General features: G+C 68.4%; 50 protein-coding genes and 1 tRNA gene (1 of these 51 only partly in view). 38 read left to right on the top strand and 13 right to left on the bottom strand.

Going from position 1 to position 57,030, the window contains the following annotated elements:
- Nucleotides 1-255: 255 nt before the first annotated feature.
- Both IGS68_RS36275 and IGS68_RS36270 read left to right on the top strand, forming a co-directional pair.
- The gene (locus IGS68_RS36275) at nt 256-684 is read left to right on the top strand and encodes a helix-turn-helix domain-containing protein (RefSeq protein ID WP_371821906.1); all 429 of its coding nucleotides are present in this window, start codon (nt 256-258) and stop codon (nt 682-684) included.
- Nucleotides 685-761: 77 nt separating this feature from the next.
- A complete protein-coding gene (locus tag IGS68_RS36270; RefSeq protein WP_371821905.1) occupies nt 762-1,679 on the top strand; it encodes a tyrosine-type recombinase/integrase in 918 nt (305 codons plus the stop codon).
- Here IGS68_RS36270 and IGS68_RS05155 read toward each other — a convergent pair.
- Nucleotides 1,630-1,704: transfer RNA gene (locus tag IGS68_RS05155), tRNA-Val, on the bottom strand. The genes IGS68_RS36270 and IGS68_RS05155 overlap by 50 nt on opposite strands.
- Before the next feature lie 190 nt (nt 1,705-1,894).
- Here IGS68_RS05155 and IGS68_RS05150 point away from each other — a divergent pair.
- Nucleotides 1,895-2,779: an N-formylglutamate amidohydrolase gene (locus IGS68_RS05150; protein WP_201077858.1), complete on the top strand. Its 885-nt coding sequence runs from the start codon at nt 1,895-1,897 to the stop codon at nt 2,777-2,779.
- Nucleotides 2,780-2,807: 28 nt separating this feature from the next.
- Here the strand turns inward: IGS68_RS05150 and IGS68_RS05145 are convergent, their stop codons facing one another.
- The gene (locus tag IGS68_RS05145; RefSeq protein ID WP_201077856.1) at nt 2,808-3,569 is read right to left on the bottom strand and encodes an aspartate/glutamate racemase family protein; all 762 of its coding nucleotides are present in this window, start codon (nt 3,567-3,569) and stop codon (nt 2,808-2,810) included.
- A gap of 123 nt (nt 3,570-3,692) precedes the next feature.
- On the opposite strand from IGS68_RS05145, the gene IGS68_RS05140 reads away from it, so the two are divergent.
- The 6 genes from IGS68_RS05140 (at nt 3,693) to IGS68_RS05115 (ending at nt 10,045) form a co-directional block, all read left to right on the top strand.
- The gene (locus tag IGS68_RS05140; protein ID WP_201077854.1) at nt 3,693-4,544 is read left to right on the top strand and encodes a MurR/RpiR family transcriptional regulator; all 852 of its coding nucleotides are present in this window, start codon (nt 3,693-3,695) and stop codon (nt 4,542-4,544) included.
- 50 nt (nt 4,545-4,594) lie between these two features.
- Nucleotides 4,595-5,452 carry an HTD2 family dehydratase gene (locus IGS68_RS05135; protein ID WP_201077852.1) on the top strand — a complete coding sequence of 286 codons (858 nt, stop codon included), beginning with the start codon at nt 4,595-4,597 and terminating at the stop codon, nt 5,450-5,452.
- Nucleotides 5,449-6,645 (top strand): CaiB/BaiF CoA transferase family protein, encoded by a 1,197-nt coding sequence (locus IGS68_RS05130; protein ID WP_201077850.1) that lies wholly within the window; start codon nt 5,449-5,451, stop codon nt 6,643-6,645. The genes IGS68_RS05135 and IGS68_RS05130 overlap by 4 nt, the downstream gene beginning before the upstream one ends.
- Before the next feature lie 122 nt (nt 6,646-6,767).
- Nucleotides 6,768-7,436 (top strand): peptide-methionine (S)-S-oxide reductase MsrA, encoded by a 669-nt coding sequence (msrA, locus tag IGS68_RS05125; RefSeq protein WP_201077848.1) that lies wholly within the window; start codon nt 6,768-6,770, stop codon nt 7,434-7,436.
- 235 nt (nt 7,437-7,671) lie between these two features.
- Nucleotides 7,672-9,159 (top strand): SulP family inorganic anion transporter, encoded by a 1,488-nt coding sequence (locus IGS68_RS05120; protein ID WP_201077846.1) that lies wholly within the window; start codon nt 7,672-7,674, stop codon nt 9,157-9,159.
- A gap of 22 nt (nt 9,160-9,181) precedes the next feature.
- The gene (locus tag IGS68_RS05115; protein WP_247881183.1) at nt 9,182-10,045 is read left to right on the top strand and encodes a universal stress protein; all 864 of its coding nucleotides are present in this window, start codon (nt 9,182-9,184) and stop codon (nt 10,043-10,045) included.
- A 25-nt stretch (nt 10,046-10,070) separates the two neighbouring features.
- Here the strand turns inward: IGS68_RS05115 and IGS68_RS05110 are convergent, their stop codons facing one another.
- Together IGS68_RS05110 and IGS68_RS05105 are read right to left on the bottom strand one after the other, a co-directional pair.
- Nucleotides 10,071-11,885, bottom strand: a complete 1,815-nt coding sequence (locus IGS68_RS05110) for an extracellular solute-binding protein (RefSeq protein WP_201077842.1) — start codon at nt 11,883-11,885, stop codon at nt 10,071-10,073.
- Nucleotides 11,886-12,040: 155 nt separating this feature from the next.
- Nucleotides 12,041-12,574: a DUF4405 domain-containing protein gene (locus IGS68_RS05105; protein ID WP_201077840.1), complete on the bottom strand. Its 534-nt coding sequence runs from the start codon at nt 12,572-12,574 to the stop codon at nt 12,041-12,043.
- 188 nt (nt 12,575-12,762) lie between these two features.
- Here IGS68_RS05105 and IGS68_RS05100 point away from each other — a divergent pair, with 188 nt between their 5' ends.
- Nucleotides 12,763-13,344 (top strand): superoxide dismutase family protein, encoded by a 582-nt coding sequence (locus IGS68_RS05100; RefSeq protein ID WP_201077838.1) that lies wholly within the window; start codon nt 12,763-12,765, stop codon nt 13,342-13,344.
- Between the two features lie 48 nt (nt 13,345-13,392).
- Here the strand turns inward: IGS68_RS05100 and IGS68_RS05095 are convergent, their stop codons facing one another.
- Nucleotides 13,393-13,932 (bottom strand): hypothetical protein, encoded by a 540-nt coding sequence (locus IGS68_RS05095; protein ID WP_201077836.1) that lies wholly within the window; start codon nt 13,930-13,932, stop codon nt 13,393-13,395.
- An 8-nt stretch (nt 13,933-13,940) separates the two neighbouring features.
- Nucleotides 13,941-14,735, bottom strand: a complete 795-nt coding sequence (locus IGS68_RS05090) for a DUF3891 family protein (RefSeq protein WP_201077835.1) — start codon at nt 14,733-14,735, stop codon at nt 13,941-13,943.
- A gap of 574 nt (nt 14,736-15,309) precedes the next feature.
- Between IGS68_RS05090 and otsB the strand changes: the two genes are divergently transcribed.
- From otsB to IGS68_RS05070, 4 genes are read left to right on the top strand one after another with little or no spacing between them, the layout of a single operon-like run.
- Complete coding sequence (gene otsB / locus IGS68_RS05085) at nt 15,310-16,074, top strand: trehalose-phosphatase (RefSeq protein ID WP_201077834.1); 765 nt, start codon at nt 15,310-15,312, stop codon at nt 16,072-16,074.
- A 16-nt stretch (nt 16,075-16,090) separates the two neighbouring features.
- Nucleotides 16,091-17,929 carry a glycoside hydrolase family 15 protein gene (locus IGS68_RS05080; RefSeq protein WP_201077833.1) on the top strand — a complete coding sequence of 613 codons (1,839 nt, stop codon included), beginning with the start codon at nt 16,091-16,093 and terminating at the stop codon, nt 17,927-17,929.
- Nucleotides 17,926-19,323 (top strand): alpha,alpha-trehalose-phosphate synthase (UDP-forming), encoded by a 1,398-nt coding sequence (otsA, locus tag IGS68_RS05075; protein WP_201077832.1) that lies wholly within the window; start codon nt 17,926-17,928, stop codon nt 19,321-19,323. Before IGS68_RS05080 ends, otsA begins: the two co-directional genes overlap by 4 nt.
- 31 nt (nt 19,324-19,354) lie before the next feature.
- Nucleotides 19,355-20,314, top strand: coding sequence for a glucokinase (locus tag IGS68_RS05070; protein WP_201077831.1), 960 nt, complete (start codon nt 19,355-19,357; stop codon nt 20,312-20,314).
- A 104-nt stretch (nt 20,315-20,418) separates the two neighbouring features.
- On the opposite strand, the gene IGS68_RS05065 is transcribed toward IGS68_RS05070, so the two are convergent.
- Nucleotides 20,419-21,879, bottom strand: a complete 1,461-nt coding sequence (locus IGS68_RS05065; RefSeq protein ID WP_201077830.1) for a phospholipase D-like domain-containing protein — start codon at nt 21,877-21,879, stop codon at nt 20,419-20,421.
- 255 nt (nt 21,880-22,134) lie between these two features.
- On the opposite strand from IGS68_RS05065, the gene IGS68_RS05060 reads away from it, so the two are divergent.
- The 4 genes from IGS68_RS05060 (at nt 22,135) to IGS68_RS05045 (ending at nt 27,007) form a co-directional block, all read left to right on the top strand.
- Nucleotides 22,135-22,665: a (2Fe-2S)-binding protein gene (locus IGS68_RS05060; RefSeq protein WP_201081097.1), complete on the top strand. Its 531-nt coding sequence runs from the start codon at nt 22,135-22,137 to the stop codon at nt 22,663-22,665.
- Entirely contained in the window at nt 22,662-23,678 is a 1,017-nt protein-coding gene (locus IGS68_RS05055) for an FAD binding domain-containing protein (RefSeq protein WP_201077828.1), read from the top strand. Before IGS68_RS05060 ends, IGS68_RS05055 begins: the two co-directional genes overlap by 4 nt.
- A gap of 11 nt (nt 23,679-23,689) precedes the next feature.
- Nucleotides 23,690-25,966 carry a xanthine dehydrogenase family protein molybdopterin-binding subunit gene (locus IGS68_RS05050; protein ID WP_201077825.1) on the top strand — a complete coding sequence of 759 codons (2,277 nt, stop codon included), beginning with the start codon at nt 23,690-23,692 and terminating at the stop codon, nt 25,964-25,966.
- 474 nt (nt 25,967-26,440) lie between these two features.
- Nucleotides 26,441-27,007, top strand: a complete 567-nt coding sequence (locus tag IGS68_RS05045) for a DUF1003 domain-containing protein (RefSeq protein WP_201077823.1) — start codon at nt 26,441-26,443, stop codon at nt 27,005-27,007.
- Nucleotides 27,008-27,042: 35 nt separating this feature from the next.
- On the opposite strand, the gene IGS68_RS05040 is transcribed toward IGS68_RS05045, so the two are convergent.
- Together IGS68_RS05040 and IGS68_RS05035 are read right to left on the bottom strand one after the other, a co-directional pair.
- Nucleotides 27,043-28,194, bottom strand: a complete 1,152-nt coding sequence (locus tag IGS68_RS05040) for a TIGR03364 family FAD-dependent oxidoreductase (RefSeq protein WP_247881182.1) — start codon at nt 28,192-28,194, stop codon at nt 27,043-27,045.
- Nucleotides 28,195-28,552: 358 nt separating this feature from the next.
- Nucleotides 28,553-28,732, bottom strand: coding sequence for a hypothetical protein (locus IGS68_RS05035; RefSeq protein ID WP_201077821.1), 180 nt, complete (start codon nt 28,730-28,732; stop codon nt 28,553-28,555).
- A gap of 124 nt (nt 28,733-28,856) precedes the next feature.
- On the opposite strand from IGS68_RS05035, the gene IGS68_RS05030 reads away from it, so the two are divergent.
- The 3 genes from IGS68_RS05030 to IGS68_RS05020 all read left to right on the top strand — a co-directional run bounded on the left by IGS68_RS05030 (nt 28,857) and on the right by IGS68_RS05020 (nt 32,392).
- Entirely contained in the window at nt 28,857-29,495 is a 639-nt protein-coding gene (locus tag IGS68_RS05030; RefSeq protein ID WP_201077819.1) for an acyltransferase, read from the top strand.
- A gap of 162 nt (nt 29,496-29,657) precedes the next feature.
- On the top strand, nt 29,658-30,734 hold the full coding sequence (locus tag IGS68_RS05025) for a glycosyltransferase family 2 protein (RefSeq protein ID WP_371821885.1): 1,077 nt from the start codon (nt 29,658-29,660) through the stop codon (nt 30,732-30,734).
- Between the two features lie 14 nt (nt 30,735-30,748).
- Complete coding sequence (locus IGS68_RS05020; RefSeq protein ID WP_201077817.1) at nt 30,749-32,392, top strand: glycosyltransferase family 39 protein; 1,644 nt, start codon at nt 30,749-30,751, stop codon at nt 32,390-32,392.
- Nucleotides 32,393-32,427: 35 nt separating this feature from the next.
- On the opposite strand, the gene IGS68_RS05015 is transcribed toward IGS68_RS05020, so the two are convergent.
- Complete coding sequence (locus IGS68_RS05015) at nt 32,428-33,882, bottom strand: putative bifunctional diguanylate cyclase/phosphodiesterase (RefSeq protein ID WP_201077815.1); 1,455 nt, start codon at nt 33,880-33,882, stop codon at nt 32,428-32,430.
- 226 nt (nt 33,883-34,108) lie between these two features.
- Here IGS68_RS05015 and IGS68_RS05010 point away from each other — a divergent pair, with 226 nt between their 5' ends.
- The 11 genes from IGS68_RS05010 (at nt 34,109) to IGS68_RS36265 (ending at nt 45,850) form a co-directional block, all read left to right on the top strand.
- Nucleotides 34,109-35,311, top strand: a complete 1,203-nt coding sequence (locus tag IGS68_RS05010; protein ID WP_201077813.1) for an acetyl-CoA C-acyltransferase family protein — start codon at nt 34,109-34,111, stop codon at nt 35,309-35,311.
- Entirely contained in the window at nt 35,304-35,720 is a 417-nt protein-coding gene (locus tag IGS68_RS05005; protein ID WP_201077811.1) for a PaaI family thioesterase, read from the top strand. The genes IGS68_RS05010 and IGS68_RS05005 overlap by 8 nt, the downstream gene beginning before the upstream one ends.
- 33 nt (nt 35,721-35,753) lie before the next feature.
- Nucleotides 35,754-36,197, top strand: a complete 444-nt coding sequence (locus tag IGS68_RS05000) for a GNAT family N-acetyltransferase (protein WP_201077809.1) — start codon at nt 35,754-35,756, stop codon at nt 36,195-36,197.
- Between the two features lie 67 nt (nt 36,198-36,264).
- Nucleotides 36,265-36,975, top strand: a complete 711-nt coding sequence (locus tag IGS68_RS04995) for a transcriptional regulator NanR (protein ID WP_201077807.1) — start codon at nt 36,265-36,267, stop codon at nt 36,973-36,975.
- 50 nt (nt 36,976-37,025) lie between these two features.
- Nucleotides 37,026-38,771: a hypothetical protein gene (locus tag IGS68_RS04990; RefSeq protein WP_201077805.1), complete on the top strand. Its 1,746-nt coding sequence runs from the start codon at nt 37,026-37,028 to the stop codon at nt 38,769-38,771.
- 248 nt (nt 38,772-39,019) lie between these two features.
- The gene (locus IGS68_RS04985; protein ID WP_201077804.1) at nt 39,020-40,021 is read left to right on the top strand and encodes a sugar ABC transporter substrate-binding protein; all 1,002 of its coding nucleotides are present in this window, start codon (nt 39,020-39,022) and stop codon (nt 40,019-40,021) included.
- On the top strand, nt 40,018-41,043 hold the full coding sequence (locus tag IGS68_RS04980; protein WP_201077803.1) for an ABC transporter permease: 1,026 nt from the start codon (nt 40,018-40,020) through the stop codon (nt 41,041-41,043). Before IGS68_RS04985 ends, IGS68_RS04980 begins: the two co-directional genes overlap by 4 nt.
- 12 nt (nt 41,044-41,055) lie before the next feature.
- Complete coding sequence (locus IGS68_RS04975) at nt 41,056-42,594, top strand: sugar ABC transporter ATP-binding protein (protein WP_201077802.1); 1,539 nt, start codon at nt 41,056-41,058, stop codon at nt 42,592-42,594.
- Nucleotides 42,594-43,574: an ABC transporter permease gene (locus IGS68_RS04970; protein WP_201077801.1), complete on the top strand. Its 981-nt coding sequence runs from the start codon at nt 42,594-42,596 to the stop codon at nt 43,572-43,574. Before IGS68_RS04975 ends, IGS68_RS04970 begins: the two co-directional genes overlap by 1 nt.
- The gene (locus tag IGS68_RS04965) at nt 43,571-44,653 is read left to right on the top strand and encodes a Gfo/Idh/MocA family protein (protein ID WP_201077800.1); all 1,083 of its coding nucleotides are present in this window, start codon (nt 43,571-43,573) and stop codon (nt 44,651-44,653) included. Before IGS68_RS04970 ends, IGS68_RS04965 begins: the two co-directional genes overlap by 4 nt.
- A 1,032-nt stretch (nt 44,654-45,685) precedes the next feature.
- Entirely contained in the window at nt 45,686-45,850 is a 165-nt protein-coding gene (locus IGS68_RS36265) for a YHYH domain-containing protein (protein WP_201077799.1), read from the top strand.
- A gap of 290 nt (nt 45,851-46,140) precedes the next feature.
- Here IGS68_RS36265 and IGS68_RS04955 read toward each other — a convergent pair whose 3' ends face one another.
- Genes IGS68_RS04955 through IGS68_RS04945 form a run of 3 tightly spaced genes read right to left on the bottom strand, consistent with a single transcriptional unit; the run spans nt 46,141 to nt 50,601 of the window.
- Nucleotides 46,141-47,127 (bottom strand): ABC transporter permease, encoded by a 987-nt coding sequence (locus IGS68_RS04955; RefSeq protein WP_201077797.1) that lies wholly within the window; start codon nt 47,125-47,127, stop codon nt 46,141-46,143.
- On the bottom strand, nt 47,124-49,532 hold the full coding sequence (locus IGS68_RS04950; protein WP_201077795.1) for an ATP-binding cassette domain-containing protein: 2,409 nt from the start codon (nt 49,530-49,532) through the stop codon (nt 47,124-47,126). Before IGS68_RS04950 ends, IGS68_RS04955 begins: the two co-directional genes overlap by 4 nt.
- Before the next feature lie 10 nt (nt 49,533-49,542).
- Complete coding sequence (locus tag IGS68_RS04945; RefSeq protein ID WP_247881181.1) at nt 49,543-50,601, bottom strand: ABC transporter substrate-binding protein; 1,059 nt, start codon at nt 50,599-50,601, stop codon at nt 49,543-49,545.
- Between the two features lie 226 nt (nt 50,602-50,827).
- On the opposite strand from IGS68_RS04945, the gene IGS68_RS04940 reads away from it, so the two are divergent.
- The 6 genes from IGS68_RS04940 to IGS68_RS04915 all read left to right on the top strand — a co-directional run.
- Nucleotides 50,828-52,036 (top strand): ribulose-bisphosphate carboxylase large subunit family protein, encoded by a 1,209-nt coding sequence (locus IGS68_RS04940; RefSeq protein ID WP_247881180.1) that lies wholly within the window; start codon nt 50,828-50,830, stop codon nt 52,034-52,036.
- A gap of 214 nt (nt 52,037-52,250) precedes the next feature.
- Entirely contained in the window at nt 52,251-53,747 is a 1,497-nt protein-coding gene (locus IGS68_RS04935) for a four-carbon acid sugar kinase family protein (RefSeq protein WP_201077793.1), read from the top strand.
- A gap of 23 nt (nt 53,748-53,770) precedes the next feature.
- Entirely contained in the window at nt 53,771-54,607 is an 837-nt protein-coding gene (locus IGS68_RS04930) for a phosphogluconate dehydrogenase C-terminal domain-containing protein (RefSeq protein WP_201077790.1), read from the top strand.
- 36 nt (nt 54,608-54,643) lie between these two features.
- On the top strand, nt 54,644-55,615 hold the full coding sequence (locus tag IGS68_RS04925) for a TRAP transporter substrate-binding protein (RefSeq protein WP_201077788.1): 972 nt from the start codon (nt 54,644-54,646) through the stop codon (nt 55,613-55,615).
- A 34-nt stretch (nt 55,616-55,649) separates the two neighbouring features.
- The gene (locus IGS68_RS04920) at nt 55,650-56,156 is read left to right on the top strand and encodes a TRAP transporter small permease (RefSeq protein WP_201077786.1); all 507 of its coding nucleotides are present in this window, start codon (nt 55,650-55,652) and stop codon (nt 56,154-56,156) included.
- A gap of 26 nt (nt 56,157-56,182) precedes the next feature.
- A protein-coding gene (locus IGS68_RS04915) for a TRAP transporter large permease (protein WP_201077784.1) crosses the window boundary here: on the top strand, nt 56,183-57,030 show its 5' portion. Its footprint extends 427 nt past the window's final position; only the first 848 of its 1,275 coding nucleotides appear in the window; its start codon is at nt 56,183-56,185; its stop codon lies beyond the right edge, outside the window.

The following is a 57,030-nucleotide window of genomic DNA, read 5'->3' as shown; positions in this document are numbered from 1 at the left end:
TTTGCCCAGGCGGCGGATTTTCGCCGAAATCGCATCCGGACAGATGTGGCCACAACCAGGATCTTCACCATTGCCACGGAAAGTGCGGGAGAACCCAACCTTAGGTGACGACTTTGATCAAGCCCTTCATTATGCATCACCACAATACGGTGGGTGAGATGGGTGATCGACCAGGACCTTCTGAGACCTGACGGTGCCGCTTGTCGAAAATTCCCGCGGGTGCCGGTGCGACGAGAACGGACCCTTATCTCCGGCATGGAACCGTCGCCCCGCATTCTGTCCAGTGCTGTTTCTATCGGACCCTTCCTGACCGTGGACGAGGTCGCACAAATCTTGCGCGTTGAGCCGAAAGAGATACTGAGGCTTATTCGGATGCGGGTTCTCGGTCACCATAGGATCGGCCGGAGTCTCTGCGTCTCGGAGAACCAGCTGATACGCTTCGTCAATGACATGAGGATCGATCCATGCCACGCAAACCTGACTACGACCACGTCGAGCTCGCCCGGCGACCGGACAGCCCCTACTGGCAGTATCGCTACTACGATCCCTTTAGCCGCAAAGTTCGATTCCGTTCAACCGGAACGGCGGACCAAGCGGAGGCTCAGCGTCTCCTGCGCGACGTCATCAGATCCGGCGGTGCCAGCACCTTCAAAACCGATCCGCAGCCGAAGACCGTCGTCCTGACCGTGCCCGGTGCTTTGCAGGCCTATTACGACCGGTACGCCTGTAACATAGCCAGTGCCGTCCAGGCAAAGATCGCGATGAGGCACCTGACCAGCTATCATGGGCCTCTGCCCGTAGTCGACCTCTCGGAGGAATGCCAGCAGGAATACGTCAACCATCGCCTCGAGGAGGGCATAAGTCCCAAAACGATTTCCCGCGAGCTGTCGGTGCTCCGCGCGAGCCTGTATTTCGCCAAGGAAAAAGACCCGTCGTTGACGATCCCAACGATCCTCGATGTTCCCGAACTCGAGCCTCGCGGACGGTGGCTGAAGCTCGAAGAGTTCAACAAGCTACTGGAAAAAACAAAGTCTCCGCACATCCGGCTTTACATGCTGCTGGGCATCGCGACTGCTGGCCGACCGAGCGCTATCCTCGACCTGCGTTGGGACCAAGTCGATTTCGGCAGCAGGGTCATCTATCTCAATCCGCAGGGACGAGCCCAGACTGCCAAGAAGCGCCCGATCGTCCGGATGACGGAGATCCTTTACCAGGCGCTCCTCAAGGCCCACGCGGAACGGCGGACCGACTACGTCATCGAGTACGGCGGCTACGCCGTGAACTCGATCAGGACTGCCTTCCGGGAAGCCGCTGCCTTGGCGGGCTTCGCCAAAGGGGACGTGACGCCCTACGTGCTGCGCCATACCGCCGCCACCTGGATGGCGCAGGACGGCGTGCCGCTGTGGGAGATCGCGAATTATCTCGGACACAAAACGACCCGGATGGTGGAAAAGTACTATGCCCATTTCGATCCGGGTTACCAGGAGAAGGCCAGGGCGGCGCTCGACCGCCGGCTCGACGCGATCGCCGATGCACCCCAGCTGCACCCCAGACGGGCCATGGGCGAGCGGAAAGAGTTGCGCGCCGCGCAACCCGGTCCGGAAAAGCCAATGAAATCAGTTCAAAAGATGGTGGGCGCGACAGGGATTGAACCTGTGACCCCTACGATGTCAACGTAGTGCTCTCCCGCTGAGCTACGCGCCCATCTTTTTGCCTGCGAGGCAGTGCCCCGCTGCGGTGGAGCGGTGATTAGCAAACCGCGGACGGCCCTGCAAGCCCTCTCGTTCATCAAAACGCAAAAAGCTTCATCCCGCGGACAGTCCGGCCTGCCCCGCCCCGGCCCTCGCCATCACCAGATGACAGAACCGTCTGATTCGGCTACACAAGATTGACCATGGATCGCCACTTCGACGCCGATGCGGACCGCGCCCGGGTTTTCGAAATCCTGGAGCCACCGGTCCAGACGCTCCCGCTGGTGCTGGCTTCGCCGCACAGCGGTGCCTTGTACCTGCCCGAATTCCTGGCCGCCTCCAGGCTTGACGGTTTCGCGCTCCGCAAGTCGGAGGACAGTTTCGTCGACGAGATCTTCCTGGCAGCCCCCTTGCTCGGGGCGCCGCTGATCCGGGCGCTGTTTCCGCGGGCCTTCCTGGACGCCAACCGGGAGGCGTTCGAGCTGGACCCGGAGATGTTCGCCGACGCCCTTCCGGCCTACGTCAACACCCGCTCGCCCCGCGTCGCCGCCGGCCTGGGGACCATCGCGAAGGTGGTCGCGAACGGGGAGGAGATCTATCGCGGCAAGCTGCGCTTCGCCGAAGCGCTGGGCCGGGTCAACCGGTTCTACCACCCCTACCATGCGGCGCTGAAGCGCCTGATCGACCAGACCCGCCAGCGCTTCGGCTATTGCGTGCTGGTCGACTGTCATTCCATGCCCTCCACCGGCGTCCCGGCCGACGGGCCGTCGGGCCGGTCCAAGGTGGATTTCGTCCTGGGCGACTGCTACGGCAGTTCCTGCACGCCGCTGCTGATCGAGACCGCCGAACGCGCGCTCCGCGCCCATGGATACGTCGTCAACCGCAACACCCCCTATGCCGGCGGCTTCACCACCCGGCATTACGGACGGCCGCGCATGGGGATCCATGCGCTCCAGGTCGAGATCAACCGGTCGCTCTACATGGACGAGCGCACGATCACCCGGAAACCCTATATCTCGACCCTGTCCGACCATATGGAGCGGCTGATCGACATCCTCGCCAAGGTCCGCATCCCGAGGGCCGACTGACCGACGGGACCGCGGACCAACCGCTCGCCTACCGCGCCGCCGGGGCGAAGCGGGCGAGGTCCCCCACGTAGGTCTTGGGCAGCGGCCAGGCGAGATCTCCGTGCTTGCTGGTTCCCAGGCCGAGCCTGACCAAGCCCTCGACCTGGACGACCGCCGCGGCCACGCCGTCGATCACCGGCAGGCCGACCTCGCGCTGGACCCTGGCCACCAAGTCGGCCATGCCGGCGCAACCCAGGACGATGGCGCCGCAACGGTCCTCGGCCGCGGCCCGCCGGCACTCCGCGACGATCGCCCGGAAGACCGGACCGCCGCCCTCGCCCGCTTCCTCCCCGGTGCCTTCCAGGTCGAGCACGGGGATGTCGGTGCCGCGCACCTTGCGGCAGGCGCGGTGCATGCCGTAGCGCTCGACCAGATGCTCGGCGATCACGCAGGTCCGGGTCAGCGTCGTCACGATGGAAAATCCGGTCGAGATGAAGCTCGCCGCATGCATCGCGGCCTCGGCGATGCCGACCACCGGTCCGGTCGCGACCTCGCGGGCGGCCAGCAGGCCGGGGTCCCCGAAGCAGGCGATGACATAGCCGTCGCACCCCTCGGCCTCGCCCTTCCTGACCTCCTCCAGGACGCCCAGGACGCTGACGGCCTCGTCGTAATGGCCTTCGATCGATACCGGGCCGGCGGCGGGATTGACCGCGACGATCTCCGTTCCCGGCGCGGCGATCGCGCGCGCCGCCTCGCCGATCTTCGCCGTCATGCCGGCCGTCGTGTTGGGGTTGATCACCTTGATCCGCATGGCGGGTCTCCCGAGGTCGGTTGCGAATGGTTCCGTTAGACGCGCATCCTCGGCGTCCTTGAAATTCAGGTCAACGAATGCCTTCCTAGTGAAAATGGATTTTCATACCGGTACCTTGGCGGGATGGAAGCCCCAAGCATCCCCCAGTCGCTGTCCGCACGGATCCGCTCCTGCTACGGCGACCTGTCGCCGACCGACCGGCGGCTGGCCGACCTGATGCTCGAATATCCCGGCGACATCGCCAGCTATTCCGCGTCCGAGCTGGCGCGCCTCGCCAACTCGTCCAACGCGGCGGTCAGCCGCTTCGTCCAGCGCCTGGGATTCCGCAATTACGAGGAATTGCGGGTGCTGGCGCGGGAGGCGAAATCCTGGGGCTCGCCGCTCTACCTGCTGAACCAGGCCCAGCCGGGCTCCGGACCCGATTTCGTCCAGGCGCACCTGAAGACATGCGCGGACAACATCGCCGGCAGCTTCCAGCAGATCGACCCGGCCGTGATCGAAGACCTTGCCGGCGCCGTCGCGTCGGCCCGGCAGGTCTGGTTGGTCGGGTTCCGCAACAGCTATTTCCTCGCGGGATACCTGCGCTGGCAGTTCATCCAGGTGCGCGACGGCGTCCGGCTGCTGCCGGCGGCCGGCGAGACGCTGGGCGAGTATCTGGCAGGCTTCGGGCCGGACGACATCGCGATCGTCTTCGGCCTGCGCCGCCGCCTGCCGGAAATAGGCCGGATCGTCACGGCCGCGCGGCGCGCCGGCACCCGCATCGCCTATGTCGCCGACCATGGATTGACCGAGGATCCGGGGGCCACTTGGTTCCTGCGCTGCGACACCCGCTCCCACGGGCCGTTGGACAACCATGTCGCGGTGCTGGCGCTCTGCCATGTGCTGGCGAACCAGGTGATCGCCAGGACCGGCACCGAAGGCCGAAAGCGCTTGTCCTCGATCGAGGAAATGCACGAGAACCTGGACGAGTTCTGATCCGGGCACCGGCCGGCATCTGTTCCGGAAAGTATCAAGGGGACTTCGACATGGATTTCAGCGACTGGATCGGCCGGAGCGAGACGGTATCGGACACCGTGACCGCGACTCCCTACGCCGCCCTGTCCGCCACGCTCGACCGGCCGGCCGACCGGCCGCCCGACGGCACTCCCCTGCCCGCCCTGTGGCACTGGCTCTATTTCCTGCCGCTGCACCGGCAATCCGAGATCGGTCCCGACGGGCACGCCAGGCGGGGCGGCTTCCTGCCGCCGGTGCCGCTGCCGCGGCGCATGTGGGCCGGCAGCCGGTTCGAATTCCACCGGCCGGTCCGGGTCGGCGACTGCGTGACACGCGTCTCAACCATCCAGGACGTGACGGAGAAATCCGGCCGCACCGGTCCCCTGGTCTTCGTGAAGGTGCGGCACGAGATCGGAACGGCCGGCGCCGCCGATGCTCCCTCCGATCCGGCGATCACCGAATTCCACGAAATCGTCTACCGCGAGGCGCCGAAGCCCGGCGACTCCGCCCCTGCTCCCCGGGAAGCCCCGTCCGATGCCGCCTGGGAGCGGGAATGGCGGCCCGACGACGTCCTGCTGTTCCGCTACTCCGCGCTGACCTTCAACGGCCACCGCATCCATTACGACCGCCGCTACGTCACCGAGACCGAAGGCTATCCCGGCCTGGTCGTCCACGGGCCGCTGATCGCCACCCTGCTGCTCGACCAGCTGCGCCACCGCCTCCCCGACGCGGAGGTCGCCCGCTACGAGTTCCGAGCGGTCCGCCCGACCTTCGACACCAACCCCTTCTTCGTGTGCGGCAGGCCGGAACCGGACGGCAGGACCTTCCGTCTCTGGGCGAGGGACCACGAAGGCTGGCTCACCATGGAAGCGACGGCGGTGATCCGATGAGCGCCGGTTCCCTCCGCCCGCTCGCCGGGATCACGGTCGTCACCCTGGAGCACGCCATCGCCGCCCCCTTCGCGACGCGCCAGCTCGCCGACCTGGGCGCCCGGGTGATCAAGGTGGAGCGGCCGGGCGTCGGGGATTTCGCCCGCGGCTACGACGAGCGGGTCAAGGGTCTTGCGTCGCACTTCGTCTGGACCAACCGATCCAAGGAAAGCCTGACCCTCGACCTCAAGGACGCGGAGGCGCAGGACATCCTGAAGCGCCTGATCCGGGAGCAGGCCGACGTCGTGGTCCAGAACCTGGCCCCCGGGGCGGCATCCCGCCTCGGCCTCTCTTACGATGCCCTGGCCGCGGAGAAGCCCGGCATCATCGTCTGCGACATCTCCGGCTACGGCAACGACGGCCCCTACCGCGACCGCAAGGCCTACGACCTGCTGATCCAGGGCGAGGCGGGGTTCCTCTCGGTCACCGGCACTCCCGACACGCCGTCCAAGGCGGGAGCCTCGGTGGCGGACATCGCCGCCGGGATGTACGCCTATTCCAGCATCCTGGCGGCCCTGTTCCACCGGGCGAACACGGGCCGGGGCCGGCACATCGACATTTCCATGCTGGAGTCGCTGGTGGAGTGGATGGGCTATCCGCTCTACTACGCCCATGACGGCGCACCCCCGCCGGCGCGGGCCGGCGCCAGCCACGCCACCATCTATCCCTACGGCCCGTTCCCCACGGGCGACGGCCGGACCGTCCTGCTGGGATTGCAGAACGAGCGGGAATGGGTAGCATTCTGCGAGCTGGTGCTGCGGCGGCCCGATCTGGCGGCCGACGAGCGCTTCTCCAGCAATTCCCGGCGCCACGCGGCGCGCGACGACCTCGGCCGCATCATCGCCGAGGTATTCTCGGCTCTCACCGCCGAGCAGGTGATCGCCCGGCTGGAGGAGGCCCGCATCGCCAACGGCCGCGTCAACGACATGGCCGACGTCTGGGACCACCCGCAACTGGCCACGCGCGGCCGCTGGCGAGAGGTCGGATCCGAACAGGGCCCCATCCCGGCGCTGCTGCCGCCGGGATTTCCCGGCGACGGCGACGCCCGCATGGATCCGGTCCCGGCGCTCGGCCAGCACACGGACGCCATCCTGGCGGCGCTCGGCTATACCGCCGACCGGATCGGCCGGCTGCGCGCCGCCAAGGTGATCTGAAGGGGGAGGCCCGGCGGCTCCCTCACGGGCATGTGACCGGGCGGCACCCGACCGTGACTGGCATCGGCCGGCACGGCGGACCAGATCAACCTCGTAGGAACCACCCAGGCGGAGGAAGCGCCATGAAGACGAAGTTCACCATGCCGCCCGTCGGGCGCCGGCTGGCGCTGGCCCTCGGGCTCCTGCTGGGAGCGACCGCCGCGAGCGCCGCCCAGGATACGCCCCTGGCCGCGACGGAAAGCGTCATTCTCGCCGGCGGCTGCTTCTGGTGCGTCGAATCCGACTTCGACAAGGTGCCCGGCGTCGTCGAGACGGTCTCCGGATATGCCGGGGGCCACACGCCGAACCCGACCTATAAGATGGTTTCCGCCGGCGGCACCGGGCATCTGGAGGTGGTCCGCATCACCTACGATCCGGCCAAGGTCAGCTTCGGCCAGCTCATCTCCTATTTCTGGCGGACCGTCAATCCGACCGATGCCGGCGGCCAGTTCTGCGACCGGGGAGACAGCTACCGGACCGCGATCTTCGTCTCCTCTCCGGAACAGCGGAAGTTGGCGGAGGACAGCAAGGCGGGGATCGAAAAGCTGCTCGGCAGGCCGGTGGTGACGCCGGTGATCCCGCTCGACCCGGCCTCCTTCACCCCGGCCGAGGACTATCATCAAGATTTCCACAACACCAACAATCTGAAATACAGCTTCTACAGGTACCGTTGCGGCCGCGACGAGCGATTGGCGGATCTGTGGGGCGACGCCGCCGGCAAATGGCCGCCGGCCCCGGTTCCCCAAAGTTGACCGGCCCGGACCGGATAACGCAACACAGCCCTGAGGCAGCCGGCCATTGCGATGCAGCATCGTCGGTGTTACACACCGACGATGCTGCATCGCATTACGCCGCCCTGATCCCCGGATCTTCAGCCGTTTTGCCCGGCGCCTGCCTGGACAGGCAGCCGCAGCGTCCGTCGTGCCTTTCGCTCACGGGCCGCCCCGACGCAGTCGGAGATGCCGCCCCGGTCCCATTCAGGTTTCAATGACTCCCGATATTGCCAGACTCCGTTCGGAGTGGTTCGGCAACGTGCGAGGCGACGTGCTCGCCGGCATCGTCGTCGCACTTGCCCTTATTCCCGAAGCGATCGCCTTCTCGATCATCGCGGGCGTCGATCCCAAGGTCGGTCTCTACGCCTCCTTCGTCATCGCGGTCACTATTTCCATCGTCGGCGGACGGCCGGGCATGATCTCGGCCGCCACCGGCGCCATGGCCCTCCTGATGATCGACCTGGTCCAGGATCATGGGCTCGATTACCTGTTCGCCGCCACCCTGCTGACCGGCGCCCTTCAGATCGTCGTCGGGCTGCTGAAACTGGGCCGCTACATGCGGTTCGTCTCGCGCTCGGTCATGACCGGCTTCGTGAACGCGCTGGCGATCCTGATCTTCATGGCGCAGTTGCCGGAATTCGCCGGCGCCAATTGGCAGGTGTACGCCATCGTCGCGGCGGGGCTGGGCATCATCTACCTGCTGCCCCTGGTCACCACCGCGGTGCCGTCGCCCCTGGTCGCGATCGTGGCGCTGACCGCCGTCGCCATCCTGACCGGCGCCGACGTGCGGACGGTCGGCGACATGGGGGAGCTGCCCGGCACGCTCCCAACCTTCCTGATCCCGGACGTCCCGCTGAACCTGGAAACCCTCGGCATCATCCTGCCGGTCGCGGTCACCCTCACCGTCGTGGGTTTGCTGGAATCGCTGCTGACGGCGTCGATCGTCGACGACCTGACCGACACCCGGAGCGACAAGCACGCCGAGACCCGCGGCCAGGGCATCGCCAACATCGCGTCGGGCCTGTTCGGCGGCATGGCGGGCTGCGCCATGATCGGCCAGTCCGTCATCAACGTGAAGTCCGGCGGGCGAGGCCGGCTGTCCGCCTTCGTCGCCGGGGTGGGCCTGCTGTTCCTGATCCTGGTGCTTCAGTCCTGGGTCGTCCAGATCCCCATGGCGGCGCTGGTGGCCGTCATGATCATGGTGTCGATCGGCACCTTCAACTGGGGCTCGGTCCGCCAGCTGCGCACCATGCCGGTCAGTTCCTCGATCGTGATGATCGCCACGACCCTCACCACCGTCTTCACCCACGACCTGTCCAAGGGCGTCCTGGCCGGGGTCCTGCTCAGCGCCCTGTTCTTCGCCCGCAAGGTCGCCCACTTCGTCGCGGTCGAAAGCACCCTGGCGGAGGATGGCCGTTCCCGGACCTACAAGGTCTACGGCCAGCTCTTCTTCGCCTCGGCCGACGATTTCATCGCCCGGTTCGATTTCCAGGAAAGCCTCGAACGCGTCGAAATCGACCTGACCGGCGCCCACCTGTGGGACTACACCGCGGTCGGCGCCATCGACAAGGTCGTGCTGCGGTTCCGCCGGGAAGGCGCCGATGTCCATCTGATCGGGCTGAACCAGCCCAGCAGCACGCTGCTCGACCGCCTGGGCGTCCACGACAAGCCGGATGCAGCGCAGCAGCTCGGCGGTCACTGAGAAGAACCGGAGAAAACCAGCCATGAAAAGCATCCTGCTCTGCCTGGATGGATCGGTCTATGCCCGCAGCGTCTGCGAGCACGCCGCCTGGTTCGCCAGCCGCCTGGAAGCGTCGGTCGATCTCCTGCACGTGGTGGATATCCGGGAGCGCGCCCCGGCCGGGCGCCAGGACCTCAGCGGCAGCATCGGCATAGAGACCTTGGACCACCTGATGAGCGAGATGGTCGACCAGGACCATGCCCGGTCCCGGACCGCCCAGCTGATCGGCCGGCATCTCCTCGACGAGGGCCGGTCGATCCTGAAAGAGGCCGGCGTCGCGAACACGACGGCCAGCCTGCGCAACGGCGCGGTGGTCGATGCGGTCCAGGACCTGTCGGCCAAGGCCGACCTGATCGTCATGGGCAAGCGCGGCGAAGGCGTCGATTTCGCATCGGGCCATTTGGGGTCGAACCTGGAGCGGGTCGTCCGCGCGGTCGATCGCCCCTGTCTGGTGGCCGCCCGCGCCTTCAAGCCCATCGAACGCGTCCTGATCGCCTATGACGAAGGCAAGAGCGCCCGGCGCGCCGTCAGCTTCCTGGCGAACTCTCCCGGCTTCAAGGATCTGGACATCCACCTGGTCCTCGCCTCCGACCGGCCCGGCGACTCCGAGGTGACCAAGGCGCTCGCCTGGGCCGAGGGGGAACTGTCTTCCGCCGGGCTCAAGGCCGCGTGCCGGATCGTCCAGGGCGAGCCGGAAGCGGTCATCACCGGCACGGTGGCGTCCGACGGCATCGACCTCCTGGTCATGGGCGCCTACGGCCACTCCCGCATCCGCAACCTGATCATCGGCAGCACGACCACCGGGATGATCCGCGACTGCCGGATCCCCGTGCTCCTGTTCCGGTGAGTCCGGGGCGCACCGATCCGCTCCGTCACCGGCCCGCGGAAGCGCCCTTCACCCACCAGGCGTCGAACGCGATGCCGTAGGGCGGCGGATCCCGGGGATGCTCCAGCTTGTCCCAGTAGGCGACCCGGGCCACGCCGGCATACCAGTGCGGGATGACGTAATGCCCCCACAGCAGCACCCGGTCCAGCGCCGCGGCGCGGGCGCGCAGGTCCTCGCGGGTATCGGCGGCGATCAGCAGGTCGACCAACTGGTCCACCGCCTCGCTGCGGATACCCGCATAGTTGCGGCTGCCCGGCCGGTCGGCCGCGGCCGATGTCCAGAAGTCGCGCTGCTCGTTGCCGGGCGACAGAGACTGTCCCCAGACGGCCGTGGTCATGTCGAAATCGAAGTCGCTGATCCGGTTCTGATACTGGGCGGTGTCCACGGTCCGCACGCGGGCGTCGATCCCCAGCCGGCGCAGGTTCCCGATGAACGGCAGCGCCACCCGTTCCAGCGACGGGCTGTTGAGAAGAATCGTGAACTCCAGCGGCCGTCCGGTCTCCGCATCGACCCGGCGGCCGTCCCGGATCACCCAGCCGGCCTCCTCCAGAAGTTCGCGGCCCTTCAGCAGGTTCTCGCGCACGGCGGTCCGGCTTCCGGCGGACGGCGGGTTGTAGCGTTCCGTGAAGACCTCGTCCGGGACCTTTCCGCGCAGGGGCTCCAGGATCTTCAGCTCCGCCTCGCCGGGCAGGCCCTCCGCCTCCAGGTCGGAGTTCTCGAAGTAGCTGTCGGCGCGTTGATAGGCGCCGTAGAACAGCACCGAATTCGCCCACTCGAAGTCGAAGGCGTGGGCGATCGCGTAGCGCACCCGGGGATCGGCGAAGACGGGCCGGCGCGTGTTGAACACGAAGCCCTGCATGCCTGCCGGCGTCTCGACCTCGATTTCCTCCATCGTGATCCTGCCGGCCTCGACCGCCCGCCTGTCATAGGCGGTCGCCCAGTTCTTCGCGACGTTCTCGACCCGGAAATCCACCAGCCCGCCGTTGAAGGCCTGGAGCGCCACCGTCGGGTCGAGATAATAATCGTAACGCAGGGTGCCGAAGTTGAACCGGCCGACATTGACCGCCAGGTCCTTGCCCCAATAGTCCGGGACCCGCTCGTAGGTGATCGAGCGGCCGGCGTCGACGCGCGCGATCCCGTAGGGGCCGCTGCCGAGCGGCGGATCCAGCGTCGTCCGGTCGAAGGTCCGGTCCTGCCAGTAATGCTTCGGCAGGACCGGAAGCTGCCCCAGGATCAGGGGCAGTTCGCGGTTGTCGCCCGGCGCGAAGGTGAACCTGACCGTGCGCTCCCCCGTCCGCTCGACCTTCGCGACATTGGCATAGTAGGCCCGGTAGAACGGATGTGCCTCGCGCAGCGTGTCGAAGGTGAAGATGACGTCCTCCACCCCGATCGGCTGGCCGTCGTGGAACCGGGCCTCGGGCCGCAGGGTGAAGGCGACCCAGGCGCGGTCCGCCGGCAGTTCGACGCTTTCGGCGACGAGCGGATACTGGGTGAACGGCTCGTCCAGCGACTCCACCATCAGCGTGTCGAAGGTATTGGCGATGCCGGCCGCCGCCACTCCCCGGATCGTGAAGGGATTGAGCGTGTCGAACCCGCCGAGCGCCGACAGCACCACGGAACCGCCCTTCGGAGCATCCGGGTTGACATAGTCGAAGCGGTCGAAACCCGGAGGATATTTCGGCTCCCCGTACATGGCCAGGCCATGCCGCGGCGGATCGTCCGCCGCGAGCACCGCGATCCCCGCCGGAAGCGTCAGCAGCCATGAAACGAGGACGACTAGCGATGTACCAAGCCTAGCCATCGGCATTGCCATCGCTGAAAGCGGATCCCGTCATGTCTGACCTTTCCCGATTCAAGCCGTCGCCTCAGGGAACACGCGGGCGGGAGGGTTGGGTGCAGGCGATTTGCACGGTGATGCCGCAGCGGAGATCACCTCATGTCCCGGGGCTGGGCCATTCATCGACGTGCTTGCGTCGCGAGAATCGTGGCGACCGCTGCCGGACCGATACCCGCGCGGGCACCGATCTCGCCCAGGGTTTCGCCGCCCGAGACTTCGATATTCGCGGACTTCAGTTTGGCGACGGCATCGCTCGGAGTCATTCCGAACGCCGGAGCGGCGGACTCCAGCGTGGCACCGGACAGGGCACGGAATACGGCACCGGGACTCGCATTCGACGTATCGCCCGTAATCGCAGTAAAGACGATGCTTGCGACGAGGCTTGTGGATAGAACGGCGAGAGCCGTATTGCGCCTCAGGTACGCGGTAAAGGGCCTCCAGTTTCTCGCAAGGTGCCATATCGCCACGGCCGAGAATGCGATGCTCAACCATTCATGAGAGAATCTGACGAGTCCGGCTTTCCAGTGGAGCAGAAGCATGATCCCCGTGATCGTCGAGACGATGAAAGCGACGAACGTGACGGGGGTGACGACATCCCGTGTCGGGATTCCAGCTTTTGGGAACATGGGGAAACCACCTCGGTGGACGATCATTCATATCCACTCAGGTGTAGCGCTGCAGCGTAACCGCCGTATGTCCCGAACGGAACAGGCTTGTAACGGAATGTAACGGCGCCCAATCCGATCCGGTCTCCCGCCCCTTTCGGCCCACGGAATCGGGAACATCCGCCGCGCCCGAAGGTTGGCCTTGGGACACCTTCGGATCACGAAACGAGGCAGAGATGATCAGCAGCTTCCGCAAATCCGCCGTCTTCGCCGCCGCGCTGGCTGCATCGGCACTGGCCCTTCCCGCGGCGGCCCAGCAGCAGACGACGCCCCCGAACCCGACCACTCCCGCCCTCGGCACGGCGACGCTCAACAACGCCGAGGGCCAGGCGATCGGGACGGTCGCCTTCGTCGAGACACCCAACGGCGTGCTGATCCAGGCGCGGATCAATCCCGGCAGCGGCCTCGCTTCGGGAATGCACGGTTTCCATATCCATGAGAACGGGACCTGCGAACCGCCGAACTTCCAGTCCGCCGGCGGTCACTTCAACCCGGACAACCACGAGCACGGCTTCCTGTCCCCGCGCGGCGTCCATGCCGGCGACCTGCCCAATATCTGGGTCGCATCGGACGGGGCCGCCCAGGCCGACTTCATGACCGACGCGGTGACGTTCCGCGGAGGATCGAACAGCCTGGTCAAGCCGGGCGGCACCTCGATCCTCATCCATGGGTCGCCGGACGACTATACGACCAATCCGGCGGGTAGTTCCGGCGATCGGGTCGCCTGCGGCGTCATCACCCAGACGGCTTCCCGCTAGGCGCAAGGCAACCGGGGAGGGTCGGACCGCCCCTCCCCGGATAACGCCTCACCGGCCGTTCACGCCGGTTCCGATCAGGTGAACCGGCATGAGGAAGACCGCCAGGAGGAACAGCACCAGGGCGACGATCAGAAGGACGAACGCCTTGCTGCGGTCCCGCTCGGCGTCCACGTTGCTGGCCAATGCCTCGTCGTAGGCCCGGTGGAAGTAATCGATCTCGGACTGCGCTTCCCTGACGGCCTCGATCCGATCGAAGTCGTCCAGGACGAGGCGCCGGTCCAGCTTGACCAGGCGCGCCATTGCCATGAACATCGCGGCGAGCGACGCCAGGCAGAGGCTGATCATGACCATCGTCACCGGCTCGCGCCACCGGGATACGTCCAGATACTGCGCGAACGAGACGAAGCCGAAGATCGAGAAGGAAATGATCGACACCGGCACGCTCAGGAGCGACTGGACGTTCGACCGCCGGGACCGTTCGGCAAGATACAGGCTCTTCAGGCTGTCGGTGGAAATCAGCCGCCCCGCATGCCCTTCGTCATGGTGCTTGTCCTCTTGGCTTTCCTTGGCGTCATGATGCTCTTGCACGGTAAACCTCATCGCGGCCGCAGAACGGCGTGAAGCCCGGCACGTTCCGCGTTGCGCAGGGCGGCGCGTAGCCCGGCCTCGTCGGCATGGCGCTCCCGAAGGCGCCGGCCCTCGCATGTCGCCTCGACCCGGTCGGACGCGAACGGCCAGGGATCGACGGTCAGGTCGGCCAAATCGCCGTTCCGCGCCCGGATGGTCAGGCTCGCCCGGTCGTTTCCGACCGTGGGAACGTCGGGGATGACGGCTCCGCCCTCCTCGATCCCCCAGCAGACCTCCAGCGACATGCGGTCGGTCGCCGCGACCAGCCGACGGTTCCGCTCCACCGCCTCGGGCGCCACATCGGCCGCCAGCCTCGGGTCGGCGCCCAGTACCTCCAGCGCCGCGCACTGGAAGGCATGCTGATCCTCCAGGAAATCCCGGACCAGCCGCGCATCGTCGGGCGAGGCCTTGTCGAAATCGAAGTACGAGGAATAGATCGTGTCGGCGTGCAGCGAGACGAGCAGCGCCGGATATCGCCCGAACACCTCGGCACGCTCGACGCCCTCCGTCCACAGCGCAGTGTGGACCGCGGGCCCGAGTTCCCGGAATTCATGGGGCCTGCCGGTCTCATGGTTCAGCGTCGGCGCGGTCTCCCAGGATAGCCAGCCGATGTCATGCAGTTCCGCGCCGAGGCAGACTTCCTCGTACGGCGCAGGCCGCGCGAAACCATCGTTGCCCCAGGCCCGCACGAACTGGCCGGCCAGCCAGGAATGGCTCGGCTGCCCGATCGCGATCACGCCGTCGCCGTCTTTCCGGAAAAGCATGGAGCCCGTCCCTGGTTCGTCACCTCCCCCGACTGAACAAAAAAAAGGGGCCGTGGTTGCCCACGGCCCGAGTCTAGGGAGGAAACGCCCAAGAAGTGCGTTACAGGATCGATCGCATCGCAGACACCACCGATCCCGCACTGCACAATATGATCGCGCAAGGTTTCAAAATCAAGCGAAAAAAGAAAGATGTACGGAAGCAACCGCTTAGCAAGCTGGTTGGGCACAAAACAATCGCCCATGCGAACAGTCATTGCTGCACTGCGTCATGAATTCCAAGGGGTTCTCGAGGGCGGCCGGGGAGATGTGGCGCACCCACACCGTCTCGGGGGGCAGAGGTCCGGGGGCGAGTGCCGGACTGCATGAAAGGTATGACCACTTTACCATATCACAAGGTCGCATCGGCGGAAATTTTCGGGCGCCGAGAGCTTCCGCCGCAGCAATGGGATCGTGCCTGCCGTTTTCTTCGGCCCCGCATCGACCCGCGACACGGTTTCATGCGTTAAACCAGGGGTGGGCGCGCGTGGCGGTGGCTTCGAGCGCCCGCGATCCGTCAACGAGGCAGGCAGCAAGCATGGACGACAAAACGACGCATCCCATGGCCGAATTGCCCGCTCCGTCGTCCGACTGGGCGCTCTTCCTGGACTTCGACGGCACCCTGGTGGAGATCGCCGACCAGCCCGACGGCGTCCAGGTGGCGCCCGGACTTCCGGAACTCCTGACCCGGCTGCATGGGGCGCTCGGCGGAGCCGTGGCCCTGGTCAGCGGACGCGGTCTCGACGACATCGACCGCCTGCTCGGACGCCTTCCGCTCGCCGCGGCCGGCCAGCACGGGCTGGAACGGCGCGACGCGGAGGGGCGGAGGGCGACCGCGTCGATCGACCGCCCCGCGCTGGCCGAGATCACGAGAGGCCTGGAAGAATTCGTCGCCGCCCATCCGGGCACGCGGCTGGAGCCGAAGGGCATGACCGTGGCGCTGCATTTCCGCAACGCGCCGGAAGCGGAGGCCGACGCCCGTGCGGCGACGTCCGCCCTGATGGAACGCTTCGGCGACGGCTTCCACGTCCAGGAAGGCAAGATGGTCCTGGAGGTGAAGCCGAAGGGATCGACCAAGGGGACGGTGGTCGAACAGCTCCTAGGCGAACCGCCGTTCGCCGGGCGCACCCCGGTCTTCATCGGCGACGACGTGACCGACGAGGACGGCTTCCGCGTGGCCAATGCCCATGGCGGCCTCTCGATCCAGATCGGCACCCGCCTGCCGACCGACGCGCGGGCCCGCATCCCGTCCGTCCCCGACCTTCACCGGTGGCTGGCCGACATGGCCGACCGTCTCCGCTGAACGCGCCGGCCGAGCGATGGACACCCTCAACCTGGCCCTGATCGGCAACTGCAGCTTTACCGCCCTGCTCGATACCAGGGCCCGTATCGTCTGGTCCTGCCAGCCGCGCCCGGACGGCGATCCGGTCTTCTGCAGCCTTCTGAACGGCGCGCCGGGTGATGACGGGCGCACAGTCCCCGATTGGGGATTCTACGAGATCGAGTTGCTGGGCTGCACCGGCTCGGAACAACGCTACCTGCCCAACACGGCCGTGGTGGAAACCGTCCTCCACGACGGCAACGGATCCGCGATCGAGATCACCGACTTCGCGCCGCGCCACCAGCACCACGGCAGGTCGTACCGGCCGGCCACGATCGTCCGCCTGGTCCGGACGCTGCGCGGAACGCCGCGCATCGTGATCCGGGTCCGTCCGCGGTTCGACTATGGCGAGGTGGCGCCCGAGATCACCCGCGGCAGCAACCATATCCGCTACGTCTCGGCGGACAAGGTGCTCCGGCTGACCACCGCGGCACCGATCGCCTACATCCTGGACGAGACCCCGTTCGTGCTGGACGAGCCGGTCACCCTGATCCTCGGCCCCGACGAGCCCCTGCGCGCGCCGATCGACGAGAGCGGGCGCCGGCTGCTCGAGCTGACGCGGGACTATTGGCGGCAATATGCCCGATCGCTGGCGCTGCCGTTCGAGTGGCAGGACGCGGTGATCCGCGCCGCCATCACCCTGAAGATCTGCACCTTCGAGGAGACCGGCGCGGTCATCGCGGCGGTCACCACCTCGATCCCGGAGGCGCCGGGCACGATACGCAACTGGGACTACCGGTATTGCTGGGTCCGGGACGCCTATTTCGTCATCCAGGCGCTCAACAGCCTGGGCGTGACCATCACCATGGAGAACTATCTCCACTACATCACCAACATCGTGGCCGGGGCCTCCAAGGGCACGCTCCAGCCGGTCTACGGCATCGCGCAGGAGATGCGGCTGGTCGAGCGCGCGGCGTCGAGCCTCGCGGGATACCGCGGCATGGGGCCGGTCCGCGTCGGCAACGAGGCCTATGCGCAGATCCAGAACGACAGCTACGGCGCCGTGATCCTGGCCTCCGCCCAGGCCTTCTTCGACCAGCGGCTGGCCAGGCCGGGGGGCATCGACCTGTTCCGGCGGCTGGAACTGCTGGGCGACCAGGCGGTCATGCTTTACGACAAGCCGGACGCCGGCCTGTGGGAGCTGCGGACCGCCGAGCACGTCCATACCTTCTCCTCGGTGATGTGCTGGGCCGCCTGCGACCGGCTGGCCCGGATCGCCTGCCAGCTCCGCCTCGAGGAACGCGCGGCCCACTGGCGCGAGCATGCCGACAGGATTCGGGAAACCGTGCTTGAGCGGGCCTGGAATCCGAAGCTGAACAGCTTCGTGGATGCCTACCGCGGCGGCGACGGTTTCGACCATGGCAACCGCGAAAGCGTCGGGAAGATCGACGCCAGTCTGCTGCTGATGCACGAATTGCGCTTCATCGAGGCGCGCGATCCCCGGTTCCTCGGCACCGTGGCGGCGATCGAGAACACGCTCAAGCGGGGTAGCATGCTCTACCGGTACGTGGCCGCGGATGATTTCGGCTATCCTGAGACGGCTTTCACCATCTGCACCTTCTGGTATATCGACGCCCTCGCGGCGATCGGCCGGAAGGATGAGGCTCGGACCCTGTTCGAGCAGATGCTGTCCCACCGCAACCATGTGGGACTGCTGTCGGAGGACATCGACCCGGCCACCGGCGAGCTCTGGGGCAACTATCCCCAGACCTATTCGATGGTCGGCCTGATCAACTCGGCCATGCGGCTGAGCAAACCCTGGGAGGAAGCGTTTTGAGCAGACTGGTCGTGGTGTCGAACCGGGTCGCCCCGATCGACGAGGGCAAGCAGTCGGCCGGCGGGCTCGCCGTCGCCGTGCTGGCCGCCCTCAAGAAGACCGGCGGCATCTGGTTCGGCTGGAGCGGCGACGTCGTCGCGGCGCCGCCGTCCGCCCCCAGCCTGACGCCGGTCGGTCGCCTGACCTATGCGACCCTCGACCTGGCGAAGCGGGACTACGAGGAATACTACAACGGCTACGCCAACTCCACGCTGTGGCCGCTGTTCCATTTCCGGCTCGGGCTGACCAATTTCAGCCGGCGCAACTATGCGGGATACCAGCGGGTCAACAGCCTGTTCGCCTCCAAGCTGGCGCCGCTGCTGGAGCCGGACGACATGGTCTGGGTCCACGACTACCACCTGATCCCGTTCGCCGAGCAGCTCCGCATGATCGGGATGAAGCACCGCATGGGCTTCTTCCTGCACACCCCCTTCCCGGCACCCGAGATCCTGGTGGCCCTGCCCAACCACGAGGACCTGGTGCGGGCGCTGTGCGCCTACGACGTGGTCGGGTTCCACACGCTGTGCGACCTGCGCTGCTTCATCAACTATATCCGGTTCGAGGCGCGCGGCACGGTGACCGATCGGGGACCCGGCGAGGGATACTACATCAAGGCGTTCGGCCGTACCCTGGTGGCCCGCTCCTTCCCGATCAGCATCGACACGGAGCCGCTGGTCGCTCTGGCGGCGCAGGCGGCCAACACCCGCCAGACCGAGCGCCTGCGGGACAGCCTGGTCGGGCGCGACCTGATCATCGGCGTCGACCGGCTGGACTATTCCAAGGGGCTGCCGCAGCGCTTCGAGTCCTTCCACTGCCTGCTGGAGAACTACCCGGCCAACCGGGGACACGTCTCGTTCCTTCAGATCGCCCCGCCGTCCCGCTCCGACGTGCCGGAATACATCGCGATCCGCAAGGAGCTGGAGACGCTGAGCGGCCACATCAACGGCCGCTTCGCCGAGTTCGACTGGGTGCCGATCCGCTACCTGAACAAGAGCTTCACCCGCCGCTCCCTGGCCGGGTTCTTCCGGGTCAGCAAGGTCGGGCTGGTGACCCCGCTGCGCGACGGCATGAACCTGGTCGCGAAGGAATATGTCGCCTGCCAGGACCCGGAGGACCCAGGCGTGCTGGTGCTGTCCCGTTTCGCCGGCGCCGCGGAGGAGCTGGATTCGGCGCTGATCGTCAATCCCTATGACATCGAATCCGTCGCCGACGCGCTCCAGCGGGCGCTGACCATGCCGCTGGAGGAGCGAAGGCAGCGCCATGCCGACATGATGGGCGTGCTCCGGCGGAACGATATCTCGGTCTGGCGCGAGAATTTCGTCACGGCGCTGACGCGGGCGCCCTACGATAGCTGACCACGGGGGGAAAGCAGAAGGAGAGGGACCCATGACCGGAACACGCTATCTCGTCGCCGACATCGGCGCGACCAACGCCCGCTTCGGGTTGCTCGACGCGGCCGGCCGCCTGCTCCACACCCGCACCCTGCCCTGCAACGGCTATCCCACGCTGGAGGCCGCGGGCCAAGCCTACCTGGCCTCCGCCCAGCCCGACGCCCACCCGGCGGAAGGCGCCTTCGCGATCGCCGGGCCGGTGACCGGCGACGTGCTGACCATGACCAACCATCCCTGGACCTTCTCGGTGCTGGAGACCTGCAAGGCGCTCGGCCTCGGCCGGCTGGAGGTGGTCAACGACTTCACCGCCGTCGCCATGTCGATCCCGCTGCTGGCCGAGGCCGACCGGCTCCAGGTCGGCGACGGGTCACCCGTCCCGCATGACGTGATCGGCGTGATCGGCCCCGGCACCGGCCTGGGCGTTTCCGGCCTGATCCATGGTCCCGGAGGCTGGACCGCGCTCGCGGGAGAAGGCGGGCACGTGACCATGGCGCCGGTCTCGGACCGGGAGAGCGCCGTGCTCGACCGGCTCCGCAGGCAGTTCACCCATGTCTCGGCGGAGCGGGTGATCTCCGGCCAAGGGCTCGTCAACCTGTACGAGGCCCTTTCCCTGCTCGACCACCGCGAGCCCGAGGGCCTGACCCCCGCCGACATCGCGGGCCGCGGGCTGGACGGCAGCGACGCGACCTGCGTCGAGGCGCTGGAGATGTTCTGCGCCATGCTGGGTACCGTCGCCGGCAACCTCGCGCTGACCCTGGGCTCGCGCGGGGGAGTCTATATCGCGGGCGGCATCGTCCCCCGGCTCGGCGGCTTCTTCAACCGCTCCCGGTTCCGCGAGCGGTTCGTCGAGAAGGGCCGGCTGCGCGACTTTCTCGGGCCGATACCCACATATGTCGTGACCCATGAGCTGCCGGCCTTCCTAGGACTGAAGGCCGTCCTGGACAAGGTCGCGTAACGCCGCCCCGCCGCTAGGGCTGATCCGATGCGTTGCGCCATAGACGCAACCTACGATCTTCAACCCGCATCATCTCCGCCCTGCATCGAGCCGCGGGCACGGCTCTAAACCGGGTCGGACAGGCGGACCTTGGCGGGATGCCTGAGCTTCCAGGCGCGCATCAGCAGTCCGCCGCCGACCAGCAGTGCAGCCAGCATGATCGGGACCGCGATCAGGCGCGGGAAGAAGGCCGCCAGGATCGCCACCACCAGCAGGATCGCCCCCGCCCCGGCCAGGACCCCGGCTTCCGCCCGGCCGACGGCGCGGCGGTTGGTCAGGGCCGCTCCCACCGTGTTGCCGATGCCGAGGCTGCCCGCGGCGACGCGGGCGGTGCTGGGCTTCTTCTGGCGGTGTCCCCGGGGGCTGCGCGGAGCGAGGGCCTTGGGCCGGTGCTTGACGTCGAGCACCACCTCGGTCGACTGCGCCAGGTCCTCCAGGTACATGGTCTCCATCGCCTCGGCGAAGCGGCTGTCCTCGATCGCGAGGTCCAGTTCCCAGTTGCCGATCCAGCTCGCGATGTTGAGGTTGGTCGAGCCGACCCGCGCCCAGTGGCCGTCGGCCACCGCGGTCTTGGCGTGGAGCATCGGGCCGTTCCACTCGAAGATGCGGACGCCGGCCTCCAGCAGCGGCCGGTAGCTCGCCCGCGACAGCGCCTGGGTGATCGGGATGTCGCTGATCCCGGGCACCAGCAGCCTGACATCGACGCCGTCGCGCGCCGCCTCGCCCAGTGCCTGGATATAGGCGGTGGTGCCGACGAAATAGGCGTCGGTCAGCCACAGCCGGTCCTGCACCCCGGCGGCGATCAGCAGGTCGAGGCGATAGACCCCCATCTCCGACGGCTGGCCCTCGATCAGCCGGATCGAGACGTCGCCGGCCGATGCCGGAAGCCCGCGCGGCTCCCGGGGTTCCAGCCGTTCCAGCGCCGGGCCAGCGGCGTTCCAGCTGCGGCGGAACGCCGCTTCCAGGTCGTCCAGCACGGGACCCTCTATGGCGACGCCGGTGTCGCGCCACGGCTTGCGCCTGCCGGTCGGATCGCCGGCCCAGGCATCGCCGACGCAGAGGCCGGAAACGAAACCGATCCGCCCGTCCACCGTCAGCGTCTTGCGGTGGTTCCGGCTGAGCCAGCCGAGCGGGCTGTCCAGGCGCGGCGGGTTGAAGGTCCGGATCTGGACGCCGGCCTGGGTCAGGGTCCGGAGCATGGGGCGCGACAGCTTGCGGAAGCAGCCGAGCCAGTCGTACAGGAAATATATGCGGACGCCCGCGCGGGCGCGCTCCGCCAGCAGGTCCACGAAGGTGCGGCCGGTCGCGTCGTCGTAGATGATGTAGTTCTCGAACTGGATCCAGTCGCGGGCCGAACCGATCGCCTCGATCCAGGCCGGATAGTTCTCGGCCCCGTTCCTGAGCAGGCGAAGGCCGTTGCCGGGCACGGCCGTGGCGCCGGTCACCCTGGACAGGGCCTGGCTCGCCAGCATCTGGTCCAGCGACCGCTCCTTGCGTGTCGCGGCGTGAAGAACGTTGGTCCGCATGGCGTCTGCCGGCTCCGAGGGAAGTTCGTCCTGAAGGGTTCGTCTGGGTGGCCCGATGCCGATCCGGACAACACCCATATGCCGCTCCGGTTGCCCGGTTTCCACCGAATCCGATGGTAACCGGGCCTGCCGGGAACCGGAGGCCGGGGCGAAAGGTTACTGTCCGAACGGTCGAGTGATCTCCGCCCATGGGTCACGCCGTTCGGACGATTTCCATCCCATCGACGCTTCCAGAGGAGGTTCGCCTTGAACTCCATGCCGAACATCGGGCCGGCAAGCGGCTCCGCGCAAGCCATCCCGATCACCCTGACCATCAACGGCGAGGTCCGGCACCTGAAGGTCGAACCCTGGACCAGCCTCCTCGACCTGCTGCGCGACGGTCTCGACCTGACCGGCACGAAGAAGGGATGCGACCACGGACAGTGCGGCGCCTGCACGGTTCTGATCGACGATCGCCGGGTCAACTCCTGCCTGACCCTGGCTGTCATGCAGGACGGCGCCAGCGTCACCACGATCGAGGGCATCGCGGGCATCGAGGGCGGCCAGGACCTTCACCCGATCCAGGACGCCTTCATCGAGCACGACGCCTTCCAGTGCGGCTACTGTACGCCCGGGCAGATCTGTTCCGCCGTGGGCCTGATCAAGGAAGGCAGGGCCCACACCGCCGACGAGATCCGCGAGCTGATGAGCGGCAACCTGTGCCGCTGCGGCTGCTACACGAACATCGTGGCGGCGATCGAGCAGGTGGTCGGCCAGGGCGACCGGATGAAGGAGGCCGCGGAATGAACCGCTTCTCCTATGCCCGCCCGAGCGACGTGGCCGGGGCCGTCCGCGAGGTGGCGTCCGATCCCCATGCCCGCTTCATCGCCGGCGGCACCAATCTGGTCGACCTGATGAAGTACAATGTCGAGCGGCCGACCCGGCTGGTCGACATCACCCGGCTGCCGCTGGACCGGATCGAGAAATCCTCCGCCGGCGGGCTGAGGATCGGCGCCCTGGTCCCCAACGCCGACCTGGCGTACGATCCGCAGGTTTCCAAGCGCTACCCGCTGCTGGCGGATTCGATCCTGGCCGGCGCGTCGCCCCAGCTCCGCAACATGGCGTCGACCGGCGGCAACCTGCTCCAGCGCACCCGCTGCCTGTATTTCTACGACACGGGCACGCCGTGCAACAAGCGGGAGCCGGGCAGCGGCTGCTCCGCGATCAAGGGCGTCAACCGGATCAACGCGATCCTGGGCACCAGCGACAAGTGCATCGCGACCCATCCGTCCGACATGTGCGTCGGGCTGGCCGCGCTGGCCGCGAAGGTCCACGTGGCCGGGCCGGACGGCGAGCGGGTGATCCCCATGGCCGATTTCCACCGGCTGCCGGGGAACGAGCCGGAGCGCGACACCAACCTGGGCCCGCGCGAGCTGATCGTCGCGGTCGAGTTGCCGGACGAGGATTTCTCCGGCAACTATACGTACCTGAAGTTGCGCGACCGGCTGTCCTACGCCTTCGCCCTGGTGTCGGTCGCGGCGGCGCTGCGCCTCGACGGAGGCCGTATCGCGGAAGCCAGGATCGCGCTGGGCGGCGTCGCCCACAAGCCGTGGCGCGACACCTCGGCGGAGGACCTGCTGCGCGGCAAGGCGCCGGAGGAAGCCGTCTTCAGGCAGGCGGCGGACCATATCCTGCGCGACGCCAAGGGCTTCGGCCACAACGACTTCAAGATCGACCTGGGACGCCGCGCCATCGTGCGGGCGCTGGCCCAGGCCGCGGCGGGAACGCCGCAGACCCAGATCGACAAGCGGATCCAGTGAGGCGAGACGGCATGACCAGCAACATCCAGGACTTCCGCCGCCCCGAGGGCGGGCGTTATGTCGGCTCGGCCCAGCGCCGGATCGACGGCAAGCTGAAGGTGACCGGCGGAGCCAGGTATGCCGGCGAGTTCCCCGCTCCCGGCCTGACCTTCGGCTACGTGATCTGCTCCGAGATCGCCCACGGCCGGATCACCCGCATCGATACCTCGGCCGCCGAGGCGGTCCCCGGCGTCATCAAGGTGCTCACCCACCTGAACCGGCCGAAGGTCGCCGACGAGGACAAGAAATACCAGGACCAGACCGCCCCGCCGGGCTCGCCCATGCGGGCGCTGGGCGACGACAGGATCGCCTACAGCGGCCAGCCGATCGGGCTGGTCGTGGCGGAGACGTTCGAGCTGGCCCGCTACGCCGCCACCCTGGTGGAGATCGAGTACGAGAGCTGGCCGCACAAGTCGGACCTGAAGGCCGAGCGCGCCGCCGCCTACGAGCCCAAGGAGAAGCGGAACGGCATCGCCCCGGCCCCGCCGCCGCGCGGCGACGTGGATGCCGCCTTCGCCAAGGCCCCGGTCCGGTTCGAGAACGAGTACCGGGTCGCGGTGGAGCACCACAACCCGATGGAGCCCCACGCCACCACGGTGATCTGGGGCGACGGCGGCAAGCTGACCGTCTACGACAAGACCCAGGGCGTCCAGAATTCCCAGAACTACGTCACCGGCGTGTTCGGGCTGAACAAGGAGGACGTCCGGGTCATCTCGCCCTTCGTCGGCGGCGCCTTCGGCTCCGGCCTGCGGCCTCAGTATCAGCTTTACCTGGCGGTGATGGCGGCGCTGGACCTGAAGCGGTCGGTCCGCGTGGTGCTGACCCGCGACCAGATGTTCACCTTCGTCCACCGGCCGGACACGATCCAGACGCTGGCGCTGGCGGCCGACAGGGACGGCAAGCTCCAGGGCATCCGGCACGACGCGGTGGCCGAGACCTCGACCTTCGAGGACTACCAGGAGGTGGTCGTCAACTGGTCGGGCCTGCTGTACGACTGCCCCAACACCAAGCTCACCTACGAGCTTGCGAAGATGAACACCTACACGCCCGGCGACATGCGGGCGCCCGGCGCCACGCTGGGCGTCTATGCGCTGGAGTCGGCGATGGACGAGCTGGCCTACGCGACCGGCATCGATCCCGTCGACCTGCGGCTGAAGAACTATGCCGAGAAGGACGAGAACGAGGGCAAGCCGTTCAGCAGCAAGGAGCTGCGCGCCTGCTACGCCAAGGCCGCCGAGCGGTTCGGCTGGTCGAAGCGGAACCCGGAGCCCCGCTCCATGCGGGAGGGCCGGGAGCTGATCGGCTGGGGCATGGCGACCGGCGTCTGGGAAGCCCAGATGATGCAGACCAGCGCGCGGGCCGCCCTGAAGGCCGACGGCACGCTGGAGGTCGCGACCGCCACCGCCGACATCGGCACCGGCACCTATACCATCCTGGCCCAGCTCGGCGCCGACGCGCTGGGGGTCCCGATCGAGGCCGTGACGGTCAAGATCGGCGACAGCTCCCTGCCGAAGTCGCCGGTCGAGGGCGGGTCCTGGGCCGCGGCGTCGGCCGGGACCGCCGTCCAGGCCGCCTGCTACACCGTGCGCGAGAAGCTGTTCAACGCGGCCCGCACCGTCGAGGGCTCGCCGCTCGCCAATTTCAGCATCGACCGCGTCGTGTTCGGGAACGGGCGGATCGCGGTGGACGGCGACCCGTCGCGTTCCGTCACCCTGGCCGACGCCCTGGCCGCCAGCGGGCAGGCGGAGATCTCGGCCGAGGAGACGGCCAAGCCCGATCCGGAGACCAAGAAGAAGTACTCGGGCTACACCCATTCCGCCATCTTCGTCGAGGTGCGGATCGACGAGGAGCTTGGCGTGATCCGCCTGACGCGCGTCGTCAACGCGGTGGCCGCCGGCAGGATCCTGAACACCAAGACCGCCCGCAGCCAGATCCTGGGCGGCGTCGTGTTCGGCATCGGCATGGCGCTCCACGAGGAGAGCCTGATGGACAAGGAACTCGGCCGCTTCATGAACCACAACATCGCCGAGTACCACATCCCGGCCCATGCCGACGTCCGGGACATCGACGTGATCTTCGTGGACGAGCACGACGACAAGGCGAGCCCGATCGGCGTGAAGGGCCTGGGCGAGATCGGCATCGTGGGCACGGCGGCGGCGATCGCCAACGCCGTGTACCACGCCACCGGCCGCCGCATCCGGCACCTGCCGATCACGATCGACAAGGTGATGGGCGCGGGAGAGGCGTAGGCTCGGACCGCGAGGGGCGGGATGGTGCGGCCATCCCGCCCCCCCTGGGTTATGGACGCGAATGTCATCATCCGTGCGCAAGGAGCCCGGGGGTAGTTGTTCGCCCGCGCGGATCCGGGCCGCGCGGCCCCACATTGCCACGCCGGGATAATGTCGTCATTCGTCATCCCTGCGCGGCGGTTACCGATTCACTTTTCAAAGATCCAGCGCGAGGCGCGACGCCATGATGGCACGGCGGCGTTAAGAATATATTCCATGAACAAAGGGGCGGATTGACCAGAACCGCTGTTCTCAGCTCACGCAAAATCCGATATGGCTGGTGTTCCGGCCGGGATATCAGATGCGAAGGGGTGTGGATCGTCACGGCCGGCAAGGAAAAAGACCAGACCGGCGCATCGCCGGCGTGATCTGCAAGCGGCTGGCGAACCATCATCCGGCACCAGATCGGAAACAAGCGTGATCCGGAGAGGCGGCATGGCGGTTCAGGGCGACAAGGTCGGCACATCCAAGGCGAACGGCGTCAGGGCGCGCCTGACCGAGGAGGAGCACCGGCTGCTGTCCCGGCTGCGGCACCGCAAGCCCGCGCGCAATCCTCCCGCCGAAGCGGGTGGGCCGGGGCTGGGGGACAGGCTGGCCGACCGGGTCGCCGCCGTCGTGGGGTCCTGGCGCTTCATCATCATCCAGGCGGCGCTCCTGATCCTCTGGATCGTCGCCAACCTGTTCGCATGGTGGAGCGCCTGGGACCCTTATCCCTTCATCCTGCTGAACCTGGTGCTGTCCTTCCAGGCGGCCTTCACCGCGCCGGTGATCATGATGAGCCAGAACCGCCAGGGCGACATCGACCGGATGAACGCGCAACATGACTACGAGGTCAACACCAAGGCCGAGCTGGAAATCGAGCTGCTGCACCAGAAGATCGACCTGCTGCGCGAGCAGGAGATCGCCCTGCTGCTGAAGATGGTGAGCCGGTTCGAGCAGCGGATGGAGGCGATGCAGGAAGCGGCAGCCGTCCGGGGAGCGGACGGCCCGGGCGGGGAGTAAAGCCGTGTCCCGGACCACGGGGGCCGGGCGGAGCGTCAGGGGGCCGGCCCCTCCCCGAACAGGTCAGCCACCGCCTCTTCGCCGATGGCGAAGGCGGTGCTCATGCCGGTTCCGCTGGAGACGACGGACAGGCGCACCGCCGGGTCGGGAGCGTCGATGAAGGCGGTTTCCGTGGGGGACGACGGATAGCAGCCGAGCCAGCGCTCGGTCACGGTCATGTCGGGAATGTCCAGAGTCTCAGCCGCGTGCCGGAGGATGATCGCGTCCACCCCGGCGGGGGCGAAGGGGTCGGGCGTCGGGTCGTAATGGTGGCTGTCGCCGACCACCAGAGAGCCGTCGGCGCCCTGGACGACGATCAGGTGGATGCCGTTGGCGAGCGCGTCCCCCGCCTCGGCGTCCAGCCGCGCCTTGAGCGCCGGCACGCCGGGCAGGTCGGTGTAGCCCTCGTAACGGACGAGGCTGAGATCCTGCATCACCGATCCCGGCAGGCGCCACCCGGCCGGCTGGGGGGCGAGGCGCAGCATGTGGAGCTTGCTCTGGGTCAGGCCGCGCCTGGCCAGCGTCTCGGGGAAGAGGGACAGCAGGTCGCCGCCGGGGCAGACGGCGACGCGCGACGCCGTGATGCGTCCTGCGGTGGTATCCACGACGACGGCATCGGCCGCGCCGGTTTCGACGCCGCGCGCCTGGACGCCCCAGAGGAAATCGACGCCGTGGGCGGCGGCCAGGAACGCCGCCAGCTTCGGCAGGGCCTCGCGCGGCTCGACCCGCAGCTCGTGGGGGCTCCACAGGGCACCCCTGATGTCCGGCCTGACCATCGGCAGGGTTCGCGCCACCTCGCCGGGATCGAGCAGGCGGCACCCCTCGCCCATGGTTCCGCCGGCGAACTGCTCCAGGACGGCCATGGCCTCGGGCCGATGGGCGACGACCGCCGTTCCCCGGTGCAGGACGGGAATGCCCGCCAGGGGAGCCACCTCGGCCCAGACGTCGCGGCTGCGACGCGCCCGGTTCCAGGTGACGCCGGCGCGCTGTCCGGTGACCGTCACGAATCCGAAATTGCGGACCGAGGCGCCGTTGGACCGCCGGTCCCGGTCGATCACGCAGACCTTCAGGCGGCGCCTCGCGGCGGCCAGCGCATGGGCCAGCCCGACGATTCCGCCGCCGATGACCGCCAGATCGTAATGCGTCACTCGATCCCTCCCGCCGGGCTTCCCGCTCCATCCGAGCGCCGCTGCCCGGGGGCGCGGCCGCGGACGGGACAATCCAACAACGGGCGCGGTTCGGCCACTGGTTTTTTACGGGGTGAGGATTCGAGAGCTGTACCCGATCAGGTCGGTCCGCCCGAGACAGCTGATCCGACGCGTTGCGCCATGGGCGCAACCTACGACCGTCGGCCCGCATCATCTCCGCCCTGCATCGAGCCGTAGGTTGCGCCCATGGCGCAACACAGTGCGGCGAGTGGAACGGCCGGCTGCGAGGACCGTCCCAGCCGGCTGAAGCCGGTCTTCAGAATTCTTCATGCCGACCGCCGGCTCGACCGCCCCGACGTCAGCCGAGCAGCTTCAGGACCAGGGCTTCGTCAGCCTCCGCCAATTCGGGTTCCAGATCATGAAGATGACGGCAGGCCGCAGCATCATCGAAAGGCGGGCTGGTATTATTCAGGGTCAGCTCTTGGAGGGCGCCAAGAGCCGGCAAGGGCTGGTTCCCGTCCTTATCACGCTCTGCCATGTAAGCCCGGGATCGGTCGGAAAGCCGAGGCGTGATTCATTCCTGCAACGTTTATCCGGACCGGCCTCCGCCTACCCGTTATAGCCCATTGCCCGGCGGACCGGAGGCATGCTCCAAGAACGGCATGGCGGGTGATTTCAATTTCAGGGCGACGGTCAAGGCGCTGGTGGACGGCGTGTGCATCGCGGTCGCGGCGCTGCCGGCGGGCCTGTGCCGGCTGGAGGCGCGGTTCGGCGGGCGGGACGATCTGTTCACGCTGTTCGGGCAGGGCTTCTCGATCCTCCCCGGGCTGCCGGGCAACTTCCTGCGCAGGGCCTTCGCGAGGCTGACCCTGGACGGCTGCGCGCCGGACTGCGAGATCGGCTTCCTGACCTGGTTCTCCAGCCGGCACGCCCGGGTGGGCCGAGGCGTCTATATCGGCCCGATGTGCGTGATCGCGGACGCCGGGATCGGCGACGGGTCGCTGGTGGCGACGCGGGTCAGCATCCTGAGCGGCAAGAACCAGCACGGGTTCGACGCGGAGGGCCGGCTGATCCCGTTCAGCCGCGACCGCGCCGCCTTCATCGGCATCGGGCGGAACACCTGGATCGGCGAGGGAGCGATCATCATGGCCGATGTCGGCGACGGCTGCGTGGTGGCGGCGGGGGCCGTGGTGACAAGGCCGGTACCCGCCGGCCAGATCGTCGGCGGCAATCCGGCACGGGTTATCGGAACCGTCGAGGCCAGCTTCGGAGACGAAGAAAAGGGCAGAATCATGGCATGACTGGAGTAACTAAATCTTATCGTTTTCGAGAGTTAATCATAATCAGGCATATAGCCCGGTTCGTTCGGTCGTGTTATAGAGCGCATCGGCATTACTGGAACAAACTTGGGAGCAGGCGCCAGCCTTGCCGGGGCGGCGCCAACGTTACGGGCATCTGAAATCATGTCTTCCCTGGACGCAGTGTCGCCGGTCGTCGAGCAGTTCGAACCCCGTTCCGACGGGCACGACCGGGAGGGACGCATGCTGCTGTCCCTGGTGATCCCCTGCTACAATGAATCAGCGAACATAGAGCCGCTGTTCGCCCGGCTGTTCCCGGTGCTGGACACCTTGCCCCTGGATTGGGAGGTGGTCTGCGTCAACGACGGCAGCCGCGACGACACCCTGGACCGGCTCAACGCCGTCCATGCCCGGGAGCCGCGGGTGCGCGTGGTCGACCTGTCGCGCAATTTCGGGAAGGAGGCGGCCCTGTCCGCCGGGCTGGCAGTGGCCGACGGCGATGCCGTCGTCCCGATGGACGCCGACTTGCAGCATCCGCCGGAACTGCTGCCCGACCTGGTCGCCCGGTGGCGCGAGGGTTTCGACGTCGTGATCGCGATCCGCCAGGCGAGGACCGGGCAATCCGCAAGCAACAGGCTGGGCGCGCGGGTCTTCTACTGGCTGTTCGACCGCATGTCGGAAGTGCCGCTGCCGCGCGAGGCCGGCGATTTCCGGCTGCTCGACCGGGTCGTGGTCGACGTGATCAACCGCATGCCGGAGCGTACGCGGTTCATGAAGGGCATCTTCGCCTGGGTCGGTTTCCGCCAGACGACGATCCCCTATGTCCAGGGCGAGCGGGCCAGCGGGGAGACCAAATGGGGCTTCCTGAAGCTGCTGCGCTTCTCCATGGTCGGGCTGACCGCCTTCTCCACCTTCCCGCTGAGGGTCTGGGGGCTGGTCGGGGCCGTCGTCTCCGGGTTGGCCTTCTGCTACATCGTGATGCGGCTTCTGCGCACGGCGCTGTTCGGCATCGACGTGCCCGGCTATGAATCCATCATCGTCACCGTACTGTTCCTCGGCGGGGTCCAACTGCTGACCCTCGGTATCATCGGCGATTATCTCGGCCGGGTCTTCGACGAGGTGAAGGGACGGCCGCTCTACATCGTGCGGTCGATCCGCGGGAGAGCCGCGCCCTCGGCGGTCTCGCGCGGGATGGAAGCCGCGCGCGGCGCGGAGCGTGCCTACCGGCGCCACGATCCCTGACCGGTTCGCCGCCGATGACCGTCATCGATCCGCGGGTCCCGCAGTCCGCCTTCGACCGGGTTGTCGCGGGAGCCCTGCCGAGAAGCCTGTTCGACGACCTCGCCCTCGGGCTGCTGCTCTCCCTGGGCGTCCTGATCCTCCTGACCTTCCCCAATTACGGCATCATCTGGGACGAGGAGGTCCAGCGGACCTATGGCCTGCTGCTGCTGGACTACTATGGCTCGGGACTGCGGGACCTGTCCGCCTTCGATTACGACAATCTGTACCTGTACGGCGGCGGCTTCGACATGGCCGCGGCGCTGCTGGAGCGGGTGTCCCCGCTGGGCGCGTACGAGACCCGGCACCTGCTCGGCGGGATGGTCGGGCTGCTCGGCATGGCGGGCACCTGGCGGCTGGCGCGGCTGATCGGGGACGAGAGGACGGGTTTCTTCGCGCTGCTGCTGCTGGCGCTGTCGCCGGCCTATTACGGCCATATGTTCTCCAACCCAAAGGACATCCCGTTCGCCTGCGGCATGATCTGGTGCCTTCACCTGTCGGCGCTGATCCTGCGCGAGCTGCCGCGTCCGCGCTGGGGCCTCGTCCTGGGTTTCGGGATCGTGCTGGGCCTGACGCTGGGCACCCGCATCGGCGGCGTGCTGGCGGTGTTCTTCCTGGGGGCGGCGGTGCTGGGCCATCTGGGCCGGGTCGCGGCACTGCGCGGGGGCTTCGCGCCGGCGGCGCGTCAGGCCGCGGCCATCGCGCTGCGCCTGCTGCCGGCCCTGCCGGTCGCCTGGATCGTCATGATCCTGGCCTGGCCCTGGGCGCACCTGGACTTCCTGAACCCGGTCCGGGCCTTCCTGAAATTCTCCGCCTTTCCCTGGCCCAACGAGGTGCTGTACGGCGGCCGGTGGATCCCTGCGGACGACCTGCCGGCGACGTACCTGCCGACCATGCTGGGATTGCAGCTGCCCGAGCTGCTGCTGGCGGGACTGGTCGCCGCGGCGTGGTTCGGGTTCCGCGCGCTGGTGCGGCCTCCCCTCGTGGTGGACGCGACCCGGCGCCTCCAGGTGGGGCTAGTGGCGCTGGCCGCCGTCTTTCCCGTAGCCTATGCGCTGGTCAGCCATCCCGTCCTGTACAACGGGTTCCGCCACTTCCTGTTCGTGCTGCCGCCGCTCGCGATCGTGGCGGCGCTGGGATTCGACCGGCTGTGGGCGGCGGTGGCGGACAACCGGTCCCGGCTGCGCGCCCGCCTGCTGGCCCTGCCCTTCACGGCCGCCGTGGTGGCGCAGGTCTGGACCATGGCCGCGCTGCATCCGTACGAGTATGTCTATTACAACCGCCTTGCCGGCGGCATCGCCGGGGCCGAGTGGCGCTACGAGCTGGATTACTGGGGTGCCGCCCTGCGCGAGGCCGCCCTCGCCCTGGACGAGTACGTGGCGAACGAGCGCGGCGGCAGGATCGGCACCGCCGAGCGGGTCCGGGTCTTCGTCTGCGGCCATCCGACTTCCGCGATGTACTTCCTGCCGCCCCAGTTCAGGCTGGTGGGCGAGCCGGAGCAGGCCGACTTCCTGGTGTCCTGGACCCAGGCGGGCTGCAACTTCACCATGTTCGGGCAGGTGGTCGCGGAGGTCCGGCGCTTCGGGGTGACGCTGGCGGTGGTGAAGGACCTGCGGGAGTAGCGGGCCTTCCGGGGGAGATCATGGGACCGCCGGCGTCACGTCGGCGGCTTCCAGTGCTGGGCGCCTTCGAGCAGGCGGGCCGCGCCCGCGCGGTCGACCGGACGGGAGAAGTAATAGCCCTGGCCGAAGTCGCAGCCCATGGACCTGAGCCGCGCGATCTGGCCTTCGACCTCCGTCCCTTCCGCGACCACGTCCATGCCCAGGTTGCGGGCCAGGTTCATGATCGCGTTGACGATCTGGAAGCTCTCGGCGCTCTTGTCCATGGCCGAGACGAAGGACCGATCGATCTTGAGCACGTCCAGCGGCAGCCGATGAAGGTAGCTGAGCGACGAGTAGCCGGTGCCGAAATCGTCGATGCTCAGCCGGATGCCCAGCGCCTTCAGCTGGGACAGCATGCTCACCTCCCGGTCGGCGTCGCCGATGGTGATGCTCTCGGTGATCTCCAGCCGGAGGGTGTGCGGATCGATCCCGGTCTCCTCGACGATGCGGCGGACCTGGGGCACCAGGTCGGGCTCGGCGAACTGCCGGGGCGAGATGTTCACGCTGACGGTCAGCGGCGTCTCGCGCGGATACGCCTCCTGCCAGGCCCGGGCCGTGACGCAGGCCTCGCGCAGGATCCAGAAGCCCAGGGCGACGATCAGGCCGGTATCCTCGACCACCGGGATGAAGTCGCCGGGATAGACCAGCACGCCGTCGGGACGCTGCCAGCGCACCAGGGCCTCGAAACCGACGACCTCGTGGCTCGCCAGCGACACGATGGGCTGGTAGTGCAGGACGAACTCGCCGTTGGCGAAGGCCCGCCGGAGGTCGGCCTCCAAGGTCAGCCGCGTGATCGCCGAGCGGCGCATCTCGCGGTGGAACAGCTGGACCCGGGACTTGCCCAGCGTCTTCGCCCGGTACATCGCCAGGTCGGCGTCGCGCAGGACATCCTCGGCATAGGCGTAGGCCGTCGTGCCCAGGGAGACGCCGATGCTGGCGCTGGAATAGACCTCCTGCCCGTCTATGACGAAGGGGTGCTTCAAGGCTCCCAGGACACGGTCGGCGAAGCGCACGGCGTCGGAGGGATCGGCGATCTCCGTCAGCAGGACGGCGAACTCGTCGCCGCCGATGCGGGCCAGCGACCCGGCGCAGGGCTCCGTCAGTCCGGCCAGCCGGGCCGCGACCTCGACGATCATGCGGTTGCCGGCAGGGTGGCCCAGGCTGTCGTTGACCACCTTGAACCGGTCGAGATCGATGAACAGGACCGCGAATCCGAGCCGGAGGTCCTCGCCCTTGCGGGCCATCGCCCGGGTCAGGAGGTCGAGGAACCTTGCCCGGTTCGGCAGCCCGGTCAGGGGATCGTGGAAGGCGTCGTGGATCAGGCGCTCCTCGGCCCGGCGCCGCTCGCCGTCGGCCTCGGTGGCGATCGTCTCCAGCAGGGCGATCTGCCGCTTCTGCCGGGACAGGCGCCGTTTCAGCCGGACGACATCGGCCGGTTCGCGGGAGGTCATGGAGATCCGCGGCCCGGGCGGATCGCGGCGTCCGGAAGATCGTTGGCGGTTCCCTTCATGTCTTGCGCAAAACCCTCCGGAGATGGATTCGTTGATCATGTTCATCAATCAGTAGTCGCAACTGGTGAAGAATCGTTAAATACAACCGTATGACGATAGTCGGGGTGACGGTGGCGCGGGCGCGGCGCGGCGGGTAGATTGCGGCCAAAGATCGAAGGAGGAAACCGTGAGCGATACTCTAGGGACCGGCCGGGACGTGGTCATCGTCAGCGGCGTGCGGACCGCCATCGGCGACTTCGGCGGCGGGCTGAAGGACGTTCCGCCGTCCGAGCTGGGCGCCCTGGTGATAAGGCAGGCGCTGGGCCGGGCGGGCGTGCCGGCGGCGGACGTGCAGCACGTGGTCATGGGCCAGGTGATCCAGAGCGAGCCGCGCGACATGTACCTGTCGCGCACCGCCGCCATCGGCGCCGGCATCCCGCCGGAGGTCCCGGCCCTGACGCTGAACCGGCTGTGCGGGTCGGGCGTCCAGGCGATCGTGTCGGCGGCCCAGATGATCCTGCTGGGCGAGTGCTCGGTCGCGGTGGCCGGCGGGGCGGAGAGCATGAGCCGGGCGCCCTATGTCACGACCGGCGCGCGCTGGGGCGTGAAGATGGGCGACAGCGCCCTGGTGGACGCCATGACCGCCGCGCTGCACGACCCGTTCGGCCACGGCCACATGGGCGTCACGGCGGAGAACGTGGCCGAGCGCTTCGGCATCGACCGCGCCGCCCAGGACGAATTCGCGGTGGAGAGCCACCGCCGCGCCGCCCGCGCGATCGACGCGGGATATTTCAAGGAGCAGATCGTCCCGGTCGAGGTCAAGACCCGCAAGGGCGTGCAGGTGTTCGACACCGACGAGCATGTCCGCCGCGGGCTGGCGGTCGAGGACGTGGGCAAGCTGCGGCCGGTGTTCAAGCGGGACGGCAGCGTGACCGCGGCCAACGCCTCCGGCATCAACGACGGGGCGGCGGCCGTGGTGCTGATGTCCGGCGCGGAGGCCGAGCGGCGCGGCATCCGGCCGATGGCGCGCATCCTGTCGTGGGGCCATGCCGGCGTGGCGCCGGAGGTCATGGGCCTGGGGCCGATCCCGGCGGTTCCGAAGGCGCTGGAGCGTGCCGGCCTGTCGGTCGCCGACCTGGACGTGATCGAAAGCAACGAGGCCTTCGCGGCCCAGGCCTGCGCGGTCGCGAAGGAGCTGGGCCTGCCGGCGGACCGGACCAACCCCAACGGCGGCGCGGTCGCGCTGGGCCATCCCGTGGGAGCCACCGGCTGCATCATCACGGTCAAGGCGCTGTACGAGCTGAAGCGGACCGGCGGGCGTTACGGGCTGATGACCATGTGCATCGGCGGGGGCCAGGGCATCGCCCTGGTGGTCGAGAACCTTGGCTGACCGTCCCGTGGGCTTCGAGGAGCTCTCGGCGGCCGGGTGGGAGCAGCTGCCCGATTCCGGCTTCCTGGGCCTGGTCGGCCCGATGTGGCGGCGGGGCGACGCGTTCGGGTTCCTGGCGGAACCCCGGCACGCCAATTACATCGACGTCGTCCAGGGCGGCATGCTGATGACCTTCGCCGACCGCGCGCTGGGGATCTGCGCGTGGGAGGCGGCGGTCAACAGGGCCTGCGTCACGATCCAGTTCGACATGCAGTTCATCGGGGCGGCGGATATCGGCGATTTCATCGAGATCGCGCCGGAGGTGATCCGCAAGACCCGGACCCTGGTGTTCCTGCGCGGGACGATCCTGGACGGCGACCGGGTCGTGGCGTCGGCCAGCGGCGTGTGGAAGATCCTCGACCGGAAGTGATAGCCTGCCCTCCTGCTAACACGGGAGGGCGGCATGTTGGATATCAGGGATCCGAAGCCGGAGGACGAGGGCGTCTGGCGGGAGCTGTGGGCGGGGTACAACCGCTTCTATGAGGCAACCGTGCCGGAGGAGGCGACCGCCGGCACCTGGGCACGGGTCCTGGACCCGGGGTCGGCGATCTTCTGCCGGCTGGCGGTCCGGGACGGCGCCGTCGTCGGCTTCGCCAACTGCGTCGTGCATCCCAGCACATGGTCGACATTATCCTCCTGCTATCTGGAAGACCTGTTCGTCTCGCTCGATGCGCGCGGCACCGGGGCCGGCCGCGCGCTGATCCAGGACCTGATCGACCAGGGACGGGCCAAGGGGTGGCGCCGGGTCTATTGGCACACAAGGCAGGACAACGCGGTGGCGCGGCGGCTTTACGACCGGTTCGCCCCGGCGGACGGTTTCGTGCGGTACGTCATCAATCTGACTTGAGCTTTGGCGGCACTGGCGCGATCATGATACCAGTTTGAGGAATCCCCCCATCCGCCAGGGCCGCCCCATGACTTCCATCGACCCGATCCCCCGGCGCAAGCTCTACCAGGAGGTTCTGGACCGCCTGCTCGCCCGCATCTCCAGCGGCGAGTACGCGGTCGGCGACCAGCTTCCCAGCGAGCGCCAGCTGATGGAGATGTACAAGGTCGGCCGCCCCGCGATCCGGGAGGCGATGCAGACCCTGTCCCACATGGGGCTGGTGTCGATCACCCACGGCGAGCGGGCGCGGGTCACGCCGATCACCGCCGACCGGGTGATCGAGCAGGTCGGCGAGACGGCAAAGCACTTCATCGCCGGGGCTCCGGAGAACCTGGAGCACCTGAAGGAGGCCCGCGTCTTCTTCGAGGTCGGCATGGTCCGGCTAGCGGCGGAACGGGCGACCGAGGAGGATATCGGCCGGCTGGCCCGCCGGCTGGAGGACCACCGGGAGGCCCTGGCGGACCTGCCGAACTTCCTGCCCTGCGACATGGCCTTCCACCGCGAGATCGCGACCATCTCGGGCAACCCAATCTATGTGGCGGTGAGCCAGGCCATGTTCGCGTGGCTGGCGGTCTATCACGTCAAGCTGCTGCGCGCGCCGGGCGCCGAGCTGATCACCATCGAGGAGCATGAGAGGATCTTCGACGCCGTCGCCGACCGCGATCCCGAAGAGGCGGCGGCGGCCATGTCCGACCACCTGAAGCGGGCGAGCCAGCTGTACCGACAGTTCGAGAGTTGACGGGAAGAGCATAAGGCCGCGCAAAAGCGGTTGCAAGGGAGGAACGAGCCATGAACTGCGTCACGTCGTACGGGACGGGGACACCCCCGGCCGTGCCCCGCGTCCTGCGGGCCGGAGGCTTGAGCGCGGAGCTGGAGGACGGCGCGGTGCGGGCGGTGCGCTGGCACGGCGTCGAGATCCTGCGCGGCATCGGTTACTTGGTGCGCGACACCGGCTGGGGCACTCTGCCCGCCACCCTGTCGAACCTGCTCATCGAGGAGAGCGGCGAAGCTTTCGCGGTTTCCTTCGAGGGTGCCGTGGCGGGAGGCTTCACGTACCGGGCGGAGATCCGGGGCGATGCGGCGGGCCGGCTGAGCTTCGAGGTGACCGGGGAGGCGTCGGCCGCCCTGGAGACCTGCCGCACCGGGTTCGTGGTGCTCCACCCGATCGAGGGCGTCGCCGGGGAGCCGGTGGAGGTGGAGCATGCCGACGGCGGCCGGGAGACGACAAGGTTCCCCCGGCTGGTCAGCCCCGGCCAGCCGATCTTCTCGATCCGGAGCCTGACGCATGCGCCTGTCCCGGGCGTGCGGGCGGTCTGCGCCTTCGAGGGCGACGTGTTCGAGATGGAGGACCAGCGGAACTGGACCGACGCCTCGTTCAAGACCTATGTCCGGCCGCTGGCGCTGCCGACGCCCTACACCATCGCGGCGGGAACCCGGCTGACCCAGGCGGTCCGGCTGGAGGTGGACGGGCGGCCGGAGACGGTGCCGGCGCAGGCGGCCGACGGCATCGGCGTCACGGTGGGCCGGGCACTGGACCGGACGGTGCCGCCGGTGGGAACCGGGATCGACTGGCAGTGCATCCCGGAGCGGGCGGAGCCGGGGATCGGCTTCCTGGTCGCCCGGCTGGGCGATGTCGAGGCGCTGCGGGCCTATGGTGCGCTGGCCCGACAGGCGGGCGCCGAGCTGTTCCTGGAGCTGCCGCTGGAATGCAGGGAGCCGCCGGAGGTGGAGTTGGCGGAGATCGCGCGGCGGATCGAGGCGGCAAGGGCCGAGGTCGCCGGGGTGACGGTGGCGCCGGCGGCGTACCTGAAGAGCTACCAGCCGTCCGGGCCGTGGCCGGACGTGCCGGCCTTCGCGGAGGTCTACCGGGCGGCGCGGGCGGCCTTTCCCGGCGTGCGGGTCGGCGGCGGCATGCATTCCTTCTTCACCGAGCTGAACCGCGCTCGGCCGCCGGCGGAGGGGCTGGACCATGTCAGCTTCACCACCTCGCCTATCGTGCATGCGGCGGACGAGCGGTCGATCTGGGAATCGCTGGAGTCCCTGCCCTTCGTGATGGAGACGGCGCGGTCCTTCTGCGGCGATACGCCGATCCGGGTCGGGCCGTCCGCCATCGGGATGCGCGACAATCCCTATGGCAAGGGGCCGGTGGACAATCCCGGGAACGGCCGTATCGCCATGGCCCGGCGGGACCCGCGCCAGCGCGGGGGTTTTGGCGCCGCGTGGTACCTGGGCTACGCGGCGGCGCTCGCCTACGAAGGGGCGGCGTCGATCGCCCTGGGCGCGCTGGAGGGAGATTTCGGGATGGTGGGCGCGCCGGCCGGGGCGGTGCTGCGGGCGCTGGCGGAAGCCCGGGGAGCGCGGCTGCGGGAGGTGTCGGTGACGGGAAGCCGGGCCGTGGCCGGGATCGCCTGGGACGGTCCGGGCGGGCCGGTGCTGTGGCTGGCGAACGGGTCGGCGGAGCCGGTGCGGGTCCGGGTGGCAGGCGGAGGCGTGGTGGAGGTGCCGGCCTGCGCGGCTGTGCCTGCCATTCCATAGGGCTTTGGCCGATCAGGTCGGTTTGACCGGGGCAGCCGGACCGACGCGTTGCGCCATGGGCGCAACCTACGATCGACGGTCTGCATCGAGCCGTAGGTTGCGCCCATGGCGCAACACGGTGCGGGAACCGGAGCGGTTCAACCTTATGGGATAACGCTCGAAATTCCAGTTGTCGGCCCACGGGCAACTGGTATGATGACTGTATAAGCGAACCAAGCGGCTGAAGCCGCGGCAGGGAGGAAGAACCAATGAGGCTGACGCGTCGGCAATTCACGATTGGCACCCTGGTTGCGGCCGGCACCGCCGGGATGCCCCTGTACGTCAAGGCGCAGGGCAAGAAGACCATCGCCGTGCTGTTCGACGGGCTGTACTCGCCGTTCTGGGTGGCGGGGCTGGATGTCATCAAGCAGGACCTGTCCAAGCGCGGGTACGAGATGGTCCAGGCGATCTCCGACAAGGACGACAACCGCCAGTTCGAGCAGGTGCGGGCCATGCTGGCGCGCAAGGTGGACGGCATCATCATCGTCCAGACCGACAGCAATGCGGTCATCCCGGCGATCAAGGCGGCCAACGAGGCCGGCGTGCCGATGGTCCATTTCAACCGCCCGCCGGCCAAGACCGACGCCTTCTCGGTCGCGGTGGTCGCCGACAACCGCAAGATCACCAACGCCACGGTCGAGCACATGGTCGAGGTCGCCCGCAAGCAGGGCGGCAAGTTCAAGGCGGCGATCCTGATCGGCAACCTGGGCGACCCGAACGCGATCGGCCGGCGCGACGGTTTCTTCGACGTGGTGGACAAGAACAAGGACATCATCGACGTCGTCGCCCGCATCCCGACGGAGTGGAACGCCGACGTGGCGTTCGCGGGACTGACCAACGCGTTCCAGGCGAACCCCGACATCAACTTCCTCTTCACGTCGTCCGACTTCCTGTTCCCCCAGATCGTACAGGCAATGAGGGTTAGGAACAAGTTCCATCCGATAGGACATAAGGACCACGTCATCTTCGGCGGGTTCGACGGCGACGCGATGGCCTACGAGCTGCTGAAGGACAAGTACCTGGACGCCGACGGGGTGCAGGACCTGTTCAAGGAGGCCGAGCTGGCGGTCAACGCGATCGTGGACCTGCAGGAGGGAAAGACGGTCGAGCGGGTGCTGCTGGACCCCGGCTTCGCGATCCACCAGGCCAACCTGGAGCAGGTCCGCGACCGCATGTGGGGCTACACCATCTACAAGCAGAAGAACGGTTGAGCGGGCTGCTGATGGCGGGGACGCGGTCGGCCGGGCCGCGCCGCCTGCTGCGGCACCTGCTGTTCTCCGAATACCTGGTGCTCTATCTCAGCGTCGCCTATTTCGCGGCGGTGGTGCCCTTCGTGCCGCAGATGGCCTCGGCCGAGGTGATGCGGAACATCCTGTCCGACATGCTGCCGCTGCTGGTGGTGGCGATCGGCCAGACCTTCGTGCTGATCGTCGCCGGCATCGACCTGTCGGTGACCTCGATCATCGCGATGGCGAGCGTGGCCGGGGCCAGCGTCATGACCGGCGACGGCGGCTACCTGGCGGGCTCGGCGCTGGCGGTGCCGGGGGCGATGCTGGCCATGGTGGCGGTCGGGCTGGCGATCGGCGCCTTCAACGGGTTCTGCGTCACCCGGCTGGGCATGCCGCCCTTCATCGTCACGCTGACGACGATGATGTTCTTCTCCGGCGCGGCGATCTGGTTCACCACCTTCCATACCGAGACCAGCAGCATCGCCAACCTGCCCCACGGCTTCGTCGTGCTGGGCCAGGGGAATATGGGCGGCGTGCCGAACGCGCTGTGGGTCGTGGCGGCGGTCGGCCTCGCGGCGCACCTGGTGCTGGCGCGGACGGCGCTGGGCCGGCGGCTGTATGCCTGCGGGCAGAACCGCAACGCGGCGGCGGTGTCGGGCGTGCCGGTGGCGCGGGTGGTCGCGGCGGCCTTCCTGATCTCCGGCGCGTGCGCGGCGGTGGCGTCGATCCTGTATACCGGGCGGCTCCAGACCGGGACGCCGATCCTGGGGCAGACGATCCTGCTGGACGTCATCGGCGCGGTGGTGATCGGCGGGACCAGCCTGTTCGGCGGCAAGGGCAAGGTGCTGTGGACGGTGTTCGGCGTGCTGTTCCTGGTGCTGCTGGACACCAGCCTGAAGATGCTGGGGATGTCGCTGTTCTCGGTCTTCGCGATCAAGGGGGCGGTGATCCTGCTCGCCGCCGTGATCGACGCCGTCCGCACCCGCTTCGCCGCCCGGCTCTAGGAGGCTGATCCCATGGCCCTGCTCGAGTGCGAGACCCTTCGCAAGAGCTTCTTCGGCGTCGAGGTGCTGCACGGCGTATCGTTCTCGCTGGACCGCGGCCGGGTGCTGGGGCTGGTGGGGGAGAACGGCTCCGGCAAATCGACTACCATGAACATCCTGGGCGGCGTGCTGAAGCGCGACGGCGGGCGCATCCGGCTGGACGGCGCCGACTACGAGCCGCGCGGCCCCCGGGACGCGCTGGCCCGCGGCATCTCCTTCATCCACCAGGAACTGAACCTGTTCGAGAACCTGTCGATCGAGGAAAACCTGTTCATCTCGGGCTTTCCCCGGATCGGACCTGCCATCCCCTTCATCAGCCGGGGCCGGATGCGCCGCCGGGCGCGCGAGCTGCTGGAGCAGGTGGACATCCGCCACCCGCCCGGCACGCCGGTGGCCGCCCTGAGCCAGGGCGAGCGGCAATTGGTCGAGATCGCCAAGGCGCTGAGCGTCGATGCCAAGGTGATCATCTTCGACGAGCCGACCACCTCCCTGACCCGGCGGGAGGCCGACCGGCTGTTCGGCATCATCGAGCGGCTGCGCGGGCGCGGCATCGCGATGATCTATATCAGCCACGTGCTGTCCGACGTGACGCGGATCTGCGACGACATCACCGTGCTGCGCGACGGCGCCGTGGTGGGCGGCGGGCCGGCGTCGGGGATGCCGACCGAGCGGATGATCGCCCTGATGGTCGGGCGGACGCTGGACCAGCTCTTCCCCGAGCGGACGGGCCGGCCGACGGAGCGGCCGGTGCTGGAGGTGCGGGGCGTCAGCCAGCCGGGCGTCGTCCACGGGATCGACCTGACGCTGCACGCGGGAGAGGTGCTGGGCATCGCCGGGCTGATGGGGGCCGGGCGCAGCGAGCTGGCCCGCATCCTGTTCGGCCTGGACGGCTTCAAGTCCGGGACCATCGCGGTGGACGGCGCCGTGATCGGGGAGCCGAGCCCCGGCGCCTGCATGGAGCGCGGCATGGCCTTCCTGACGGAGGACCGGCGCGGCGAGGGCCTGATGATGCACGCCACCATCGCCGACAACATCGCGCTGCCCTCGCTGGAGGACTATGTGTCGCCGTGGACCCGCTTCATCGACCGGACCCGGCTGGGCGACGAGGTCGGGCGGATCGGCCAGAAGGTCCGGATGCGCGCCGCCGACCCCATGGGGACGCTGGTCCGCCACCTGAGCGGCGGCAACCAGCAGAAGGTGGTGCTGGCGAAGTGGCTGCTGCGGACCCCCCGGGTCTTCATCCTGGACGAGCCGACCCGCGGGATCGACGTGGGTGCCAAGTTCGAGATCTACAAGATCATCGACACGCTGGTGGCCGAGGGCGCCGGGGTGCTGATGATCTCCTCCGAGATGGAGGAGCTGATGGGGATGTGCGACCGCATCCTGGTGATGAACCACGGCGAGATCCAGGCGGAGTTCCGGCGCGGCGGTTTCGACGGCGGGCGCATCCTGGAGGCGGCGATGAGGCGGCGCGGCCCGGCGGAGCCGATGGGGCTGGAGGGGGCGGCGTGATGAACTCGACGAGACTTCGGCTGGCCCTGCTGCGCAACGCGCCGGTCGGCTTGTTCCTGGTGGTGCTGGCGGTGTTCGGCAGCCTGTCCGACCGGTTCCTGGACGTGCAGAACTTCACCAACATCCTGATCCAGTCCTCCCACATCGCGATCCTGGGCATCGGCATGACCTTCGTGCTGCTGACCGCCGGCATCGACCTGTCGGTGGGCGCCGTCATGTACCTGTCGGTGGCCCTGCTGGGGATCTACATGGCGGAGCTGCCGGTGATGCTGGCGGTGCCGGCCATGATGGCGGTGGGCGCCCTGTTCGGGCTGGTCAACGCCTTCTTCGTGGTGCGGCTTAGGGTGGCGGCCTTCATCGTGACGCTGGCGACGCTGTTCATCGGGCGCGGGCTGGCGCTGTGGGTGACCGAGACCCGCATGGTGTTCTACCAGAACCACATCCTGTCGCTGGCCCAGGCGGAATGGCTGGGCGTGCCCTGGGCGATCTGGGTCTTCGCGATCGTCTTCGCCGCGGCCTGGGCGGTGCTGAACCACACCCCGTTCGGCCGGCAGGTCCACGCGGTGGGCGAGAACCCGGAGGCCGCCGCCAAGGCCGGGATCAACGTGCCGCTGGTGCTGACCGCCGTCTATGCGGTGTCGGGCGCCTGCGCCGGCATCGCCGGCTTCGTGTCGATCACCCAGGTGGGCGCCGCCGCGTCCTCCTTCGCGGTGGAGAAGGAGTTCGCCGCCGTCGCCGCCGCGGTGCTGGGCGGCGTCAGCCTGTTCGGCGGGCGCGGCGGCGTGGCCGGGACCGTGTTCGGCGCGGTGCTGATCCAGACCGTGCAGAACGGCTTGGTGATCGTCAACGCCGACCCCTACATCTACCCGCTGGTGACCAGCTCCATTATCTTCCTGGCGGTCTTCGTGGACAGCCAGCGCTCCCGCATCCTGCACCGGCTGGGCCGGCGCCGGATCCGCATCGAGGAGAGACCCGTATGACTTCCCCGGCTTCTTCGGCTTCCTCGGCTTACGCGCCGCGCCCCGGCAAGCTGCGCGGCACGCTGGTCGGCTGCGGCTTCTTCGCCGAGAACCACCTGAACGCCTGGACCCTGATGCGGGACACCCCGCTGGAGGGCGTCGAGCTGGTCGCGGTCTGCGACAAGGACGTGGGCAAGGCGGAGGCCGCCGCCCGGCGCTTCGGCGTGCCGCACGTCTATGCCGACGCCGAGGCGATGCTGGCGGAGCAGAAGCCCGACTTCGTGGACATCGCGACCACCCTGCCCTCCCACCGGGCGTTGGTGGAGCTGGCGGCCCGGCACGGCGTGCCCGCGATCTGCCAGAAGCCCTTCGCCGCCAGCCTGGAGGACGCGGAGGCCATGGTGCGGGCCTGCGCCGAGGCCGGCGTGCAGCTGATGGTCCACGAGAATTTCCGCTGGCAGCACCCGCTGCTGGCGGTGAAGCAGGCGCTGGACGAGGGCTGGGCCGGCCGGCCGTTCTTCGGCCGGGTCCAGTTCCGCCACGGCTTCGACATCATCACCAACCAGCCCTACCTGGCGGAGGACGAGCGCTACATCATCATGGACGTCGGCCTTCACCTGCTGGACGTGGCCCGCTTCCTGTTCGGCGAGGCCGGGCGGCTTTATTGCCGGACCGCGCGGATCGACCCGCGCGTGCGGGGGGAGGACACCGCGACCATGCTGGTGGACTTCCACGGCGGCGTCACGGGGGTGATTGATCTGTCCACCGCGACCCGGACCGAGCCGGAGCCCTTCCCCGAATGCCTGGTGCGGATCGAGGGGACCGACGGCACGATCGAGCTGGAGCAGGGCTATCGGCTGGTGCTGAGCCGGCCCGGCCACCGGGAGGTGCGGCCGGTCGATGCGGAGCTTCTGCCCTGGGCCGCCCGGCCGTGGCACGTGGTGCAGGACAGCGTGCTGGCGATCCAGCGCCACTGGGTCGATTGCCTGCGCGAGGGCCGCGAGCCGGACACCTCGGGGGCGGACAACCTGCGGACCCTGGAGCTGACCTTCGGCGCCTACCGGTCGGCGGAGACCGGCGAGGCGGTGGCGTTCGGCTGACACCCTCCTCCTCCCGTGGGAGAATGTCAGCGGATGTCATGATTCCCGGGGCGGAAGCGACGGGGCGGGTGCGGGAAAGGGCGGATAAGGTCATCATCGGTCATTGCGGCGGGGCCGGGGCCGCTGTCGGGTGTCATCATCGCGGAACCGGCCTCAACCAGGAGAGACCTTTCCGGCGGAACTCGCCTCCCTCGATCGTCATGACCGGACTTGGTCCAATTGTGTCCAGCAACGTAGTTGCTTCTTCTGCAAAAGGTTCAATTGTGGGCAGAAACACTCCCTTTTCGTCATGACCGGACTTGATCCGGTCATCTCCAGGCACGAAGGCGTCGATGAAGACCGCGAGCGATGACCGGATCAAGTCCGGTCATGACGATGAAAAATGAGAACGCCGCCCTGATGACTTCTTATGGTTGAATAGCAATCACCGAATCAGACAACTGTGGACTTGATCCGGCCATTTCCCGATGGCTCCATTACCATCGACGTTCCGGAAGATACCTGGATCAAGTCCGCGACTTTCCGGCACGGTGGTGCTTGTTCTTTGACGGAATGCAGGTCGGGCAGAGCGAAGCGGCACCCGGCCTACAGGGCTGACACCTCCTCTCCCGTTGGAGAATGTCAGCCGATGTCATCATTCCCGGCGCGGCGGTAATGACGTGGGCGCCGGAAAGGCTGGAAAGGTCATCTTCGGTCACTACGGCGGGGCCGGTCGGGGCCGGCGCCGCTGTCGGGTGTCATCATGGTGCCGGCCGGAACAGCGGAGGCCCGGCAAGGCCGAAGGGATCACGGATGGACACGGATGAAAAAGGATGGGCACGGATCACGGCGAGTCGCTGCTTCCGCGATCAGGTGCCGGGTCACTATGACCGCTTGGAACCGGCGTGAAAGTCACTGGAGGTCACTATTCCGACCTCGGGGCGGCCGGTCGGTCCGTCCACGGCATACGCCGGCATTCTTCAGGCTGCACTGACTCCTATTTCATTCTCGCTTTCGGCAAAATATCCCGATGATCAACTCGGGAGTGATCCGATGCGCCTTAAGCTTGTCGCCGTACTGTCCGCCTTCGCCCTCCTCCTGCCGTCGATCGCTTTCGCCCATCCCAGCGGGATGGACCGCAAGGGCTGTCACCATGACCGGAAGAATGGCGGGTATCACTTGCCACTGACGGCCTGGGGTCATCACGGGTCATCATGATGGCCGCCGGAGGCGGGGTGGTTGGGATCTATTCTCATGTCAAAGATCCGGCAAAGGGGGCGCCCTGCCATTTGCTTTACGGCTATTGGATTGTAGCATAAGCGCATCAAGGACAGCAATCCTACGATTGGTGCCGTGTGCTCGCCGAGGACTTGGCGGTTGACCATGGTGTGCGAAGGTGCCGCAAATGTGCAAAGTGGTCCGAAACCTACCGACCGGAACTGGCCCAAGGACTTCAGAACGCCACTGCCGAACAACTGGCCGAAGTCGAGGTGCTATGGTGGGAAGCCTCACCCCCGCCTGCCCCGTCCCGCCGCTCCCGCCAGGGCCAGCACGGCGATGATGACGGCGCCCTGGATGATCTCCTGCGTGCCGCCGGGCAGGCCGGCGATCTGCATGGTCGTGACGATCAGCACCAGCAGGACGGAGCCGAACAAGGTTCCCAGCGCCGTCGCCGAGCCGCCGAAGATCAGGGTGCCGCCCAGCACGACGGCACCGACGGATTGCAGCAGGAAGGGGCTGCCCATGTCCAGGAAGGCGCCGCCGGCGCGGGCGGACAGCAGGGCGCCGGTCAGGCCGGCGGCGGCTCCGCTGGCCAGGAAGGTGATGGCGATCACCTTGGCCGCGGGGAGGCCGGACAGTTCCGCCGCGCGCTGGTTCTGGCCCACGGCGGACAGGGCGCGGCCGAAGACGGTCCGGTGCAGGACGAAGGCGGCCAGCGCGGTCGCGGCGACCGCCGCCAGGACGATCACCGGGATGCCGGCGATCCGGCCGGTCGCGAACCAGGCGAGCGCCGGGCTGACCTGGTAGGTGGAGAAGGTCCGGTTCGCCAGCAGGGTCGCGGTGGCGAGGACGTAGCCGGTCGCCAGGGTCGCGATCATCGCCGGGATGCGCAGCCACAGCACCAGGGCGGCGTTGACCGCTCCCAAGCCCAGGCCCACGGCGGCCACGGTCAGCAGGCCCAGGGGAAGCCTCGCGTCGGAGCCGTCGATGATGTTGACCGCGAGGAAGGCGGTCAGGGTGATGACGCTGGGGATCGACAGGTCGATGTTGCCCCTCCCCGTCGTCACGACGAACATCTGGCCCAGCGCCGGGAACAGCAGGAAGGCGGCGGAGGCCGCGACGCCGGACAGGCTCTGGACGCTGAGGCGGGACGTCAGGACGCTCAGCACCAGCCACAGGATCAGGATGCCGATCAGCGACCAGACCCAGCGCCGGGTCTCGATCCACTGCGAGAGGGAGGAAGCGGCGGGCCGGCGGGCGGGAAGCGCGGTCATTCGGCGCTCTCCCGCCGCTCGATCAGGGTGCGCAGGCCCAGGATGGCGATCAGCAGCAATCCCTGGACGGCGGCGTTGTAGTCGGTGCTGACGCCGAGGAAGCTGAGCAGGGAGCCGATCAGCGACAGGGTCACCGCTCCGGCCACGACGCCCGCGGGCGTGATGGTGCCGCCCAGCAGGCGGCAGCCTCCGATCACCACGGCGGCGATGCTCAGCAGGGTGAAGCCGCTGCCGGCGTTGATGTCGCTGGCGGTGGTGATGGCGGTCAGCGACAGGCCGGCCGCCATGGCGAAGGCTCCGGCGACGACATAGCGCAGAACGGTGTAGCGCAGCGCCGACCAGCCGCCCTGCGCCAGCGCAGCCGCGTTGTTGCCGAAGCCCCGGAGTACCACGCCGCTTCGGGAGCGGTCGACGGCCAGGCCGCACAGGCCGGCCGCCAGGATCAGCAGGAGGGAGGTCGGCAGCCCCGGAACCTGCCAGCCGACCGCCGCCATCAGCCAATCCGGCGCCATGCCTCCCGGGGCGGACTGGAGCGTATAGCCGCAGCCGAGCCAGATGAAGCTCGCCCCCAGGGTCACCACGATGGCGGGAATCCGGCGCTGCTCGATCAGCGCGCCGATGACGGCGTAGCCGCCCAGCCCTGCCGCGAGCAGGGCAACGCCGAGGGCCGGCTGCTCGGTCAGGACGGTGGCGCTGACGACATTGACCAGGCCGGCGAAGGCGCCGATGCCCAGGTCGATCTGGCTGCCGCCCACGACGAACATCTGGGCCAGCGCGATCAGCACCAGCGGCACCGCCGAGCTGAGCAGCAGGTCGATGCCGAACAGGCTGGCCGCGGAGGGGTTGAGGGCGGCGAGAGCGGCGCAGACGAGACCCAGGCCGATCAGCGGGATCGCATGGGTCAGGAGGCCGGAGGGCCGTGACGCCCGGGCAGGAAGGACAGCGGCGGCGGGCCGAGGGTCGGCGGCGGTCTCGGCCAGGAAGGCGGTATCGACGATGCTCTCCTCCGAGATCTCGTCGCCGACCAGTTCCCGGACGATGGCGCCGCCGTGGAAGACCAGGACACGGGTGCATTCCAGCAGCTCGATGTCCTCGGTGCTGTACCACACCACCAAAGCGCCGGTCTCGGCGGTCTGGCGGACGACGTGGTAGAAGTCGTGCTTGGAGGCGACGTCGACGCCGCGCGTCGGGTCGTCCAGCAGGAGCAGGTCGGACTGACGGGCCAGGGCGCGGGCGACCAGCGCCTTCTGCTGGTTGCCGCCGCTGAGGTGAAGCACGTTGGACGGCAGGCGCCCAGGGTCGAGGCGCAGGCGCTCGGCCCAGTGGCGGCCGGTCTCCGCCTCCGCTTCGGCCGAGACAAGGGATGCCAGCGGCCGGCGGGAGAGAGCGCCGATGCTGATGTTGGACAGCACCGTCCATTGCGGGAAGACGCCCTCCCGCTGGCGGTCGCCCGAGACGAAGCCGGCATCGGGGTTGGCGTGGCGGATCGCGTGGAGCCGGTCGCGCTGGCCGCTTCCCTCCAGCCCGGCGAAGCCGACGATGTCGCCGGCGCGCAGCACGATCTCCCGGCCCAGCGGAGCGGTGACCGCACCGCCGAGGCGCAGGATCTCGCGGGCGGGTGCCGGCCCCGGGGATCCGGGGGCGGACGCGGCGGCACTGCCCGCGCCGCGGGCGGCGTCCCCGCCCATCAGGTCCACCAGGGCGTGGACGGTGAAGCTGCCGGCTCCACCTTCCCGCGCGATCCGGCCGTTGCGCATGACGACGACCCGGGACGCGATCTCCAGCACCTCGCGCAGCTTGTGGCTGATGAAGATGAAGGAGATGCCCTGGCCGGCACGGCGGCGGACGAAATCGTGGAGTTGGGCGGCGCGGGCTGCTTCGAGCGAGGAGGTCGGCTCGTCCAGGATCAGCAGCTTCAGGTTCGGGTCGTTGGCGGCCCGGGCGATCTCGACCATCTGCCGCTGGCCGAGGGGAAGGTCGGCCAGGCGCGCGTCGGCGTCGATGCCGCTGCCGGGGAACACCGCGTCGATGCCGGCGCGGGCCAGCCGGCGGTAGTGGGCGCGCCAGAGGGGTGAGCGGGTGCTGCCCGGCTCCTCCAGGAAGAAGTTCTCCGCCACCGTCAGGTTGGTGCAGAGCGACAGCTCCTGGTAGACGATCCGGATTCCCCGGCGGCGGGCGACGGTCGGGGAATAGTCGCGGAAATCGACCGGCGCGCCATCAAGGGCCAGAGTGCCGCTGTCCGGCTCGGTCACGCCGCACAGGATGCGCATCAGCGTGCTCTTGCCGGCGCCGTTGGCGCCGACAAGGCCGATCACTTCACCCGGCAGGACGGAGAGCGAGACATCGTGGTTGGCGAGCGTCGGGCCGAACGACCGGGTGATGCGGTCCAGCGCGGCGATTGTCATCTGCCCGGATTCACTGGGCTTGGGCCTGGAGCAGCGTCTTGCGCACCCAGTCCTGGCTGAACGACGGGCTGACGATGGTGCCCGGCGGCATCTTGAGGTAGTCGTCCAGGTTCTTCTCGTCCACGACGGCGACCGGCATGGTCATCTTCTTCGGCGGGTTGGCGCCCTTGGCGATCTCGTAGGCCAGCCAGAAGGCGGCGCCGCCGATGCCGGGCGTGGTGTTCATGGAGACGGTGGAGTAGCCGTTCTTCTTGTGCCGCTCGCTCCACCACTGGATGAAGTTGGAGCTGCCGCCGCCGCTTATGATCGGCATGTCCTCGGCGTAGGCGCCGCCATACTGCTCGAACGCCTGGGCGATGCCGAAGTCGTCGCCGCCGCCCTGCCCAAGGACGGCGTCCACGTGCGGCAGCGACGGCAGCACGTTGGCGACGGCGGACTGGGCCACCGAGGTGGTCGCCTGGCCGTAGACGGTGGCGACGGCCTTGATCTCGGGAAACTCCTTCAGCGCCTCGATCTGGCCGTTGTACATCTCGTTGTCGGGGGCCGAGCCCTTGACGCCGCGCACGATGATGATGTTGCCCTTGCCGTCCAGGCGCTTGGCGATCTCCCGCGCCATGTCGCCCTGGTACTTGGCGAAATCGAATCCCAGCGTATAGGCGCAGGGCGCGGAGACGATGCTGTCGAAAGCCACCACCTTGATCCCGGCTTGGCAGGCCTTCTGGATCGTGCCGTTCAGGGCCGTCTCCGACGCGGCGTTGATCGCGATGACATCGACCTTGCGCAGGATCAGGTCGGCCATCTGGCTCATCTGCTGGTTGGTCGAGCCGTCGCCGTTGACGACGATGTAGTCCTCTATCTTGCCTTCCTGCTTGGCCTGCTTGGCGGCCTCCTCGAAGCTCTCCACCATCTGGCGGCGCCAGGTGTTGCCATAGTAGGAGTTGGACAGGGCCACCACCGGCTTCTCGGGCGAAGCCATCGCGGGGGACCAGGGGGCGGCGGTCAGCGTCAGCAGCAGGGTGGCCGCGAAAGCGGCGGCGGTCGGGATGAGGCGGGCCTTGGGGCTCTTCATTGCATCTTCCTCCCAGGGGTTGTGCCGCGGCCATTCTCGTTTCCCGGTGGCCGCTTATGGAGCGATCATCATACCAGTAACGGCAGGATGCAAGATGGATTGTGCCGTGACCCGCAGATCCTGCCCTGCTCTTTCCGGCGATAATGACGCTTGCGGCGTCCCCGCATGCTGGTATGATGAGTATATAAGAAAGCACGAACACGGACCTGGGGAGGTCGGACGCCTCATGGCAATGCCAGCGCAGCGCATCACCGCGACATATCGGATAGAGACGGCCTACCCGCTCGACGAGGCGGTCGAGACCATGGCGGGGGAGCAGTCCACCGGCACCTTCGTCCGGCTTCCGGGCGAGACCGACGAGATGCGGGCGCTGTACGGCGCCCATGTGGAACGGCTGACCGAGCTGGAGACGGTCGAGGCGCCGTCGCTTCCGGGGGCCGGGGTTCCCAAGGGGGCCGGGGACAGGCCGGTCTGGCGGCGGGCGGAGGTGGTGCTGTCCTGGTCGCCGGACAATTTCGGCGTCTCGCTGCCCAACCTTGTCGCGACGGTGGCGGGCAACCTGTTCGAGCTGCGGCCCTTCAGCGGGCTGCGGCTGCTCGACATCGGGCTGCCGGAGGCGTTCGCGGAGAAGTATCCGGGGCCGAGGTTCGGGGTGGCGGGGACCCGGCGGCTGGCTGGGGTGGAGCGGCGCCCGCTGATCGGGACGATCGTCAAGCCGAGCGTCGGCATGGGACCGGAGGCGACGGCCGAGCTGGTCCGGGTGCTGTGCGACGCCGGGATCGACTTCATCAAGGACGACGAGCTCCAGGCCGACGGGCCGCACTGCCCGTTCGAGGCGCGGGCGCGCGCGGTGATGCGGGTGATCGACGCCTGCGCGGAGCGGACCGGCCGGAAGGTGATGTTCGCCTTCAACATCACCGGCGACCTGGACGAGATGCGGCGGCGGCACGACCTGGTCGTGGAACTGGGCGGCACCTGCGTGATGGCGAGCCTCAATTCGGTTGGCGTCGTCGGCATGGTCGAGCTGGGGCGGTTCAGCCAGCTTCCCATCCACGCCCACCGCAACGGCTGGGGCTACCTGTCGCGGGCGCCGGAGCTGGGCTGGTCCTATGTCGCCTGGCAGAAGATCTGGCGGCTGGCCGGCGCCGACCACATGCATGTGAACGGGCTCCAGAACAAGTTCTGCGAACCCGACGAGAGCGTGATCGCCTCGGCCCGGGCGTGCCTGACGCCGATGTTCGAGGGCAAGCCCTGCACGGTGATGCCGGTGTTCTCGTCCGGCCAGTCGGCCAGGCAGGCGGCGGGGACCTATGCGGCGCTGGGGTCGGCCGACCTGATCTTCGCGGCGGGCGGCGGCATCATGGGGCATCCGGACGGGCCGGCAGCGGGCGTCGGCGCCCTGCGCGACGCCTGGGAAGCGGCGCTGGCGTCATGAGCGGTTCAAGCCGGGGGCTGCATGGCATGGCTGATGGTTGCGACGCTCCCTTTTCGTCATGGCCGGACTTGATCCGGCCATCTTATCCCAGGGCTCACCGGGGCTCCTTGGCCGGAGATGCCCGGATCAAGTCCGGGCATGACGAAAAATGAAGAGGAAGTCGCTCGGAGAGCCCCTTTCGGTTGATCAGCAATCTTCCGGCACGGCGGTGTCGATGACGCCTGGCAGAGATGACCGGATCAAGTCCGGTCATGACGGTGAGAAAGGGCGTGCCCTGCCGGGGAAGCCTCTCCCGGTTGACGGGGCAACGGCCGCGCCGGATCGCCGGCGTTCCGCCCGGGGGCTGCCCGAGGGGCTGCTGCTGAGTTTCCACGGCGACGACTATACCGGGTCGTCCGCGGTGATGGAGGTGATGAGCTTCGCCGGGCTGCCGACGGTGCTGTTCCTGGGCGTGCCGACGCCGGAGCGGCTGGCGCGGTTCGAGGGGTACCGGGGGATCGGCTTCGCCGGGGTGGCGCGGTCGCAGGGCTTGGACTGGATGGACCGGCACCTGCCGGCGGTGTTCCGGACGCTGGCCGGGCTCGGGGCGCCGGTGGCGCATTACAAGGTGTGCTCGACCTTCGACTCCGCGCCGCATGTCGGCTCGATCGGGCGGGCGGCGGAGCTGGCGGTTCCGCTGCTGGGGGGCAAGTGGCACCCGCTGGTGGTGGGCGCGCCGGAGATCGCGCGGTACCAGGCGTTCGGCAACCTGTTCGCGGCGGGGCCGGACGGCGGGCGCTACCGGCTCGACCGGCATCCCGGCATGTCGCGGCATCCCGTCACGCCGATGGACGAGGCGGACGTGCGGATCCATCTGGGCCGGCAGACCAGCCTGCCGGTCGGGCTGGTGGACTGCGTTTCCATGAAGCGGGGCGAGGCCGACGCCGCCTTGGAGAGGGAGATCGCGCGGGGGGCCGCGATCGTTGCGCTGGACGTGATCGACGCCGAGACCCTGGCGGAGGCCGGGCGGCTGGTCTGGGAGCGCGGCGGGGAGCGGGTCTTCGCGATCGGGTCGCAGGGGCTGGAATACGCGCTGGTGGCGTGGTGGCGGAAGGCCGGGCTGATCCCGGAGGCGGGCGAGGCTTCGTTGGCGCGGGCCGGGGCGGCGGAGCGGATCGCCTGCGTCTCCGGCTCCTGCTCGGCGGTGACGGCGGGGCAGATCGCGGCGGCGCTGGAGGCCGGGTTCGAGGGCATACGGGTCGATGCGGCGCTGGCGGTGGACGGCCGCGCCTGGGAGGGCGAGCTGGACCGGGCGGCGGAGGCGGCGCTGGCGGCGCTGGGCGCCGGGCGGGACCCGCTGGTGTTCTCGGCGCTGGGGCCGGACGACCCGGCCGTCGCCTCGATGCGGACGGCGGTGGAGTCCAGCGGCGTGCCGGTGGAGGCCGTGAACGACAGGATCGGCGCGGGGCTGGGGCGGCTGCTGGACCGGGTGGTCCGGACGGCAGGGCTGAAGCGCGGGGTGATCGCCGGGGGCGACACCTCCGGCCATGCCGCCATGACGCTGGGGGTCTACGCGCTGACGGCGCTGGCCCCGGTGGCGCCGGGGGCTCCGCTGTGCCGCGCCCATTCCGACGACCCGGCCCATGCCGGGCTGGAGATCGCCCTGAAGGGCGGGCAGATGGGCAAGCCGGATTATTTCCGGGCCGCGAAGCGCGGTTCGGCCCAGGGATAAGGACGATGGGAGGGAGTGAGGACATGACGAAGATCGCGCTGCTGGGGGCCGGGGGCAAGATGGGGGTCCGGCTGGCCACGAACCTGCACGGTTCGGAGTTCCAGGTGGACCATGTGGAGATCTCGGACGAGGGGCGGCAGCGGCTGAAGGACGCGATCGGCGCCGCCTGCGTGGACCAGGACCGGGCGCTCGCGGAAGCCGACGTGGTGCTGATGGCGGTGCCCGACCGGCTGATCGGCAAGATCGCCCACGGCTTCATCGGGAAGGTGAAGCCGGGGACCGCGATCATCATGCTGGACGCGGCGGCCCCCCATGCCGGCGAGCTGCCGGTGCGGGAGGACGTGACCTATTTCGTGACTCATCCGTGCCACCCGCCGATCTTCAACGACGAGGTCGAGCCGGCGGCGAAGAACGACTTCTTCGGCGGCATCGCGGCCAAGCAGCACATCGTCTGCGCCCTGATGCAGGGGCCGGAGGAGCATTACGCCCTGTGCGAGCGGATCGCCCGGACGATCTATAAGCCGGTGATGCGGTCGCACCGGGTCACGGTGGAACAGCTGGCGATCCTGGAGCCCGCCCTGTCCGAGACGGTCGGCGCCACCCTGTCGCTCGCCATGCGCGACGCGGTGGACGAGGCGGAGCGCCGGGGCGTCCCGCGCGAGGCCGCGGTGGACTTCATGCTGGGCCACCTGAACATCGAGCTGGCGATCGCCTTCGGCGTGTTCCCGCAGGGCCGCTTCTCCGACGGCGCGCTGCACGCGATCGAGCAGGCCAAGCCGGTGATCTTCAAGGAGGGTTGGCTGGACCGGGTGTTCGACCGGGACGCGGTGCTGCGGTCGGTCAGGGACATCTGCAAGTAAAACCAACAAGAACGCGATGAAGGGAGGAACGGGATCATGAAGGGCGCGATATCGATGCTCTCCGGCCTGGCGCTGCTGGCGGCGCTGGGCGGCCAGGCCCTGGCGGCCGACTATGTCATCAAGGCGGGCCACGGCACGCAGACCACCCATCCGACGCACCTCGCGCTGGTCAAGTTCGCCGAGCTGGCGGAGCAGAAGACCGGCGGGGCGGTCAAGGTGGAGATCTACCCGGACCGCCAGCTCGGCGAGGAGCGGGAGATGGTCGAGGGGCTTCAGCTCGGCTCGGTCGACATGGCGGTGGTCTCCACCGGTCCGCTGCTGGCCTTCGTGCCGCAGATCGGCGTGATCGACCTGCCCTTCGTCTTCAAGGATTCGGCGCACGCCTACAAGGTGCTGGACGGCGAGGTCGGCCGGAGCCTGCTGGAGAAGATGGAGGCCAAGGGCATCGTCGGCCTCGCCTGGTGGGAGAACGGCTGGCGCCACCTGACGACCAAGAAGCCGGTCGCCCAGCCCGCCGACATGAAGGGCATGAAGCTGCGCACCATGCAGAACCCGGTGCATATCGCGGCCTTCAAGGAGATCGGCGCGTCCCCCATCCCGATGGCGTGGGGAGAGGTCTTCACCAGCCTGGGCCAGGGCGTGATCGACGCCCAGGAGAACCCGATCACGATCATCTATTCCAACTCGCTGTGGGAGGTCCAGAAATACGTGACCCTGACCGGGCACGTGTACGGGCCGCACGCCGTCATGGTCAGCGAGGCCAAGTGGAGCACCCTGCCCGCCGACGTCCAGGCCAAGCTGCGCGAGGCGGTGACCGAGGCGACCGCGTACCAGCGCGAGCAGTCGCACCGGCTGGAGGCCGAGCAGCTGGTCAAGCTGCGGGAGAAGGGCATGGTGATCGAGACGGTGGACACCACGCCGTTCCGCACCGCCACGGCCGGCATAGCGGAGACTTCGAAGAACATCGATCCCGCGATGCTGGCGGCGATCCGCTCCGCCGGGGAGTGACCGGCTTTCCGGTGCCGTGAAGGGAGGGGGGCGGATGCTCGTCATGAAGCTGTGGTACGGGATCGAGCAGGCGGTGAAGGCCCTGCTGATCGGGCTGGTGACCGTCATGGTCGCGGTCAGCCTGGCCCAGGTGTTCTGGCGCTATGTCTTCAACGACCCGCTGACCTGGTCGGAGGAGCTGGCCCGCTACCTGTTCGTCTGGATCGCGTACCTGTCGGCTTGGCTGACCTGGCGGCACCGCGCGCACATCGCGCTGGACGCCGTCACCTACCTGCGCTCGCCGGTGCTGGAGCGGGTGTCGGCCCGGCTGGTGGAGGTGCTGGTCCTGGGCTTCTGCGCCTATACCTTCTACGCCAATTTCCGGCTGCTGGGGCTGACGGTGGACCAGCCGTCGGCCGTGCTGGAGATCCCGATGGTGTGGGTCTACGCCGCCTACAACGTCATGACCTTCATGATCTGCGGCGACATCCTGGTGAACTGGCTGATGGGCGCCCTGGCCGTCCGGTCCGGCCGCGTCCAGGCCCTGAGCCGGCCGGCCTGAGGAGGCCCCGAGGAGGTATTGCATCCATGGCGACCATCCTGCTGGTCAGCTTCTTCGCGCTGCTGCTGGCCAACGTGCCGGTCTCGTTCAGCCTCGCCATCGCATCGACGGCGGCGATCCTGTTCGGCGGGATGCCGCCGGGCGTGATCGTTCAGAAGATGACGGCGGCGATCGACAGCTTCGTGCTGCTGGCGGTGCCGTTCTTCCTGCTGTCGGGCCACCTGATGGCGCGCAGCGGCATCGCCCGGGACATCGTCGAGTTCGCGGACTCCGTCGTGGGATGGCTGCGCGGCGGGCTGGCCCAGGCCAACATCGCGGCCGGAACGCTGATGGGCGGCATGACCGGGTCGGCGGTGGCGGAAGCCGCCTCGACCGGCGGCGCGCTGATCCCGCCGATGCTGGACCGGGGCTACGACCGGCCCTTCACCGCGGCGGTGACGGCCAGCGCCTCCACCCTGTCGGTGGTGATCCCGCCGTCGATCCCCATGATCATCTTCGGCGTGGTGACCGGCGTGTCGGTGTCGGACCTGTTCATCGGCGGCGTCGTGCCGGGAATCCTGATGGCGCTGGCCCTGATGGGCACGTCCTGGCTGCTGGCGGTCCGGCGCGGCTACCAGAAGGGTCCGGTTCCGTCGCTGGGCAGCATCGCGAAGGCGACGCGGGCCAGCGTGTGGGGATTGCTGATGCCGCTGGTGATCATCGGCAGCATCCGCTACGGCATCGCGACGCCGACCGAGGCCTCGGTGGTGGCGGTGGTCTACGGCTTGGTGGTGGGCATGCTGGTGTACCGCACGATCGGGATCGGGGACCTGCCGAAGATCGTGCTGGAATCGATGGTGACGACCGGCATGGTGATGCTGATGATCGCCACCGC

It is taken from the genome of Skermanella sp. TT6 (assembly GCF_016653635.2).
Taxonomy (GTDB): Bacteria; Pseudomonadota; Alphaproteobacteria; order Azospirillales; family Azospirillaceae; genus Skermanella; species Skermanella cutis.
This window is presented reverse-complemented; position numbering and strand designations above follow the sequence as displayed.

Coding starts and splice junctions, on each gene's coding strand:
- IGS68_RS36275 (WP_371821906.1), top strand. CDS start 256: ATGGAACCGTCGCCCCGCATTCTGTCCAGTGCTGTTTCTATCGGACCC.
- IGS68_RS36270 (WP_371821905.1), top strand. CDS start 762: ATGAGGCACCTGACCAGCTATCATGGGCCTCTGCCCGTAGTCGACCTC.
- IGS68_RS05150 (WP_201077858.1), top strand. CDS start 1,895: ATGGATCGCCACTTCGACGCCGATGCGGACCGCGCCCGGGTTTTCGAA.
- IGS68_RS05145 (WP_201077856.1), bottom strand. CDS start 3,569: ATGCGGATCAAGGTGATCAACCCCAACACGACGGCCGGCATGACGGCG.
- IGS68_RS05140 (WP_201077854.1), top strand. CDS start 3,693: ATGGAAGCCCCAAGCATCCCCCAGTCGCTGTCCGCACGGATCCGCTCC.
- IGS68_RS05135 (WP_201077852.1), top strand. CDS start 4,595: ATGGATTTCAGCGACTGGATCGGCCGGAGCGAGACGGTATCGGACACC.
- IGS68_RS05130 (WP_201077850.1), top strand. CDS start 5,449: ATGAGCGCCGGTTCCCTCCGCCCGCTCGCCGGGATCACGGTCGTCACC.
- msrA (WP_201077848.1), top strand. CDS start 6,768: ATGAAGACGAAGTTCACCATGCCGCCCGTCGGGCGCCGGCTGGCGCTG.
- IGS68_RS05120 (WP_201077846.1), top strand. CDS start 7,672: ATGACTCCCGATATTGCCAGACTCCGTTCGGAGTGGTTCGGCAACGTG.
- IGS68_RS05115 (WP_247881183.1), top strand. CDS start 9,182: ATGAAAAGCATCCTGCTCTGCCTGGATGGATCGGTCTATGCCCGCAGC.
- IGS68_RS05110 (WP_201077842.1), bottom strand. CDS start 11,885: ATGGCTAGGCTTGGTACATCGCTAGTCGTCCTCGTTTCATGGCTGCTG.
- IGS68_RS05105 (WP_201077840.1), bottom strand. CDS start 12,574: ATGATCGTCCACCGAGGTGGTTTCCCCATGTTCCCAAAAGCTGGAATC.
- IGS68_RS05100 (WP_201077838.1), top strand. CDS start 12,763: ATGATCAGCAGCTTCCGCAAATCCGCCGTCTTCGCCGCCGCGCTGGCT.
- IGS68_RS05090 (WP_201077835.1), bottom strand. CDS start 14,735: ATGCTTTTCCGGAAAGACGGCGACGGCGTGATCGCGATCGGGCAGCCG.
- otsB (WP_201077834.1), top strand. CDS start 15,310: ATGGACGACAAAACGACGCATCCCATGGCCGAATTGCCCGCTCCGTCG.
- IGS68_RS05080 (WP_201077833.1), top strand. CDS start 16,091: ATGGACACCCTCAACCTGGCCCTGATCGGCAACTGCAGCTTTACCGCC.
- IGS68_RS05070 (WP_201077831.1), top strand. CDS start 19,355: ATGACCGGAACACGCTATCTCGTCGCCGACATCGGCGCGACCAACGCC.
- IGS68_RS05065 (WP_201077830.1), bottom strand. CDS start 21,879: ATGCGGACCAACGTTCTTCACGCCGCGACACGCAAGGAGCGGTCGCTG.
- IGS68_RS05060 (WP_201081097.1), top strand. CDS start 22,135: ATGCCGAACATCGGGCCGGCAAGCGGCTCCGCGCAAGCCATCCCGATC.
- IGS68_RS05055 (WP_201077828.1), top strand. CDS start 22,662: ATGAACCGCTTCTCCTATGCCCGCCCGAGCGACGTGGCCGGGGCCGTC.
- IGS68_RS05050 (WP_201077825.1), top strand. CDS start 23,690: ATGACCAGCAACATCCAGGACTTCCGCCGCCCCGAGGGCGGGCGTTAT.
- IGS68_RS05045 (WP_201077823.1), top strand. CDS start 26,441: ATGGCGGTTCAGGGCGACAAGGTCGGCACATCCAAGGCGAACGGCGTC.
- IGS68_RS05035 (WP_201077821.1), bottom strand. CDS start 28,732: ATGGCAGAGCGTGATAAGGACGGGAACCAGCCCTTGCCGGCTCTTGGC.
- IGS68_RS05030 (WP_201077819.1), top strand. CDS start 28,857: ATGGCGGGTGATTTCAATTTCAGGGCGACGGTCAAGGCGCTGGTGGAC.
- IGS68_RS05025 (WP_371821885.1), top strand. CDS start 29,658: ATGTCTTCCCTGGACGCAGTGTCGCCGGTCGTCGAGCAGTTCGAACCC.
- IGS68_RS05020 (WP_201077817.1), top strand. CDS start 30,749: ATGACCGTCATCGATCCGCGGGTCCCGCAGTCCGCCTTCGACCGGGTT.
- IGS68_RS05015 (WP_201077815.1), bottom strand. CDS start 33,882: ATGACCTCCCGCGAACCGGCCGATGTCGTCCGGCTGAAACGGCGCCTG.
- IGS68_RS05000 (WP_201077809.1), top strand. CDS start 35,754: ATGTTGGATATCAGGGATCCGAAGCCGGAGGACGAGGGCGTCTGGCGG.
- IGS68_RS04995 (WP_201077807.1), top strand. CDS start 36,265: ATGACTTCCATCGACCCGATCCCCCGGCGCAAGCTCTACCAGGAGGTT.
- IGS68_RS04990 (WP_201077805.1), top strand. CDS start 37,026: ATGAACTGCGTCACGTCGTACGGGACGGGGACACCCCCGGCCGTGCCC.
- IGS68_RS04985 (WP_201077804.1), top strand. CDS start 39,020: ATGAGGCTGACGCGTCGGCAATTCACGATTGGCACCCTGGTTGCGGCC.
- IGS68_RS04975 (WP_201077802.1), top strand. CDS start 41,056: ATGGCCCTGCTCGAGTGCGAGACCCTTCGCAAGAGCTTCTTCGGCGTC.
- IGS68_RS04970 (WP_201077801.1), top strand. CDS start 42,594: ATGAACTCGACGAGACTTCGGCTGGCCCTGCTGCGCAACGCGCCGGTC.
- IGS68_RS04965 (WP_201077800.1), top strand. CDS start 43,571: ATGACTTCCCCGGCTTCTTCGGCTTCCTCGGCTTACGCGCCGCGCCCC.
- IGS68_RS36265 (WP_201077799.1), top strand. CDS start 45,686: ATGCGCCTTAAGCTTGTCGCCGTACTGTCCGCCTTCGCCCTCCTCCTG.
- IGS68_RS04955 (WP_201077797.1), bottom strand. CDS start 47,127: ATGACCGCGCTTCCCGCCCGCCGGCCCGCCGCTTCCTCCCTCTCGCAG.
- IGS68_RS04950 (WP_201077795.1), bottom strand. CDS start 49,532: ATGACAATCGCCGCGCTGGACCGCATCACCCGGTCGTTCGGCCCGACG.
- IGS68_RS04945 (WP_247881181.1), bottom strand. CDS start 50,601: ATGAAGAGCCCCAAGGCCCGCCTCATCCCGACCGCCGCCGCTTTCGCG.
- IGS68_RS04940 (WP_247881180.1), top strand. CDS start 50,828: ATGGCAATGCCAGCGCAGCGCATCACCGCGACATATCGGATAGAGACG.
- IGS68_RS04935 (WP_201077793.1), top strand. CDS start 52,251: ATGACGCCTGGCAGAGATGACCGGATCAAGTCCGGTCATGACGGTGAG.
- IGS68_RS04930 (WP_201077790.1), top strand. CDS start 53,771: ATGACGAAGATCGCGCTGCTGGGGGCCGGGGGCAAGATGGGGGTCCGG.
- IGS68_RS04925 (WP_201077788.1), top strand. CDS start 54,644: ATGAAGGGCGCGATATCGATGCTCTCCGGCCTGGCGCTGCTGGCGGCG.
- IGS68_RS04920 (WP_201077786.1), top strand. CDS start 55,650: ATGCTCGTCATGAAGCTGTGGTACGGGATCGAGCAGGCGGTGAAGGCC.